This is a genomic window from Pseudomonas hormoni, from assembly GCF_018502625.1.
Classification (GTDB): domain Bacteria; phylum Pseudomonadota; class Gammaproteobacteria; order Pseudomonadales; family Pseudomonadaceae; genus Aquipseudomonas; species Aquipseudomonas hormoni.
The window spans coordinates 1,600,680-1,658,350 of the sequence record NZ_CP075566.1 but is presented as its reverse complement, the minus strand read 5'-3'; the positions used below and the strand labels follow the sequence as shown (position 1 = coordinate 1,658,350).

The window sequence follows — 57,671 nt, the reverse complement described above, 5'->3', positions numbered from 1 at the left end:
CAAACTAGCATCACTTTTCAAATATGCACGCGATGGCTGGAAAGCAAACAAAGACTTTAAAGCAGCACAAAAAACCATAGAAGAATACAAAAAATTAGTAAGCAGCAAACTCGCTGCAACTATGAATCTGGGTTCTGACGGCATTACCTTTGATCAACTCCGTAACACCGCCTATGACCCAGCGAAGCAATTGAAACTTGCAGATGCAATGGAAGAGGCCATGCAGGGCCTTGGTAACGGACGCACCATTGACCCCGCTAAATTCCTTCGACGGATTCCTGGCGCTGCTTGGATTGATATATTCCGAGCATTTAATCAAGGCGGAATCACACTGTCCTTTGCTTCCGCCGATCAAATTCGACGCTTCGAAGCCGACATGGAAAAGCTCTCGGAGCTTCGCCAAGAGATGTCAACTCTAAAAAACAAAATCAAACAAACTTTAGCAAGCGAACGAAAAGGGAGAGCTCCCAAAGGCAGTCATCGCTCGCTAGTTTCTCAACGAAAAGCGATACAACAGTCAGTAGCACCATTGGAGTCAAAAGTAGCGCAAGCTATGAGTCCGATTGGAGAAACACCAGGAAAGACCGGAATAAAAATAGCCGGTCTAAATAGTTCACAAGTAACTGAGTTTCACCGAATGGCTGAAGATAGCCGACTGAGAAAGCAATACAAAGGCCTGAGCGCAGATGTCTACAAATCCGCTGGCGGTGACTTGTTCGCTTCTGCGGCCTTTGTTATGCAGGCGATCAATTTTATTGTAGTTCTCGGAGAAGTAAGAAGAAAAGAAACCAGGGATAGATCAGACGTCATATCATTCTTTAATGCTCTATTTTCCACCGTTGGGGGAGGATTTGCAGCGCTTCAGGGTATAGCAAGCACCAGCCTTTCGGTCGCGGTAAACAATTACACTAGCGTTGCAGGAAAAATTAAGTACGCCGCGCGCCTTGGCAAGCTGACTGGTTCCCTTGGGCTTGGAGGCTATGGATTTAGCGCTGCGGCAGCTGTATTTAGCCTATCAGGAGAAAAAGGGTCGATTGCAAGGTGGACTGAAGCATTGAGAACTGGCGATAGTGCTAAGCTGGCAGGCGCAAGCATGACTTTGGCTGGTGATTCTGGACAAGTCGTGGTAAACGGCTGGGCAACGATTCAGACAGGAAAAAGTCTATTTAAAGCAACTACTGTACTTAATGAAGCTAGAGCAGTGGCTTGGGCAACTGCAGGAGCAAGAGTATTGAGTATCGCAGCAAGGGCAAACTTAATCGGTTTAGTGCTGACAGGTTTGCAGTTGGGCGGAGAGTGGATCTATAACCGCAACAACAAAACTGAATTAGATAACTGGCTACAAAAAGGTGCTTGGGGAAAAAAAAGCAACAATAACAGCTTAGATGAGGAGCGCCTGCTCTTAGCGGACATTACTGGCGCCCCCAAAGTCACATTACGAAAAATCAATAATCAATCGATGGCTGTGCTTAGCATTCCAAGCATGACGGCTCGAGAGTTAGATGCAGCAGGTCTTGGAATTTCTGCCTACTGGATGAATAATCTCCAGCGAAACGACTGGGAAGCCTGGACTGAGCCAATGCTATATCAGCTAAACCTCATCAGCGACCAAGATGCACCACTAGAGTTAGGTTTGGAAATATTTCAGCATGAAGCAAATGCCCAGAGCGGTCTTGCTATTAAGCTTCGCTATCGACCACTTCCAAGCTCGGATGTTATACGAGAGAAAAAATTCGAGACACTGACATTGAACGCCGGCAATGATAAGGAAATACCCCCAACATCGATTTTGCGGACTCGTAACGAAAATTCCCCTTGGGCGCTCATAACTCATGACTATTTAAATACATCCACCCAATCTCAAATATCCGGTTAATCTGATGCCAGCACCTGACAATGACACAATCGACGAAATCAATATAAAACTTCAAAGACCGACAGCCGGAGAAGTGCGTAAGTTTGCGACGGGCGAGGCCGTATTTCTGGCTCCACTCCCCGTCCCTACTGGCGACACCCCTATGGACTTAGATGGGAGCTTCATAGAAATCAATGAATCTTATCTCGACATTGGAAGCAGTAATTTCAACAAGGCATTTCAAACACAAGCCATGATTGGACTCGTCATGGCTTTTATAATCACATGCGTTGTAATCGGCCCCCTTATCATTGGCCTAACAGCTTTTGGGGATCCTTACGGTCGAAGCTTTTCAGATAATTTTTTAGAGTTTTTCTTTCCAGGATTGGAATTTGCTATGTGGGGGGCATTGGGTTTTTCAGCTATGGGGATTTACGTAATTCTCAGCAGTACTTTTAATAAAACTCGAAGCCGTCCAATCCGTTTCCATCGACAACGACGTGAGGTTTGCTTCTTTCCCAACGGGTCCGACGAGCAGGTCATCCAGCCATGGGAAGAAATGGTCTCGTGGCTTTCCGTCAGCACGGGTGTTACAGGGGTAGGCGTCATGAGTAATTACACTTTTGGAATGGCATTCGACGACCAAAAACGTAATAAAGTGCACTTTGTGAACCAACAAGTTATGACGCCGACCCATGCATTAAGCAAGTGGGAAGCAATACGTATCTACATGGAAAAAGGGCCGAAATTTTGCCCTGGAAAGGCGCCATATGAAGGTCGACACACATTCGATCAACAACGTGAAACCATTAGTCAGGAATACCGCGAAGGCGACCGCTCCGCGCTTGGAGTTGGCTGGTGGTACTTTTCCCATCTAATCACCCTGTGGCGCTTTCCGTACTGGGTAGCGGAATGGGACCACCGCTACAGCATGAAGTCCCTACCTAAATCCATTGCTGAATGGTCAAAATCTCTACCGCCTGAGCAGTGGGCCAAGCCGAGTCAAGCTCTAAAAGAGCAAAGCGCCAAGATCGAAAAGGCTTTTGCTCAGGGACAAGATTTCATGACGTACTTCAAGGCGAATCTAAACGAAAACAAGACAGATAATCGATAAATAACTGAATGGAAGTGATGAGTTGCGTACTTGAATCTTAAATACAACCGACTACCTCATGCCGGAGACTTTGAAAGTCTATCCGACACAGAGATTATCTACCTGTCACCTAGGCCCATCCCTACAGGTCTCCCGCCTTTCAGTGCTCGCCAACTGCATCGGGACGCCAACGATGTCTTTCTGGATTTTGCAGTCGGCCGTGCAAATTTCGAGTTTATGGCTCGAGCAGGCATCGGCTCGGTAATGTTCATCACCCTCTTCTTCCTTTTTGTATCAGGGTTTGGCTCGTGGCTGAGAAGAGACGTGCAGCCTTTCTGGACTAGTTGGATAGATTTTTTTACAAACGCCTACGTCCAGGGATTCATTTGGTGTCTTTCCGCCGTTTACGTTTGTATATTTTGTTATGCGGTCCGCCAAATCACTGTTCACCCCCCTATCCGCTTTAACCGACAACGCCGTGAGGTTGTTTTCGTACCTAAAAAAGGTGCCGCTCCATGCTATGTTCCTTGGGAGGAGGCAATCGCTTGTGTATCCGCGGGCCGACTCATTACTCAATATGCGGTCATGCCCGAATACAAGCTGATGATCGGTTTGCGTGACGTTGCCAGTGGCGATGTCTTGTGGTCCGTAGTGCCAAGCGGCAGTTTGAGTCTGGCCGTGTCCGAATGGGAGGCGATCCGCGTGTACATGGAGGTGGGAAGCTCCGCGCTGGCACCTGATCAGACGGAAGAGTTTGAAGAAGGCAGCGTTACCTTTTTCCACCTGTGTCGGCGTAGCTACCGCGCGGATCACTCACTTCTACGCTACGTCGGGGGCTTTCTGGTCATTCAGTTTTTCAGCGGCTGGACTTTGCCATGCTACATCTCTGGTTGGGTCAACAACCGCCCCAAAGCCGCCTTCCCTAAAGAAGTCCTGAAATGGTCAAAACCTCTCCCCCTCGAGCAGCACGCTATGCCGAGCGAAGCGTTGCTCGAGGAGAGCACTGAAATCCGAAAGGCCTTTGCCAAAGGGCAGAACCTGCTGGATTACTTCAACGTTAAATTTGCTGACCCGGCAAAAAAACCTGCAATGTCAGCGACCTAAGCCGAATTGCACTTTTCTGGTTATCCTGCATGACGCCTACCTCTTCGCAGTACAACGGGTTCGATATTCAACAGCAGCGACCTGTCGCTGGTAAGACTCGGGGCTTTGTCACGGGCGAGGCACTGTTTCTTTCACCAATGCCAGTCCCCACAGGTCAATTGCTGGTGGATCTAGGTGGAAAATATGTCGAGGTCAATGACACCTATCTTGATATCGGAACCAGTAATTCCGGAAAAGCGTTTCAAGCGCGAATCATGATAGCCAACACCATGTTCGTTGCATTTTTCTTTTTTGTATTTTCGCCGTTTTTAGCGGGTACAACAGCGTGGGGAAACCCCTACGGAGTGACCTTCTGGTCTAGAGCAGAAGTCGTATTTGATTATGTTTGTTATCTGGCACTTGGATTAACAGGAGCCACCGCTTTAATTGCCATTTACGTAATAGCGGGCACCACCCTTAAAAAATCCAAAACAAGGCCAGTTCGGTTTAATCGTCAACGACGTGAAGTTTGCTACTTTCCAGAGAAATCGGACGCACCGATAATTCGCCCTTGGGAAGAAACGATAGCCTGGCTATCGGTGGGAACAGGCACAACTGGGATTGGAGTCGTTAAAACCTACACCCTTGGGATAGCCATAGAAGATAAGGACAATGGAGTAGCTTACTACATCAACAACACTGTCCCGTCTCCATTCCATGGGCTAGGGCAATGGGAAGCCATACGTGTCTACATGGAAAAAGGTCCAGAGTTCTGCCCTGGCAAAGCACCCTACGAGGGTCGCCACACCTTTGATAAAGAACGACAAGACATGCACGAGGAATACCAGCACAACGAACGTTCCGCTTTAGGAGTGGGTTGGTGGTATCTGACACACCTGATCACTTGGTGGCGTTTTCCCTACTGGGTAGCGGAATGGGACCATCGTTTCAGCATGAAATCTCTACCTGAATCCATTGCTGAGTGGTCTAAACCTCTTCCGCCTGAGCAGTGGGCGAAGCCAAGCCAAGCTTTAAAAGAGCAAAGTGTGAAGATCGAAAAAGCCTTTGCTCAAGGACAGGATTTCATGACGTACTTCCACGCAAACCTAAGTGAAAACCAGGCAAAAGAGTCAGCAGGTAGCTCGGCATTATGAGCGCAGAAGTCAAACAGCCCGGTGATTGGCGGGACTTCAGCAGTCAGCGCCCTGTCGCTGGTGAGTCCCGACGCTTTGCCACTGGAGAAGCATGGTTTTTATCGCCTATGCCGATGCCCACCGGGCAAATACCTCTGGATTTGGGCGGGAGCATTGTTGAGGTTAATGACACATATCTGGACGTTGGCAGCAGCAATTTTGGAAAAGCATTTCAAGCCAGAGCCATGATTGGTTTGTGCATGGGCTTCATGGTTTCTTGCCTACTGGTCCTACCTACAATTATGGGATTTTCAACATTCAACAACCCTTTTGGACGTAACTTCTCATGGTATTTCAGTGAGTTTTTTGAATCTGGCATGTGGATTTCCAGTTGGGGCGGCGCGGGATTTGCCATTATCGGCTGTTATGTAGTCATCAGCTCAACACTCACCAAATCCCGCACCCGCCCCATCCGCTTCAACCGCCAACGCCGCGAAGTCTGCTTCTTCCCCAACAACTCCGACGAACCCATCATCCAGCCATGGGAAGAACTGGTCTCCTGGCTCTCCGGCAGCACCGGCTCAACCGGCGTAGGCACAATGAGCACTTACACCTTCGGCATGGCGTTCGACGACCCTAAAGCTGATACCGTTCATTTTGTGAACCAGGGAGTAATGACCCCTGTTCATGGTTTGGGCAAATGGGAGGCGATACGTGTTTACATGGAAAAAGGGCCGCAATACTGCCCAGGGAAGGCACCGTACGAAGGCCGCCATACATTTGATAAAGAGCACACAGATATGCTTGAAGAGTACCAACACAACGAGCGCTCCGCGTTGGGTGTTGGCTGGTGGTATTTCACTCATATAATTACTTTATGGCGCTTTCCGTACTGGGTTGCGGAGTGGGACCATCGTTTCAGCATGAAATCTCTACCTGAATCCATTGCAGAGTGGTCAAAATCTTTACCGACTAACCAGTGGGCCAAGCCAAGCCAAGCTTTGAAAGAGCAAAGCGCCAAGATCGAAAAAGCCTTTGCTCAAGGACAGGATTTCATGACGTATTTCAAGGCCGATCTCAGTAAAACCGAGGCAAAAGAATCAACAGATAGTTCGGTATTATGAACGTAGATATCAAACAGTCCGGTGGACTCGACCATGCAACTGTCCGGACAGTTCTTAGTGTAGATCAGCCAACAGGCAAGGCTCCTTTAGAGCTATTCATCACCGATGAGCACACCGAAAATTATCTCACATTGAAAATGAGCGGCGATGCTGAACGGGGTGCAATGACAGGCATGCTCGCAGGCATCGCATCTCCGCTTGGCCTGCTTCTGTCAATATGGATGACGATGGAAGGTGAATGGGCGCTGGCAGCTTTGTCTCTCGCCATTGCGACTCCTATGTTTGTAATTCCTTTCTTATTTGAAATTTGTCGACCTCTTCCTCTACCCGTTCTGTTCAATCGCCGCACTCGTGAAGTCTACTTTGAAAAAGAAGGCGAACTGTTTCATTCTCCATGGGATGGAATTCAAGCGATGGCATGCGAGTTTCAAATTGTCGGACCCTATACTGGCGGCATTGGAAACACGTCTTTAGAAATAATGCTTAATCGTTTTCGCGACCCTGGCAATTCATTAATGATTAGCCTCGGATCACCTATAGGTAAAACCTTGGACATGCAAAAAGGATTTTGGGAATACATACGCGCCTATATGAACAATGGACCATGGTTTGACGAGCGAGGCAATTACAGCGAATCAGATAATTTTGTGAAAAGCCAACTAAACCTAAACACGAAACCATCAAGCTTTCTTGCTCATTGGCGAAAAACCATCGCGGACAAAAAAACTGCAACAAATGGGAAAAACTATCTCAGTGGTATGGACGCGCTCATGCTTCTAGGACACATAATGTTCTATCCTACCCATTGGATTCAGGGTTTCACCCATAACATTGCAAAACGTAAGTCTCGTAATCGGTGGCCCACGGTCGTGCTGGAGCGTTTGCAGTCAGATGGCCCCGCTACTAGATTGATTGATATTGAGAAGTAGAAGAAAACCAAGAACTTTCGCCGCCCCTGTCTTTTCATGGGTTTTGGATGGCCAAGTGTACAGAATGGCAGGCTGGCTGCTTATGCTATCGAGATAGCATTGCATGCCCTCCCTGCTGTTAACGAGAATTCAAAATGACGCTGGATGATATAGTAAGACAGGCGAAGGCAAAATATGGGGCTTCGCCAACCACAACTCTCAGTTTTGATGAGTCCACAGGTCAACTCCCTATTGAACTGTTCATTACCGACGAACACTCCGAACATTTTTTGTCATTAAAAACTAGCGGAGATACAGATCGTGGACTCCTCACTGGACTAATGGCGCTCGGATCGATTCCATGCTTACTAATAGCCCTGTGGCAATTGGCGATCGGAAATTATGAAGGTGCCTGCAATGGGTTGATTGTGGCTGTGCCATTGATAGTGACCCCCTTCCTCTGGGAAACATTTCGCCGATTGCCGCTGCCCATAATTTTCAATAGACGCACTCGTGAAATCTACTATGACAACAATGGGACGTTGTATCACGCACCTTGGGATGGGTTAAAAGCGCTGACATGTGAATTCCAGATTATCGGACCTTATACAGCGGGCATGACTAATGCCTCTCTGGAAATACTGGTTCACCAATTCGGTAATACTGAGAGTGCGCTGATGATCAGTCTTGGTACCCCGATGGGGAAAACGCTAGACATGCAAAAGGGCTTTTGGGAATACATCCGCTCATACATGAACAACGGCCCCTGGTTTGATGAAAATGGAAATCCGAGCGACTCCGACAGATTTGTTAAGACTCAGCTCGCATCGAATCTTAGACAGTCGGGATTTCTTGGCCATACTCGCAAAGTAATAGCAGAGAAAAAAGCCGCTGCTAACGGTAAAAACTACTTAAGTGGAATTGATGTCGCGATGCTTTTGGGCAACCTATTTTTTCACCCATCAAGCCTGATTCAGGATTTCACCTACAAAATCGCTAAACGTCGTTCGCGGATTCGTTGGCCAAAAATCGTGCTTGAACGTTTACGGGGTGATGGGCCGGCAACCAGATTAATCGACCTAGAGAAAGAAGCTAAACCCTGAAATAGTCACCGTCCAGGTTCAGGCAACATAAAAACGGGCGATCTAATTGATCACCCGTTTTTTTTATACACCCATCTCCAACAACCCCTCCTCAACCTCATACTTAACCACTACCCGATTCTTATAAAGCCGCGCACTCTCCAACACCCGACTCTCCTGCCCCTTACTCCTGACCTCCCGCCAGATCTCATTCTCCCGAAACACCCGCCCGCCTTCGCGCACAAACCGATGCCCACGCTGATAAACGTGATACCGAAACTCCCGCACCTGATCGCACAACAACTCCCCCTCCAACTGCTGCTCGCCTACCTTTAATTTCAACTGAAAGTGCCGATCCGTCGGGTTATGCAACACTAGGTCGATGTAGTTGTAAAAGATGGCCGCCCCGGAACCGAAAGGCAGTACCCGCCCCTCATCAGGAAAAGGATCGAAGCTGTGATTCGATCGCTCAACCACCACCAACGGCGAATGAATCGCCATCCAGTGAATCAGGTTGCTCAGCTGACAAATCCCGCCACCGACGCCGCTGCGCGCTTCACCAAATGACAGTTCCATGCCTTCGACATAGCCACGCTTTCGAGTCGGTCGGCCGACCAGGCGGCAGAAGGAAAAGTATTCGCCAGGCCCGATGACAACGCCGTCAATCGCAGCCACGGCCAATTTCAGATTCACGACTTTGTTGTGTTGCAGGGCAAGGTCTGAGTTGCCGAGTTTGCGGATCAGTTTGGAGGTATGTTTGAGGTAGCGGAATGGCAAACGCTCACACGCGTTTTCCGGGCGGGCGTAATGCTTGCGGGAGAAGCGCCAGGCCAGTTGGCGGAACAGTCTTTTTTGCCACACGCGCAGCCAGTAGAGGGCCGGGTGATAAAGGGAGAGTGGTTTCATCCGTGTCAGAACGGCAGCAGCCGTTTTCGTCCTTGATCTGAAAATGCTGCGTATCTTAACGGATCAGCGTACCCGAAGAAGGTGTTCGCCCAGTGTAATGGCCTTGGCAATCCATGCACCGGTAAAGAGCCCTGCCACTGGGCGAACGGGAAGTATTTTAGTAGAACTCTTTGAATATGTCCGCGCATATAACATGAAATTTATCGAACAACGATTGAATGTCATTCCAAATATGACTTACATACACCCAAAAAACTCACTGGTTAGACCATAAAGCCGATTATTCTTGTACAAAAAGTTATACAAGAACAATCGACACTATAGAGTCAATACTCAACTTTCGTGTTGGGTGGTCACTTTCAATACATCGGTATAAGTCACGACAACGCTTTGTCCTACTTTCAAGTCCTTCAGTTTTTTCTGAACTTCAGGTCTCTCGACGTTGACGGTTTTCGACTGGCCCGCCGGATTCTCGAAAGTCACCTGGTTTTTCTTCAGGTCGATGGCGGTGATTTTCAGCTGGACCTGGACCTGACGGAACGCTTCACCGCCCGGGTTGGGATTGTCTTTTGTCGCGCGGATTTCGCCGGTGCGCTCGATGGAGCCAGGCAGTCCTTTGTCGACATCGGTATCGAGGTAGGCGGCCACCGAGCGGATCACTTTGACCGTGACCTGATCACCAACTTTCAGGTTGCCCAGATTCTTGGCCTTGTCGCTGAGCTGGACATGTACCTCACGCCCTTCGGCACCTTCAAGGACCACTTGATGTTTGGCGGCGTCAACGGCCAGGACTTTGGTCGTGACCTGGTCGGCCTCTACGACGGCGGACAGCGGGATATCCGCTGCCACGGCGCTGAAGCTGGCGGCGGACAGCACGGTAGCGAGGGCGATGGCTTTGGTCAGTGCATGAAGTTTCATATGCAGTACGTTCCCTGTGATGGATGGCAGCGGGCGGCTCTGAATCAAGGTTGAGCGCCGTCCGTGCCACTGAGCATAGACGCTGTTCAGCGATTTTCCGCCGTTTCTTGCGCGGTGGATTCGCCGCTTTCGGTGCCTTTGCCGCTGTCCTTGCGGCGAGTCGGATCAGTGGGGCGCAGGGCGTCGTTGTCGCGCTCGACTTCTCCGGGTGGACGCGGTTCGTCGGGGTGTTTCGAGGTGTCAGGCGATTTGCGGTTCACGATGGTTCTCCTCAGGCGTCGGGGTCGTCGACCTCGTGGGCGACGTTCACGGCAGGCGAGTCTTTGTGGGATTGATCGGCCTTGGCCTTCAGGGCTTGCCACTGGTCGAGGTCGATGGCGCCCTGCCCCAGCAGATCGTCGGCCACGCGCAACAGCTCGGCGTAATGGGCGTCGGGGGATTGCTGCCAGTAGGCCTTGTCTTCAAACAGGCGTTGCCACGCAGCAAGGTCGGGTGGTTTGAGGTCGTCGCTCATGGGCGGGCTCCTGTGAACGCGGGCATTCTTGAATTAGGAGGACGCCGCACTGCCGAGAGTTCCGACTTAATAGCCGGTCATTTCCAGATATCCCTGCCCTCCGTGACTGCCACTGAGGCGTACGGGGCCTTCCCAGTACGGAATGCGCAAATCCATCCAGGCATTGGGGTTGAGCGCGTTGATGGTGATGTCGAGGTGTTTGGTGGGAATGTTGATCGACCAACGCACGGGCATTGAGCGTCCGGCGACGGTCGCGGTGTCTAGCGGTGTGAGGCGGATGTCGGCGGCGTGCAGTAATTGTGTCTGGCCCTGGGCGTCGATCCAGGTGCCGGTGAGATACGGCTCGCCGTTCTTCTGCCGCATGCGGTACAGCATGACCTGTTCGCCGCTGTCCAGGTGCAGGGAAAACCAGTCCCAACCGCTCTGGTTGGCGGTCAACGGCTGGCTGCTCCACTCGCGATCAAGCCACGCCGGGCCGCTGACCTGATAAGTCATGCCGTCGATCTCCAGCGTACCGCTGGCCTGAAAAAACGGCTGACTGTAGTAGTACGACGCCTGGCCCTGTTCGGATTTCTGGCTGAAGCCCTTGTCGCCTTGCAGCACCGGCGGACGCGTAGACGTGAGCCGCAATTGGTAGCTGAAAAGCTTGTCTCGGGCGCTGAGTTGAAGATCCGCCAACCCATCGCCCCCCTGACCGCTGAACCGCCAATCGTCGATCCAGCCATTGAAGGGCTGCACGCTCACCCCGGCCTGCTCGACGCCGCCACGGGCATAGCGTTCCGCCGCGTGATGCACCGTCGCCGAGGTCACGGCCGCATGGCCCAGCCAGATTGTCTGGTTAGCCCAACCCGCCACCTCGGGCGCCGCTTTCAACGCGCTGCGAAACAACGTCCATTGCACACCGAACTCGCGGCCCTGATCGTCCTTGAGATTGGCGGTGACGTACCACCACTCGATGCGAAAACCATCGTGAGGTCCGTGATCCGCCGGAAAGCTGAACACTCGACCAGGCACCACCGGCGTAAAGGTAGCGGCCTCACCGCCAAGACCGGCAAAGCCTTTTTCAACCGATGCAGAGTCATCGCAGCCACTCAAAAGCAGCATCAGCAACAATGCGCCGAGCTTAATCCTCATGAGCAAACGTCCTCAGCAGATCCGCCGGTTGCGAGCGATACAGCGAGTACAGCGGCCACGCCGATGCCAGCAAGGTCGCCAGCAACGCCAGCCCCATCAACTGCGCAAGCTGCAACGGGAACAACCGCAACGGCAGGCGCCAGCCGAACGCCTGAACGTTGATCACCGTGTCCAGGCACCACGCCAGTGCGATGCCCAGCGGCAACGCCAGCACCAGCGTCAGCACTGCCAGCAACCAGGTTTGTCCGAGGTTTAGCAGCATCAATTGTCGGCGCGTCACGCCCAACGCCCACAACGGCGCGAGTTGCCCGAGACGGCTCTGACTCTGTGTCAGCAGGCTGATGAACAGCGCCACACCCGCGACGCCAAGGGTCAGGCTGTTCAGCGCGGCGGTGGCGGCGAAGGTGCGTTCGAACACTTGGGAGGACCAACCTTTGAGCCGGGCCTGATCGACGATGCGGTTGTCGTCCAGGGCGAAGCGTGTTTGCAGCGTTTTCAGGAACGCCGGGATCAACGGCGGCTCGATGCGCAGGTTGAAGCGATTCGGTGTCAGTTGCGGCCAGCCGCGCAGCAGGTGGTCGACATTGACCAGGAGGTGGCCCTTGGGGTTGCCGTAGTCGGCGTAGATCCCGACGATACGCGGCGACCACGGGCCGGTCGGCGTGGGCAGCGTGAGATGGTCGCCGAGGCGCACCTTCAGGCGCCGGGCCAGTTGTTCGCTGAGCATCAATGCATCGTCCTTGGCCAATCGGTCCCATGGGTTGTCGCCCAAGGCTTCCAGCAACGGCCAGTGCTGGCGATAGGTCGGGTGGTCGATCACGCCAAAAACGTCCGCCGGCCAGCCCTGCAACTGGATCGACACTTGCCAGTTGGGCAGCACGGCGCTCAGTGATGGTTGTTGTTTGAGCCAGCTCTGCAGTTCTCTGGCCTGGGCCGGGTTTTGCGGGTTCACGTACAGTTCGGCGGTCAGACGTTGTTCGAGCCAGTCGCTGAAGGTCTGGCGAAAACCGGCGGTCATGCTGCCAGCGCCAATGTTCGCCGCCAGTGCCAACAACAGCGCCATCAACGCCAGGCTCAGGGCCGGCAATTGCTGACGGCAATCGGCGACAAACCATTGACCGAGCACCGAACGGCTGCGATGCAGCACCAGGTTCAGCACCGTATCGAGCACCACCGGCAGCGCCAGCGCCGCGCCGATCAGCAGCGCGGCCATCAGCAGGAATCCACTGGCCAGGCTGTCGCCAAAGATCAACGCCAACAGTGCGACCACACCCGCAATCGCCGCCACCCAACCCTGTCGCCGCAACCAGCGTGCGTGGGCCTGATGCCAAGCTTGCGGATCGGCCAGGGCCAGCAATGGCAAACGCGCCGCCCGCAACAGGCTATTGGCACCGGCCAGCAACGCCCCCAGCAGGCTCAAGCCAATACCGCTGAGCCACCAACCCGGACTGAGGCTCAACTGCCCCGCCACTTCGGCGCCGTACAAGCCGCGCAGACTGGCGGCGACGTCTGGCAGCAGCACACTGGCCAACAGGTAGCCGCTGGCGACGCCTGCTAGGCCGCCGATCATCGCCAGACCACCCAGCTCAACGGCGAGGCAAGCAATCAACATTCGAGCGCTGACCCCACAGGCGCGCAAGGTTCGCAGCAGCCCTCGACGTTGCTCCAACGCCAGTCCGATGGCGGCATGGACAATGAACAGGCCGACCACGAAGGACAGAAAACCCAAGGCATCGAGGTTCAGGTGAAAGCTTTCGGTGAGGCGCGAAAGATTGTTCTCTTCACCGCTGGTTTTTAGTTGAAGCTGGCCTTTGAACTGATCAGGCAACGTTCTGGTGAAATCCTTGGGCAACAGCAGCCGCGACAGTTGATCCGGCAGACCCAGAATCTGCTGAGCGAAACCGATGTCCACCAGCAACATCCCGGGGGCCATGTCGGTTTGCACTTGCAGTGGCGGCAACGTCACACCGCTCAAACTGGAAGGACGCTCACCTTCACGCAGCCCCAACGCCTGCAACGTCTGCGGGGATATCCAGGTACTGCCCGGCGGGCTGAAAAACTCGACGACCTGCTCGATCGCCAACGCCCGCCCCGCTACGGCGGAACCGGATGGTAGCGACACCGGCTCAATGCCCATCAGCTGCAATCGCTGATCTTCATGGCCCTTGAGCGTGACTCGCCCCTGCAGCACCGGCGACACCGGCCAACCCACGCGGCGCAGCTCGACAAACAAGGCCTGGGAAAACGTCCCGCCACCGGGCGCACTGAGGCTGGCCTGGGGTTCGCCGCCGATCAACTGACTGGCCCGCGCGTAACTTTCCCGCGCCTGGCTGTTCAGCGCCTGCACGCCGGTCAGCAGGCTGGTGGCGAGCCAGAGCCCGGTCAGCACACTGAAAAACTGCACCGGGTGCTGCCGCCAATGACTGAGCAGCGCCCACATCGTTTCGCGAAAAACCCGCACCTCAGCGCTCGTCCGCGCCAGCCAGACGACCACGGTGCAACACCACTTTCTCCGCCAGTCGCGCCGCCACTCTTGGGCTGTGAGTGACCATCAACAACGTCGTGGGACTGTCGTCGAGCAGCTCCAGCAACAACTTCAGCACTTCATCACTGGTGGCTTCATCGAGGCTGCCGGTGGGTTCGTCGGCCAGCAGCAGTTTGGGTTGCGACGCCAGCGCCCGCCCCAGTGCGACCCGCTGCTGTTGACCACCGGACAACTGCTCCGGATAACGCCGCAGCAAATCACCCAGCCCCAGACGCTGCACCAGATGCGCCTGCCATCGCGGATCGTGCCGCCCGGCCAGCCGCGCCTGAAACGCCAGATTGTCTTCCACGCGCAAACTGCCGATCAGGTTGAACTGCTGGAACACCAGACCGATTTCAGTCCGCCGCCAGTTCGCCAGTTGTCCTTCGTTCATCCGTTCAAGCTGATGCTCGCCACTGCGGATGCTGCCGCGATCGACCTTGTCCAACCCCGCGATCAGGTGCAGCAAGGTGCTTTTGCCACTGCCCGACTCGCCCATCAGCGCCAGGCTGCTGCCGGGTTTCAGCGTCAGGTCGACACCTTGCAACACCGGCAACGGACCTTGCGGTGTGGCGTAGCTTTTGTAGACGCCTTGGACCTGAAGCATGGGTGAACCTGATTGAGGGGCGTGGGGCAAAGGATAGCGGGCCGGGATGGGTTTTGTCCGTTGGGGTTTTCAGTCCTTCTCGGCCGACGACCCGATCTTGGGGGGTGATCGGGTTGATTCAGCCCGGAGGAGGAAACCTTTGCGTGTGCGGTGAATGGGCCGGCCTCTTCGCGGGCACGCTCCTACAGGTACAGCGGTGTTCTTGATTCGGTCTCAGTACTTCACCCCTACCCACGTAAAACACAACGGTAACTGCGCCTCTCGCTGCTGATAGCGGTCATAAAGCTCCTCGCGATTGGAATGCGGATACTCCTTGAAGTGGCTGATCTGCAATCCCGCCTCGATGGCGCCGGTGAAGATCGCGCCCAACGTGTGGACGAACCAGTAGGACGTCGCGGCCTGCTGTTCGACCTTACCTTCGTAAACGATCGGCTGGTCCTGCACGAACGGCTCGCTGCGAAAGTACGAACTGGCCAAGCGATCAGGGTCAGCTGCTTCGGGGTCGAACATCTCCAGAAACGGGTGGGTTTCGTACACCACCAGTGCGCCACCGGGCTTGAGGGTGTGTGCGACGTGGCGCAGGAATTCACCGATGTCCGGCATCCAGTTCAAGACGCCGATGGTGATCAGCGCCACATCGAACCGGTTGTGCAACTCATTCGGCAGATGATGAATGTCAGCCTCGATGAATTCAGGCGCATGCGGCGAGCGCGATGCCAGCTCACGCGCCTGATCGAGAAAGGCCCCGGACTGGTCAACACCCACAACGCTGCGGGCACCCAACGCAAACAGTGAAAGACTTTCGCGACCGTTGTTACAGCCCAGTTGCACAACGTCCTTGCCGTCGACACCGACCTGCTCCAGCACACCGCGCAAGGTGTTATCGATGCAGCAAAAATCGCCTTGAGTGACCGCCTTCAGAATTGAGAGCCATTCGGGATTGTCTTTGTGGTGTCGGGCGGAGTCATTCCAGGCATCGCGGTTGCTGGCGATGGCCTTTTCTTTTGACGGCATTTCCATTGCACACTCCAGAACTCGGGTTTTATCAGACCGGCCCGAGTCTAGATCAGCGCTTTTGAAAAACCCATGTGGCGTTTGTTGGAATGTTGTAAGCCAGGCATCGCCCACATTCGGCAGCTATAGTTAATGACCTTGGGGAAATGCGGGAAAACCGATTTCGCAGGTACTGCCATGAAACACACCCATCTGCCGCTGTTGTTCGCCCTCTGCCTGACCGCCGCCACCGGCGTTCACGCGCAAGACAGCCTGGTACCCACGTCCGAGTACAGCAGCGAGTTCAACTATTACGGGGAAAACCAGCCGTTCGCCCACCCCGTTCCGCCGACCCTGAGCACGGTACCGCCGCGCTCGTACATCCCGACACCCCCTCTGGATTTCATCCCGATCGCCAGCCAGCATGAGTTTTCCGACTCACGGTTGCCGACGGTCGCGGATGCCACCGTCCGGGTGTTCATCCGCTCCTACGATCCGGAACGCGGCGTCTACGTGAACGAAGAAGTCGTCGACCCCACGTGCCTGCTGGCCTGCCTCAGTCGCCAGGGCCAGGCGACGCCCGTTTACCATTGACGTTTGTCCGGGCGCGCGAGGCCGAGTTTTTCGATCCGGTAGCGCAGCATGTCGCGGCTCAGGCCCAGCAGGCGTGCGGATTTGGTGACGTTCCAGTCGGTCCTGTCGAGCATCTTGCGCACCATGTCGCGTTCCACCTCCGGCAGGTTCATCGACTCGTTGCCGTTGTAGACCGGACGTGGCTCGCTGTGTTGTTGTGCCTCCGGCATCGCCAGCGGTTCATCCACCAGGCTCAGGCAGACGTTCAACTGGTGGGCGGCGATGCTGTCGCTCTGGGCCAGCAGCACGGTTTGTTCGAGCATGTTGCGCAATTCGCGCACGTTGCCCGGCCAGTTGTAGCTGAGCAGCAAATCTTCGGCCTGATCGCTGAAATACAGGTTCGGTTTGCCATAGCGTTTGCCGTGGATCGCCAGGAAATGCCGGGCCAGTAGCAGGATGTCTTCACCACGGGCGTACAGGCGCGGCACCTTGATCGAAATGATGCGCAGGCGGAAGAACAGGTCGCGGCGAAACTTGCCCTGCTGGACCATTTGCTCGAGGTTGCAGTTGGTGGCGCTGATCACCCGCAAATTGACCTTGCGCTCTTTCACCGAACCGACCCGGCGAATGGTCCGGTCTTCGATCAGCTTCAGCAGTTTGGCCTGCAGCAGCAGGTCCATTTCACCCACTTCATCAAGAAACAACGTCCCGCCATCGGCCGCTTCTACCAGGCCAACGCGACGGTCCTTGGCGTCGGTGAACGCGCCCTTCTCGTGGCCGAACAGTTCCGACTCCACCAGGTTGGAAGGGATCGATGCGCAGTTGAATTCAATGAACGGCCCCTTGGCACGCGGACCGTCAAAATGCAGCGCGCGGGCCACCAGTTCCTTGCCGGTGCCGGTCTCGCCTTCCACCAGCACGGGCGGCAGATCGGTGTTGGCCATCCGGCGCTCGGCGTCGAGCAACTGCGTAATGGTGCCTTTGAGATAGAGCATGGGCCCCGATTCGCCGATCAACGCCTGCACCCCCGATTTCTGCGCTTCGCGCTCCTGATAGAACGACAGCGTTCGTTCCATCCGGTCGGTAGCCAGGGCCTTGTCCAGCAACAGCTTGAGTTCCGGCAGCGCTACCGGCTTGGTGACGTAATGGAACGCGCCCTCTTTCATCGCCACCACGGCGTCTTCGACATTGCCGTAGCCGGTCATCATGATCACTTTCAGGTCCGGCGCGCTGATGCGCAGCTTCTGGATCAGGTCGTGACCGCTCATGCCCGGCAGCGAGTTGTCGGTCAGCACCACGTCCGGAGCGAACGTGCGCATTTGCTCCAGCGCCTCTTCAGCCGAGTGGCAGACCGTTACCTCGAATTCCTTGAGCTCAAGATAGGTCTGAATGTTCTCGGCGAGGAGTTCGTCATCCTCGACCAGCAGAATGCTCTGCCCCATATTCCCCTCCCGTTGCCACTTTAAAATTAAGACTGACGCGGGTCCCTTGCTGCTCCTGACTGGTCAGTTCGACCGAGCCCTCGAAGCGTTCCATTATTCGTTTGACCAGGGCCAGGCCGACGCCCAACCCGCCTTGTTTGGTGGTGAAAAACGGCTTGAAGACCATTTGCTGCTGCTGTTTGGTCATGCCCTTGCCGGTATCGCTCAGGGTCATGCGCACGTGCCCGGCCTGCGGCGATTCAATCTCGATGCTCAGCAGACCGCCCTTGGGCATGGCTTCCAGGGCGTTGGCAAACAGGCTGTTGAGAATTTGCGTCAGCAACACCTGTTGGCTGACGACCGGCGGGCAGGCATTGGGTGTGAAACGAACGTCGACATTGGAGCGGTTGATCAGCGCGTCGAAGGCACTCAGGGTGTCGTCGATGGCGAGCACCAGATCCACTGTTTCATACTCGTCAGTCATCGGCCGCAACGACACCAGCAGCTCGCGAACCCAGCGCGACATGCGATCGACCTGACTGATGATGTCGCCGATGTTTTTCTGTGAGCTCTGGCTGGCGATCTCCTGGGCCAGTTCGGCGCTGGAGCGAATGTTCGCCAGCGGATTGCGCAAGCTGTGGGCCACGGCCGAGGACATTTCCCCCAGGGCCACGAAGGTTTCGTTGGCGATCAGCTGTTTCTGCTGGCTCTCGAGCAGCTTGGCCGCACGCTGCACAATCCAGAACAGCCCGAGGTAGATGACGGCACCGCCAAGCACGGTCGCCACCCATATCGACTTGAAACCGCGCTGGATGCGCGCAACCAGATCAACCGGCTCCTTGTAGACCTCGACCATGGCGATGACCTTGGTCTTGTCGGCATTGAACATCGGAATGTAGTTTTCGATGAACAGATACTCCGGCTCGCGCAGCAGTCTCTGCTCGGGACGTTCTTCATCGATCTCGTGGTAGCTGGTGGACACGGCTTCCTTCATCGCGAAGGACTCGTCCAGCTCCTCATCATCTTCAATTCGCACGCCGATCAACTCCGGGTTGGTCGACCAGACCACGGTGCGATCCAGCGCGTACACCGTGGCCAGCAGCATGTCCGGCAGATGCCCCACATGATCGAGAAACTCGTTGCGCGAGGCGGCACGGGCACCCGGATTGACATCGGGGTAGGCGTTATCCTGACGCGGGTCGAGCATTTCGCCCATGGTTCTGTTCGGGGTGATCGACGCGTGGCGAATTTCGGCATCACCGATGGCCTGAACGAATTGCGCGGTCAGCATGGAATCGCGCGCGATGCTCTCCTCGACCACGAAACGCGTGGAAATGTAGCCAAGCCCCAACGCCACGGCGGCAATAATGAAAAAGCTGCCGAAGGAGAACCAGCGCAGCAGATTGAACTGTCCACGCCATCCCGTGCTTTCTGCTGCCGGCGTATTCGGCGGCGCAGGTACTTTTTGTTGTTCGAGTATCTGCATGGGGCGAATCCTGGATACTGACATGAAGCCTTTTCAGTGGCGTTTCGGATCAGTGTAGGTGGCATTGTTCGAGCCCGGTGCTCGACGATAGTAATTAGCCGCTATGGCGCCTGTGCGGCCTGCAACAGTTGCTGACGTTCGGTTTCTTCCTCCAGAAAATCGACGATGGACTGCGCCGCGTTCACATCCAGACGCAGGTTTGGCATCGGCACTTGGTCAAAGCGTTGAAACAGTTCCAGCGCAATCGGGTCCTTTTCGGCAAGCATGCGATCCGGTTCGCGGATCCAGCGATTGAGCCAGGCGGGATCCCGTAGACGCGTCACGCCGATCAGGTCCGGACCGATGCTGCGCATGCCGATGCCCTGCCCGTCTTGCGGCCCGAGGCTGTGACACGACGCACAACGGGTGCGAAACAACTCTTCGCCGTTGCTCGGCGGACGGATCTCGGGCGCATCGACATAACTTTCTTCAACGCTGGGTTGCTTCCAGTTCTGCAAGGTATTGGCCAACTGATCGGCGAGGATCCATGGATTCTCGAACGGTGAGGCTTTCATCCAGCGACCGGTACTCTGGTTGCCCACGATCAGGCTCAGGTTGTGGTCCTTGCTGCGGCCGTTGTCGACGCCTTCGATGAACAGCCCGAGCTTTTTGCGCAGATCGGTAACGGCATCGAATTCGCCGGTGAGAAACTGCCAGCCTGGCCCGACCTTGAAGCGCTGTGCGTAGGCCTTGAGCACTTCGGGTGTATCGCTCAACGGGTCGATGCTGATCGAGTAGAAAAAAATGTCCTGGCCAACCCGGGGCCCCAACAACTGTTGCACCTGGCGCAGGCGCGCGGTTTCCAGCGGACAGGAGTCGCTGCACGTGGTGAAGATGAAGTTGATCACCACCACTTTGCCCTTGATCAGGTCATCGAAAAAACGCACCTGCCGACCGTCCTGATCGGTCAGCAAGGTGTTGGGGAAGTAATCACCGCCCCAGGGTGTCGCCGATTCCGTCGGCGACGGTTCATCACCTTCATGAGCGAGCAGTACCCAAGCGGCCAGCACACAGCTGACCAGCAGCAAAATCAGGTACATGCCCAGGGCGCGGGAGCGCGGCGTACGTGATGTCATGCCGGCTCCCCTGCGGATCATGGTGTGACCTCTGCTTTGGTGCCGTAGCCGTCGCCTGTGCGGAAGGTTGGCAGCGCGGCGGAGTTCACGTAGCGCACGCCATCCCAGCTCGGCAACGGAGTCGGCATCAACTGCAGTTGCCCCGGTTTCTCAAGGTCCCACCGCAGCAACATGGAGTTGTCCTCATGTTGCGTGTTGTGGCAGTGCTCCATGTAGGTGCCGGCGAATTCGCGGAAGTTGATCGCAATCTCGACATTGTCCGTACCATCCTTTTCCGAACCGATGCGATACACGTCCTTGCGTGCCCATTTTTCCCATTCCGGTGGCGGCTTGCCGCCACGGCTGAGGATGATCCCTTCCTCGAAGTGCACGTGCACCGGGTGACTCCAGCCCGTGCCGCTGCCCTGGATATGCCACACCTCCAGCGTACCGAAACCCGTGACGCCGGCGTCGGTCGGACCGCTGGCCAGTTTGGTCGAGGTGTTCAGCCGGCGCGGGTCCATGCGAAACCCGAAGCCGCCGTCGGTCTTGATCGTCCAGGGCGCTTCATCGGTGCCGTCGGAACGGCCGAAGGTGTAGGTGCGGTGGCGGGCTTTGGCCAGCAGCGCCTTGTCGGCAGCATTGTCGTAGTGAATCTTCAGCGGAATCATCGTCAGGCCTTCAGCCTTGCCCGGTTTGGCCGGTTCATAAGCGGCCGGGTCCATGGCCAGGTCCTGACCGGTGTAAGCCTTGACGTTGAGTTGCAACACCTTGCCTACCGCCGGATCACCGTCTTCCCATTTCGGCCCCTTGCTGGTTTGCTTGATGATCGCCTTGTATTTCTCGGACAGCACGTCAGCCAGGGAGACGGGTTCTTCCGGACCCTTGCCGTCTTCGTGCACCAGCAGGTTGACGAAGAACAGCTTGTCGCCCGATTTGACCCCGTTTTTCGAGAAGTTGACGATGATGTCGTGACGCTCGGCGATGCCCAGAGTTGGCAGGATCGCGTTGTGGTTCTGTTTATCACCGTCGGCATCCAGGTCCATGCTGCCGTCGAACGGCACGCTGTGTTCCATGATATTGCCGTCGTTGGCGATCATGTGGAACGGCACCCGGGCATACGACACGCCCGACCCGGCAGGCCCTGGGAACTCGCCACTGGTGCCCTTGATCTCGCGCACCAGCGCCATTTTGAAGTAGCGCGACACTGAGCCATTGAGCATGCGGAAGCGATAGCTGCGTGCACGCACGTCCAGGGTGGGTTTCCACTTCCAGTTGACCAGCACCTGGTCACCGAGGAAGCCGTCAGTATTGAAGGGGTTGAACCACAGCTGACCGTTCTTATCCCACGCCTTGTCGGCAAACATCAGGTTGACGTCGTAGTCGCGGTTACCCCAAGGCAAGGCGCTGCCGCTGGGGAGGCGCAGGTTGACGCCGTCATTCACCGATTCATTGCCACGGTCCAGGGCGCTGTAGTAATTCATCATCGCCGCGTTGCCCTTGTAGACGTTCTGCGCGGTGAAATCGAGCATGTGGTCGTGGAACCAGTGGGTGCTCATGGTTTCGCGCCAGTCGCCGCGGACCTTGATCATGCCGTTGTCGCAGGTCTTGCGGCTGGGGTTGAGGTCGTTGGTCCACAGGGTTTCACCCGGTGAGCACGGAAAGGCTGCACGCGGGTCCTCAGCCTTGGTGTTGATGCTGTCGTAGCCGGCCAACTGGATCGGCCAGCGATAGTCGTAAAATTGCCCGGGGAAGAAAAACGCATTGGCATAACCGTCGCTTTCCGCCGGTGCGTGACCGTTGTGCTCGTGGGTGGTGATGGTGTGCAGGCCAAAACCCATGTTTGCCGACGGGTCGATCGGCAAGCCGTTGTAATGGCGCATCAACACGGGTTGCCCGTAACGCACCATGAGCAATTTGGGCGGCAAGGTGCCGTCGAAGGTCCATACCGATTTGTGGTTCTGCACCGGCATTTTCGGGTGAAAACGCGGTTCAAAGCCTTTGGAGGTGCCTGCGGTCGCCGGCACGCCTGCCACATTGTAATAGAGGCCATTGGGGCCAAACTCGCCCACGGCATAGCGGTGCATCTGACGACTGTCACGCATACCGGTATTCATCCGTGCGCCGGTTTGCACGGTTTTGTAAGACACCTGCGGGTAAAACTCGTTCCAGCGCTGGTGCGACCAGCCTTTTCCTGGCGGACGGCCTTCCGCCGACGAGCCGACACGGCGGTTGAGGAAAAATTCGATCTGCTTCTGCCAAGGGTTGCGGTCGACCACGTTGGAATAATGGCTGGGGAACGGAGTCAAGCCTGGTTGACGCAAGAACGCGTCGAGCGCCGCACTCGGTGGGGCGCTGCGAGCGACGCTGGTGGGATCTTGTTGCGGCAGCGGTCCGATGGCGGCGGGTGGAAACGGCAAAAGTGCCGCCGGAGTCGTGGGGTCGAGTTTTTCCAGACCGAATTCTTCGAACAGCGCCAGTGGCTGAGTGAACGGCAAAGCACCATACAGCGGACTGGGTTTTCCGTTGGTGGGGTAATTGAAACTGGTCTGCAGCGCTGGCGGCAGGATGTTTTCCTGGCGCGGGGTGTTTCGGTTGCCTTTGACGCCACCCGGCAAATCGAAGGAATCCAGGTTGGCCGGGGGCATGGTCAAAATGGCGTTCAAGGCTCCCTGTCGGTCAGCCGGTTCGTCGTAGTAGGCCGAGGGGTCGGACGGTCCGGGCTGTCCTTCGTCGTCGATCGGGCCGGCGCGCAGGCTCGTTGTGCCGAGCATCGTTGCGAGTAGGACGCTCAGGGGCGTCAGAAGGCCAAGCCATTTGCAGGGGTGCCGCGCTTTTCTGTCCATCACCAGCCGCCTCGAAGTTGTGAAGGGGGTAATGGGGGTTTTGCAAGGAGCTAGCCAGACTTGTAACAAGTTTATTCGAAAGATTAATACCTATCGAAACAATGGCTTATCAACATCAATTTGCCACGCCCGAAAAAACGACTGGGGAATGACACCCGCTACCGGGGAAAGTTCATCCCCCATTTCAGGGAATCCGCTTGAATGACAGGCGTGCACACGTGCCCTCGCCCTCGCAACTTTCCAGGCTCACGGCACCGCCGTAGCGTTCCATGATTCGTTTGACCAGCACCAGCCCGACACCCAGCCCGCCTTGCTTGGTGGTGAAAAACGGCCGGAAGGCCAGGTTGCGTTGTTCCTCGTTCATGCCTTTGCCCGTGTCTCTCACCACCATACTGACGCCTCGGGCATCAGTGGCTTCCAGGGTGATGGTCAGCGTGCCGCCCTTGTCCATGGCTTCCAGCGCATTGGCCAACAAACTGCTGAGGATTTGCGACAACTGTATTGGCTGGCTCAGGACCATCGGCGTGTCCTTCGGCTCGAACACCACGTGAACCCCGGCGTTGGCGATCTGCTGTTCGAAGGCCATGAGGCTGTCATGCAACGCCGCCACCAGGTTCACCGCTTCGGGCTCGTCATGGAGCGGGCGCAAGGATTGCAGCAGTTCCCTTACCCATTTCGACATGCGATCCGCCTGGCCGATGATGTCGGTGATGTTTTTGTGCGCCGGGCCGCTGTCGAACTCCAGCGCCAGCTCGGCGCTTGAGCGAATGGTCGCCAACGGGTTACGCAAACTGTGGGCCACCGCCGACGACATCTCACCCAGGGCAACGAACGTCTCGTTGGTAATCAATTGTTTTTGTTGCACCGCCAGCAGAATCGCCGCCCGGCGCACGATCCAGTACAGCCCCAGATAAATCAGCCCGCCGCCCAGCGCGGTGGCCAGCCAGATCAACACCAGGCCGCGCTCCATGCGGTCGATCAGGTCCTTCGGTTCCTTGTAGATCTCCACCATCGCGGTGACGTTCTTCCCATCGGCATCGAACAGCGGAATGTAGTTTTCGATGAAGATGAAATCCGGTGGCGATACGAACTTCTGCTCCATGCGTGCCTTGTCGACATTGTGGTAGCTGGTCGACACCGGCTTCCTGGAGGCAAACGCCTGCTCCAGGTCTTCGTCGGCGAGGATCGTGGTTCCCATCAATGCCGGGTTTGTCGACCAGACCACCATGCGATCGGGCGCATAGATGTTGGCCAGGATCACGTCCGGCAGGTGCTCGATATGGTCGAGAAATTCGCCCCGGACATTGGCGCGGTCCATCGGGTCGACGTCCGGGAAATCCCTGTCTTTGCGCGGGTCCAGCAGCTCGCCCATGGTCCGCACATTCGGGATCGACACATGACGCATCTCGGCGTATGCGATCGTCTGAATGAACTGCGAGGTCAACATCGCATCGCGCTGTACGCTCTCGGTAATCACAAACCGCGTGGACACTGCGCCCAGCGCCACCGCCACCGTGCCGATCACCGCCATGCTGATGAGCGAAAACCAGCGCAGCAGGTTGAACGGCTGCTTGCGCGAGCTCAGGCGAGTGCCCTCCTCGGACGGGAGCGTTTGCGTAGGCAAGTTCATGGGCGTACTTCTCGGCGGTTCCCCCCATTGGTTATAGCCCACTCATGGCTGTTTGCCCGACCCTGGGTCCGCACTTCCCCAATTTTCCATCTACCCCCAAAGCTGGGGACAGTGGCCCTAATGACCGGCCGGCATTCCAACGCCGCTTGAGCCTGAGACGCCCTGATTCCGGGCCTCTGAAGGCCGTTTCCCGCGATTGGTATGGAAGTTGCCGCCACTCCCCCTCAACTGACCCATCACCACGGGGCAGGTCTCTGATAGAGGGAATACTCATGCACCCTTTACTGTCCAAAACCGCGATCGCCCTGGTCGTGTCCACTCTGGCCCAAGGCGTCGCCCAGGCAGCGTTGTTCGCTGTCGACCCCGGTCCTTACGTCACCACCAAGAACGGTGCCTTTGCTGCCTGGTATCAGGACACCCACGGTCGAACTCTTGATCTTTGCCTGTCCAAGGCTGTCAGTTCACGGGTGCCCGGTGTGCCGGGCGCACCGACGTACATGTGCAACCTGCTGCCGACGCCGGGGGTGTTCGACGACGCGCAACCGATCGTCTTCCCGACCAACTTTCCCGATGAAGCGTTCTGGTTCACCGTCGACGGTACGATTGTCGATGCGGCCAGGGGCATCGACCTGGCCTACGGCTCGGCCATCGAAGCCGCCTTCGCCGCCGAAGAGCCGATTGACGGCGACCAGGTCAGCTTCGCCCGGGTGCGCATTCGCGTCGACGTGCCCACCGCCGGCACCTACGTCATCACCCACCCCTACGGCGTCGATGTGTTCAACATCGACACCCCCGGTCGGCGCGCGATCAACATGACCCGGGACATCGGCATCGGTACGCCGAAGACCTACGACGGCGCCCTCAAAGGTGATGTCGGCCCCTTCCTGCGCAGCGTCAACGGCCCTTACACCGAAACCAACCCGGTCACCGGTCAGGCGGAAACCTTCATCGGCGATCCGAACCTCGAAGAAGCCGTCACCGGGAGCCCGTTCAACACCAACTTCATCCGCATCGAAGGGCCAGGAGGCCTGGACCTGCGGACCACGGTATTCGCCGTCTCCGGCAAATTGTCGAGCGTGATCCGGCCGACACCGATGATCCCCCAGCGCAGCACCTACTCGCGACATGCCGGCGCCAGCGCACCGGTGGCGCAGCAGGACGTGTTCGTCATGGCTCCGCCGCCACCCGCCACCGTCACCCTGGACAGCAACAACCCAGTGCTGAACCTGCGCGAAGCCAACACCACCGGCAACTGGTACGCACAGTCGTCGACCAACCCAAGCTTGCCAAGCACCTTGCAAGTGACCGCCGACAACCACCTGGCCATCCCAAGCAGCACCCCAACTACCTTGCCCATGCCGCTGACCGACCTGGTGGTGATCCAGCGCGCCGAGTACAGCCTGAGTACCGGGCAAATAACGGTGGTGGCCTCCACCAGTGACGAAACTTCGCCGCCAGTGCTGAACGCCACCTCGGGCACCGGCGTTGCCATCGGCGCCCTCAGTGGCGACGGCGCGGTCAAAAGCCTGGCCACCGGGATCTCACCGATTCCACCGGCCAAGGTTCGGGTGACGTCATCCAATGGCGGCAGCGATACCGAAGAAGTGGTCATCGTGCAATGAACGCTCACATGCCCAGATCCTCATCAGGAGGCATCATGAACAATTGGCCACGCCTGGCGCTCAACGCCCTGGGGCTGACTCTATCGCTGTCCGGCAGCGCGTACGCGCAACTCGCCGCCGTCGACCCCGGCCCTTACACCTTCGCCACGGGGAAATTCCCCATGTGGTATCAGGACAAAAATCTGCTGTCGATGGAGCTGTGTCAGTCCCGGGCCGCGAGCTCGCGGGTACCAGCCACGGTGCCGCCGTCCTACATGTGCACCCTGCTGCCGGAACCCGGCGTCTATGACGACAGCCAACCGATGGTGTTCCCGGATAACTGGCCGCCGGAAGCCTTCTGGTTCCTCGCCGAAACCTCCATCGCCAACAACGCCGCCGGCTATGGCATGGATGCCTACGTGGCCGGGATCGAAGCGGCCTTCGCCTCGGAAAACCCCATCGATGGCGATCAGCAAAGCTTCGCGCGGATTCGCATCCGGGTGAACGTGCCCACCGCCGGGACTTACACCGTCACGCACCCTTACGGTGTGGAAACGGTGAACGTCACCACGCCGGGCCGGCGTGCGATCAACATCACCAAAGATGTCGGCATCGGCGCGCCGGGTAATTTCAGCGGTGCCGTGAACGGGGCCATCGGGCCATTCCTGCGCAGCGTCAACGGCCCCTACACCGAGGTGAACCCGGACACCGGCACCGTCGAAACCTTCGTCGGCGACCCTAACCTCACCGAAGCCGTCACCGGCAGCCCGAACAACACCAACTTCGTGCGCATCACCGGGCCGGCGGGGACCATTCAGACCAACCTCTTCACCCTCGCCGGGAAGGTCCTCGACAACCGTGCGCAAACCCATGTGGAAATGGGCCGTGCCACCTACCGGCGCATCCCCTCCGGCACCGGCAGCAGCACCCGGGTCGAAGTCTTTGGCAAAGCGGACAACAGCTCGACGCTGTGCTTCCGTGAAACCGTCGCGCTGGTTCCCGGACCACCGCTTTCGCCGTGCCAGACCAACCTGGTGGGCGACAACAACGGGCTGTTCTTCGGTCAGCATCTGATCACCGGCACGGTGCCTTCGGTTGTGGTACTCACCGCCACCAACCCGACGGGCACCACTCGGCCCACGGCGGTGTCGAGCAAGCTCACTGACCTGGTGAAAATCCAGACCGCTCGCTACAACTTCAGCAATCACAGCCTGCTGATTGAGGCCACTTCCACAGATGAAGTGGCCGTGCCGGACATGGTCGCTCAAGGTTACGGACGTCTGTCGAAGTCCGGCACCCTGCAACGCCTGACCGTCACCGATCTGCCACAGCCACCGGCCAGCGTCACGGTCAAGTCCGCCGCGGGCGGCAGTGACACCGAACCGGTTGTGGTGGCCGGAACGGCACCGAACAGCGGTGAGAACCAGCCGCCGCTGGCCGTTGCCGACACCGGCAGCACCAGCTTCGGGGTGCCGCTGACCCTCAACCTGCTGGCCAACGACAGCGATCCGGACGGCAACGTACCGTTGAGCATCACCGCGCTGACCCAACCGGCCACCGGGCAAGGCACCGTGGCGTTGAGCGGTTCGGCCGCCGTGGTCTACACGCCGCCAGCCGTGGTTACTGTGCCGCTGACCACGACCTTCACCTACAAGGCTCAAGACGTCAAAGGCCTGGCCTCGGCAACCCCGGCGACCGTGACCATCACCGTGGCGCCTAACCGGCCACCGGTGGCTGTCGCGGACAGCATCGCAACGCTGGGCGTGGCGGTGCCGATCAATGTGCTGCTCAACGACACCGATCCGGAAGGCAACGTGCCGCTGGCCGTCGCCAGTTTCACCCAACCGGCAGCCGGTCGCGGCACGGTCAGCAGCAACGGCACGGTGATCACCTACACCCCACCGGCCACCGTCACGACGGCGTTCACCACGACCTTCACCTACATCGCCCGAGACAGCCTGGGCGCCGTGTCGACGGCACCGGCGACGGTCACCGTGCAAGTCTCGCCCCGGCCACCGGCAGAAACCTTCACGGTGACCACGGCTACGGTGTCGGCGCGTTCCAATAACCGCTTCACCTGGGACTTTGCGGGCACTTCATCGGTGACCACCGGCAACACCATCACCATCCGGGTCAGCACCCCGACCGGATTGGCGACCCTGGGCACCGCCACGGTACCGGTGACCGGTCGCTGGCGGTTGACGGTTAACAACACCACCGCGGTGATTCCGTCGGCGAACCCGACCGCCACCATCACCTCGTCCCAAGGCACCGTGCGCACGGTGTCGGTGATCTCGAACTGAGCCCTCGCCCCATCGACCGCACGGTTGATGGGGCAGGCCTCTGCCCAAAGGACAACACCATGAAAACGTCGATCGCCACCCTGCTCTGCCTGTTTCTGCTCTGCAGCAGCGCAGGCGTGCGCGCCGACGATCTGATGGAGAACGACGACCTGGCCCCCGGCGCCGACCTCGGCGAGTTGCCACCGCCGATTGGCCAGCACGCGCTGATCGACCAGAACGGACAGGCCAACGTGGCACTGCTGCAACAGAACGGCCAGTCGTTGCTCGGCACCATCGTCCAGTCGGGAAGCAATCAGGAGGCTTATATCCTGCAACAAGGCAGCGACCTGATGGCGATGATCACTCAGCAAGGTTCCGGCAACTCCGCCTCGATCACGCAGACCGGCAGCCAGAACCGCGCGCAGATTTCCCAGAACGGCAACAACAACGACGCCAGCATCGACCAGGCCGGCACGGGGCTTACCAGCGCCGTGAGCCAGTCGGGAAACGGCATGAGCGTTTCGGTCAAACAATACCGCTAAAGCACTGCAACACATGGAGGTTTCACCATGTTCAAACTGACGCCCCTCACCGCCGCCGTCCTGGTCATTGTCAGTGCCCAGGCGATGGCCGACGACAGCGTTTCCACCCAGGATCAGGTCGGCACCGCCAACGTCGCCGACGTGAAGCAGACCCTGGCCCCCTTCAGCACCGCCACCCAGCAGCAACTCGGCCAGGGCAACGACGCGGCCGCCAAGCAGGACACGGCCACCAGCACCATCGAGCAGAACCAGGTTGGCGAATACAACGCGGGTTACGCCGAGCAATTGTTCGAAGACAACAGCAAAATCACCCAGCAACAGACCGGCAGCTTCAACACCAGCCACGCCAGCCAGTCGATGGGCGCAGGTAGCGGTGAAGTGCTGCAACAACAGCAAGGCAGCGGCAACTTCTCGTTCGTCTATCAGGACAGCCAGGACGGCACGACCGGTCAAACCTTCCAGTTCGGTGACAGCAATGAAGCCTACATCGAACAGATCCAGCCCGGCATCGCCAACACCGCGGTGATCATCCAGTACGGCACCACCAACTACGCCACCGCCGAACAGATCAACCACATGGGCGGCCAGATCGACATCAACCAGACCGGCACCAGCAACTATGCCTACGGCGACCAGCGAAATGGCGACGGCGGCAACCTGACCATCAACCAGCTCGGCGAAGGCAACGGCACTGAAATCTGGCAAGACGGACAAGTCGGCAGCGAAGCCACCGTCGACCAGATCGGCTTAAGCAACGAAACCGTGGTCGACCAGAGCTTCGGCGAAAACAACACCGCCCACGTGTTCCAGGTTGGCGACCTCAACGCGATCTATGCCGACCAGTTCCAGTCCACTGGCTCGACCATCGCGCTGTACCAGACAGGCACTGGCAACACGCACTTCACCTACCAGACCGGCGAAGGCCATTCACTCACCGCCACCTCGGTGGGTAGCGACAACAAGGTCTACGCCAGCAACTGGAAAGGTCCGCAAAAAGGTGGCCAGTTCGGCAGCAACCAGAGCGCAACCGTCACCCAGACCGGCAACGCCAACATCGCCAACTTTACGCAAGACGGCGTCGGCCACATCATGACCACCCACCAGACCGGCACCGGCAACAAAACCACCGTCAGCCAGGCCGAGAACTACAACGAGCTGTACTTCGACCAAAACGGCAGCGACAACGTCCTCATCGCCGACCAGCGCGGCACCACCAACCTGGCTCAGGGCAGCAGCAACGGTATGGGCAACAGCACCGCGTTCGACCAGTCCGGCAGCGACAACCAGGCTTACACCACCCAGTGGGGCAACGATAACCAGATCACTGTGAAACAGGCTGACACGATGAACGTGGCGTATGTGACCCAGGGTGGCAGCGGGAACATTGCCAATGTTGATCAGAGCGGCATGACGCAGATGGCGACTGTTCAGCAGGTGGGGACGGATAACCGGGCGACGGTGTTGCAGCAGTAATTTCGGGGGATAAAAAACCGCGGTCCCTGGTGGGGGGGCGCGGTTTTTTTTGCCTGATGTTTGCAGGGCTCACCGGTTCCTGTAGGAGCTTGGCTTGCCAGCGAAGGCGGCCTGATAGCCGACCATTTTTTTCAGGTGTACATATCCGTTTTTGCGGTAACGGCCGCTTAGGGTTTCGCCCTTACGGCGAGTCACTTGGAAAAGCCCCAAGTAACCAAGGGCTCTTGCCCCTTTCGTTCCGTGCCTCGCCTAGGCTCGCCATGCCCTCCTTCCGGTCCTGCTCCGTGGGCCCGCCGCCATCGGCCATCCATGGCCGGGGGCGGCGGGCCCACGGAGCAGGACCGGAGCGAGGGAATGGCGAGCCTAGGCGAGGCACCGTACGTCAGGGGCGCGGGCGCTTGGTTACTTGGCGCTCTTCCAAGTGACCCGCCGTAAGGGCGGAACCAATAGCCGCCGTTACCGCAGGAATGGATATGTACTCGGTCAACAAAATATAGGTCGGCTATTAGGCCGCCTTCGCGGGCAAGCCTCGCTCCTACAGGAGGACATCCGGTGCATTCAGATGAACCAGGTCGGCCCGAAGGCCGCCTCGGCTTACTCTTCTTCAGGCACCTTGTTCTGAGTCAGGTAACGATCGAGCGTCTCACTGCTCTCAGGCGAATTATCCCCCGCCACCTGCCACAAACGCCGCTCGATCCCCTGCGCCAACAGATGCCCCACCGCCGCCTCGATCGCCGACAACACACACAACTGCGCCGGCTCGTTGGTGGTATACCCGACCTCCGCTTCGAGCAACTTCTTGAACTCGATAAATTTGAACACCCCGGCACTACGGCCCACGGAGTAGATGGTCTTGCTGGTCATCACATTGGCCAACACCTGCCCGCTGCGCACATCCACCGCCCGAAGATTCACCGTGACCTGATCCACCCGATATTCCCGGGAAATGTCGATGCCCAGGTAACGCGCGCCTTCCCCGCCGCTTTTCACATTGGTGTCATAGGCGATGATCCCGCCCTCGAGCATCATGTTCGCCGCTTGCAGCGGCGGCAGTTCACCCTGGATATTCACCGGCGTGTTCGGCTTTTTCTGCGAGGCGCGGATGATCTTGCGCTCGGTCAGCAGGTTCTGCAGCCCTTCCCGCTCCAGCACCACAAACCAGCCACTGGCCTGTAACGCATCCATCAGCATGCTCGCCGCACCCTGGGTCACGCTGGTGGAAAACGAGCTGGCCGGCGTCGGTTTGTACTGACCGGTCTGATCCCTGAAACCGTACACCACCGCCATCAACCGGCCCTTGGGTCGCGGCATGTTGATCAAGTCGTAGTAGGTCGAAGCCCTCGGGGTCAGCGTCGGCGTTTCGGTGTCCTGCTCAGCCCCGATCGGCTCGCGCAGACTGCACCCTTGCAACATCGCCAACATCAGCCCCAGCACCATTATTCTTTTCATGTCCTTCCCTCCCCATCAACCCCAATCCCCGTCAAGGGGCCAGGCCACTCACCTGGATTTCCGAGATTTCACCGGTCGCTCGGTCAGTCACTACGATGGTCAATTGCCCGGAATCGTCGACGACGTTGACGATAAAAGCGTCAGTCGTCAGGCTCCCCGTGTTACCCGCGGAAATGTTGTCCAGCAACTGACCGAGCAACCGCGACTGCAACTGACTGGTGAACCGCTCAAGCGCCGAAGTACCGGCCGCGGCGGTGCGTTTTTTCAAGTCGGGATCGTCGTAGTCGTTCTGGGCCTGGGCGTTGTTGAGCAGCCAGGTCCCGTTCAACGGGTTGCCGCCAAACGACGGATTGATGGGCGTATAGACCAGCTCCGTGGCCTGGACCACACAACTGCCGAGCCCGAACAGGCACAGGCCTGCCCATGAAAGCCCGGGGCGCTGCGAGAACGTTTTTGTTTTCATAACTCGTCCCTCTCAAGGTCCGTTGTGTCCTGCAACATGGCTTCCAGCTTGCGCTGGACGATCTGCCCGCGAACCCAGTCGGCGGCGTCATAGGCCTCGTCCTTGAGTTCCACGGTGTTCGGCGGCAGAAAACGCCGGTAAACCAGACGCTGCTGATATTCCACGGTGACCAGGGCGCCCCAGCGCGCCGAAGGTCGTTCGCGCACCACCAGGTTGAAATCCATCGGGCTGGTGGCGCGCAGGCGTTCACTGAACGAGTAGTAAAAGTCGTGGCCGATGTGCGAGATCGTGTCATCGACGATGAACCCCATCATTTCGTCCTCTTCGCCGGCCGGAGCGGCAGCGGACGTCAGCATCAGGATCACGACCCAACAGAATCTGTTCATGGCTGTAACGCCTGGGGCAATTTCGACTGGCCTTTGGCAGGTCCGGATGTGCCGTCGAGGAAGGCTTTCTCGGCCACGAACTGCCAGTCCTTGTAACTGGCCATGCCGGTGAAGTCCGACCACTGCGTGGGGAAATCCGCCTGCTTCAGCGGCTTGTCCGTGGACGCGCTGTTGAGGCCGGTGATGCGCCCGTCGAAGCCGCGCATCAAGATCCATTCACCGCCGCCAATCGGGTCCGGATACAGCTGCCGGAGATGGTGTTTCGGGTTGGGAAAACGCTCATCCTGCAACAGGTCTTCGAGGGTTTTCGGATACTGCGCCAGCCCTGGCGAACTGCGGTAATAGCTGCGCAATGCCTGGGCGTATTGCGTACCGACCCAGAGCAACTGGCGTTCACGATCCCGGCGCGAAGCGGTCGACCACAACTCGCCTGCACTGGCCAGGCCCATACCCATCAGCATGATCAGGAACAGCACGCCCAGGTAAGTGAAACCGCCCTCACGGGTCCGGCGCATCTCACCCAAGCTTGATAGCGGACTTGTGGCGAGGGAGCTTGCTCCCGCTGGGCTGCGTAGCAGTCCCTCTTTTGGGGCCGCTGCGCGACCCAGCGGGAGCAAGCTCCCTCGCCACAGGTTTTTACCACTCGGAATAAAGGCTGCCATCACGCGCCCTCCCTGTGGCTCCGCTCTTGATATCGGCGACCCCGCCGGGTACGCCGTCCGGCGGCGCGACCATGACCCAGAGATCCTTGCGCTCGGCAATCGGGTCCATCGGCGGGTTGCGCAGGTAGCGCTGCTCCACCAGTTGCTCGATGGAATCGGGATAACGCCCGGTGTCGCCGTAATAGTGATCCAGCGCTTCACGCATCGCCGACAGGCTCTGGCGCAGCGTGGTCTCTTTCGAGGCCTCGAGACTGTTGAAATAGCGCGGCATGGCGATGGTCATCAGGGTCGCGATAATTGCCATGACCACCATCAGTTCCAGCAGGGTAAAACCCTTTTCCCGACGCATAAGCTCACCACTCCCGGTACGCGATACCGTTGAGACCCTTGCCGCGCGCCTTCGAATAAACGTCAAAGACGTCTTCGCCTTCGCGCGGGTTCTGAGCCGTGCTGTCATAGGTGCGCAGCCCCCAGCCGCCTTCGTCGTCGCGCTTGACCTGGGCCAGCGGGTCACGGGGCACGCGGCGCAAAAAATAGAACTTGGCACCCTTGGCGCTGCGCACATCGCGCACACCGTCCACCAGCACTTTGAGGTTCGGCGGATAGCCGCTGCTGTTCAGCGTCTTCTCGATGTAACCGGCGTCGAAGGCGCGTTTGTAGGCGTCGATGGCATCGCGGATCTGGTACAGCGCCGTGCGCAAATCCTGCTCCTTGCCCCGGCGCACCACGGTCTCGGTCAGTGGCGCGGCCATGCCGGCCAGCAAGCCGATCAGGGCCAGCGTCACCACGACTTCAATCAGGGTAAAACCGCGTTGCGAGGCGTTCATGATCAAGGCTTCCCGATCACGACTTGGGTCGTGGTGGCCGCCACCGGCCGGTCGAGGCGTTCGTTCGACATCGACGATTCCATCTGCCGGTCCGGTGCCTGAATGTGCATGCTGGTTTCAGTGCCCGTCGGGAATTCCATGTCCGAGGGGCTCTGGTACGGCAGGTTGCGCACGATCCGTGGCGTGATCGACAACACCAGTTCCGATTTGCTGACGTTGTCCTTGTTGCTGCCGAACAACCGGCCCAGGCCAGGGATGTCGCCAAGACCCGGAATCTTGTTGCCGGTGGCGCCATGGTCGTTGCGCATCAGGCCGGCGAGGATCTGGGTTTCACCATCATGCAGGCGCAGGGTGGTCTGGGCGTTGCGGGTATCGACCTGAACCGGAATCGTGCCCTGACGGGTCGGTTCCAGCGGCGTGGCGTTACTGACTTCCAGGGCGATCTTGATCGCTACTTCGTTGTTCAGGTGCACGGTCGGCTGCACTTCCAGCTTCAGACCGACGTCCAGGTACGTGACGCTTTCAGTGATCACCGGCCCTTGGGTCGACGGCACCGAGGTGGCACTGATGATCGGCACACGCTGACCAATGTGGATGCGCGCCTGCTCGCGGTTACTGACGCGAATCACCGGGCTGGCGAGGGTGTTGATGTCGTTGTCCTGGGCGTTGATCTTGAGCTGGGGCGATGGCGAGATGGTGATCCGGCTAGAGTCGATACCTTTCAGTTGATTGAGCAGCTGCACCGGCGAACCGTCGCTGTTGACCACGCCGAAGGTGTTCGGCCATTGCAGGCCAAGGTCAAGAATCCGCTGGGTGGCGACTTCCATCACCTCCACTTCCAGCACCACTTCCGGGTTTGACTGGTCTTGCGATTGCAGGAGTTTTTCCGCCATGCGGACGGCGTCTTCGGTATCGCGCATGGTCAAGGTGTTGAGGCGTTCATCGACAAACACGTCGCGGGTCTTGAGCATGGTCTTGATCATGTTCAGCGCGGTGTTGGCATCGATGCTGGTCAGGTAGAAGGTGCGCATCACCAGCTCCTGGTAATCCTTGAGCTTTTGCGGGGAGTCCGGGTAGATCAGCAAGGTGTTTTCGTTCACCACTTTCTGGTGCAGCTGGTTCTGTTGCAGCAGCAGTTCCACGGCGTCTTCGATGCGCACGTCACGCACGAAGATCGTGGCTTTCATGTCCGGGCGCAGGTCCTTGTCGAAGATGAAATTCAACCCGGCGACCTGGGACAGCACTTCAAAAATGGTTTTCAGGTTGGCGTCGCGAAACTCCAGGGTCACCGGCCGGTCCAGGCGCGTGCGCAGCTGTGGATACGGGATCACGTTGCGGCTCTGGACCAGGCGGATGCTGCCTTGCAGTTCGAGGGCACCATCATTTTGCGGGTCCAGTTCGAGGATCTGTTTGACCTGGCGATCAGCCGCGTAGATGTCACCACGACGCAGGTCGCCGCGGGCCAACTCGAGTTTTTCGTTCATGCTGCGCAGGTACTCGAGTTGGCGCATCGCATCCTGGGCGCGGCGGTTGTTCGGCTCGATGGTCAGCACCCGGCTGTAGTTCACCCGTGCCGAGGCGAAGTCCCGGTGTGCGCGGTCGGTATCGCCCGCAGTCAGCAATGCAGTAATGGCTTTGGCGTGTGCGGTATTGAGGGCCAGATGCAGTTCGGTGTCGCGAGGGTTTTCCCGCAATCCTTCTTCGATGCGCGCCAGGCCAGCTTCGTATTGTCCCTGCTCGATCAGCTCGGACGCTTCCTTGTTGGCGACCCGTGCGGAACTGCACGCGGCCAGCCCTGCGCAGAGGCAGGCAAGGCTCATCAGCAAACGGCTTCTATTCATGGCGCGCTCCCCACAGACAAGGTCTGGGACACATGCAAAGGCAGGTAGACGAAGCTCAGTTCCACATCGGAAATGGCTTCGATCCGCCAGGTTTCGTCGATCACATCCCCTTTGCGTACGACGTATATTTTTTCGCCGTTCTGCAAAAACACTTGCAGGTCGGAACGGTCATCCAGCCTCCCGACAAACTGGAAAGGCATCGGCGGTGCACTGGGGACTTGCACCACCGGGGTTTCATTGACGGGTTGTTCGATGACGCTGGCGAGGGTCGGCGCCGCTTTCCAGCTGCGGGCGGCGAACAGGTCACCCGCCGGGCTCAAGTCTTTCACCACCGCCGGTTTGCCAGACGCTGGTGCGGCAGGCAGGGCACCACGGGTTTTGCTTTGGGTCGGGGTGGCGACGACGGCCACGCTTGCATCGCCCTCGTCGGCCGGCATGAAGTAATCGGGCAACCAGGCCAGCGCCGCCGCCACGCCGAAGAACCCCACCCACCCCGCTACGCGCTTGGTATTCATCATGACCTCGACAGGTAAAGGGTCATGCGGATCCGCCCGGTCAGGTCGGTGTCGGCGATTTTCTTGCGCTGGAACTCCACATCCTCCACCACCACAGCCGGCAACTGGCCGAGCAAGGCATGCAGGAAGCGCCGCAGTTGCGGGTAGCTGCCGCGCACTGGCAGCAGAATCTGATAACGGGCCAGATGCGTCTTGGGGTCGATGCCCAGGGCATATTCACCCCGTGCCAGGGTGATGTGTTCCTGGGCCGCCAGTGCGTAGATCCTGTCGATGGCCACGGTGGCTTGAGGTTGCGAAGGCAGTTTGCTGCGGAAGTCGTCGAGCTGACGTTGCGGCACCACCGGGGGGGCGACGCTGCCGTCTTCAACCCTGGCCAGGTAGTCGCCGGCTTCGCGGGTCTGCTGGCTGAGCTGTTGCAGCGACTGCCAGTCCGGCATCAGGCCCGCCAGGCCATAGACCGACGCCAGCGCCAGCATCGCCAGCCCCGCCAGACCGGGAATGCCCAGGCCTTGCAGGTATTCGTGGACGATCAATCTAGGGATTCGCATCGCCAATCTCCCAGGTAGCCGACAGGTTGAATTGCACCGGGTGCTCCGGCACGTTGGCGACGATTTCGTGGCTGAGCAGCGACACATCGGACAGCTCGTCGCTGGCCTCGAGGTTGCGGTGGAAGTCGAGCATGGCATCCAGGTCTTTGGCCTCGGCGCTGATCCGCACCTGGCCTTTGCGGGCGTCGGGTGTCAGGGTCAGCAAGGCGATGTTTTCGCGAGGCATGGCTTCAAGCATCGCGAACAGGTTTTCCCAGGGCCGGCGCAGTTGCTGGGAGACCTTGCGCATCTCGGCGAGGTTCTGCGCCTGCTCGCGGATTTGCGCCGGGGTCAGGCTGACTTTGCCACCGGTGTCGCCGGTGAGGACGCGCTGGGTGGTTTGCAGATGACCCTGTTGTTGCGCGGTTTCATCACTGAGGTGCTGCTGAAACAGGACGCAACTCAGAGTCAGCACCACGCCCCCGGCCAGCAGGCTCCAGCCCAACGGGCCTGAGCGGCGGCGCGGCTGAAAGTCGAGGTTCAGGGCGCGCATCTCAGGCCACCGCCCGGGACATGACGTACAGGCAATCGCGTACGGGTGTCCGGCCTTCTTCAAGGGTGCGCAAATGCACGTCGGGTACGTCGGGCTGCACATCGATGCGCGCAGGGGCATGCAGGTAGACGTTCAATGGCCGCTCGCTGGTGGAGGCCTGCAATTGGCTTTCGCGGCCGATCAGTGCGGTCAGTGCGGCGTCGCTGTCGCTGCTGCCCACCGAACGCACCGAAGTCCAGCGGCCTTCCCGTGCCAGCAGCAACACGCTGCGCACCGGTTCAGCGACCACGAACAGGAAGTTGCCGGTATCGAGACTTTTATCGAAGTGGTTGAACGCCGCCATCAGGTACGGCTGCACCGAACGCAAGCGCAGGCCACGGGCGCTGACCAGTGTGCGCAGACGCCCGAGCAATTCCTGCGGCAACGCACAGGCGATCCGGTCGTAGCCCGCCGGCTCTGCCGAGAGCACCAGGCTCCAGGGTTGAGCCGGCGTACCGTAAAGGTCTTCGAAGCACAGCCGGGCAAAGCCGATCAACTCGTCGGGACTGCTGATCTGTTCGCTCCAGGGCACCAGGCAGAAGCGGCTGAAGTGCCCGGAAATCACCACTCTCAACTCGGCACCGGCACGGGTGTGGTCGGACAGCAGATGGTCGAGGGTGTCCAGCGCCACTGCCCAGGCGTGAAAGCCTTCGTCGATAAATCCGACGCTGCCCAGCCACAGGGTTTCGCTGCCACGGCGTTGACCGAGGCCGATACCACTGGCGCCGATGACGGCGACAAAACGATCACGAGACAAAAGTGACACGATTGATCTCCTCGAGCGTGGTCCGCCCCTCTGCAACCAGTTCCAGCGCCGACTCGCGCAGCAGGCGCAAGCCACGTTTGCACGCATGGACCTTGATTTTCGAAATCGGTTGGCGCTCGACGATCATCTGCCGCAGCTCGTCGTCCAGGTGCAGCAGTTCGGCAATCGCCGTGCGCCCGCGATAACCGGTGCCCCGGCAATGGCCGCAACCCTTGCCGTGAACGAAGCGATAGTGATCGACGTTATGCGGATCAAGGCCCGAGGCGCGCAATTCATCGTCAGTCGGGTGACTCGGCGCGCTGCACGTGGTGCAGACCAGGCGGATCAAGCGCTGGGCCAGCACGGCATTGAGCGCGGAGACGAGGCTGTAGGGGTCGATTTCCATCTGGGTGAAACGGCCGATCACGTCGAACACGTTGTTGGCGTGGATGGTGGTGAACACCAGGTGCCCGGTGAGCGCCGATTGCACGGCGATCTGCGCGGTATCGGGGTCGCGGATTTCACCGACCATGATCTTGTCCGGGTCATGGCGCAGGATCGAGCGCAGACCCCGAGCGAAGGTCAGGCCTTTCTTCTCGTTGACCGGAATTTGCAGGACGCCCGGCAACTGGTATTCCACCGGATCTTCAATGGTGATGATCTTGTCCACGCCGTGGTTGATCTCGGTGATCATCGCGTACAGCGTGGTGGTTTTGCCGCTGCCGGTGGGACCGGTCACCAGCACCATGCCGTAGGGTTCGGCGGCCAGCCTGCGCAGTTGGCGCAGGGTTTCGTCTTCAAAGCCCAGCGCTTGCAACTGCACGCCGCAGACCTTGTCCGCCAGGTCCTGCTTGTCGAGCACCCGCAGCACCGCGTCTTCGCCGAAAATGCTCGGCATGATCGAGACCCGGAAGTCGATCTGCCGACCACTGATGCCGATCTTGAAGCGACCGTCCTGAGGCACGCGTTTCTCGCCGATGTCCAGTTCGGCCATGACCTTGACCCGGGAAATCACCTGTTCGGCAAACTCGCTGCCCTGGATCTTGCTGATGTTGTTGAGCACGCCGTCGATGCGGTACTTGATCACCAGACCGCTGCCAGTGGTGCCCAAATGGATATCGCTGGCGTGCATTTTCAAGGCGTCGTACAGGGTCGAGTTGACCAGTTTGACGACGACGCTGGCGTCTTCGCTGATGCTGGTCAGGGACAGGCTTTGCAGGGTATCGATTTCAATGTTGGCGTCCGCCTGGGCGTTGAGCGATTCCACGGCATGGAAGCTCTCTTCGTGGCGCGCCAGATACGCCTTCAGGTCGTCGGCATGCACCAGGTACAGCGGCGCACCGTGCAGACAGTCATCGATCCAGGCCAGGCGCGACGTATCGAAGGGGTCAGCAAACACACCGATGACCGCATCGTCGTGGCGCAGCAGGATGAATTCGCGCTTGAGGCATTGGGCCAGGGTGACCCGGTCGAACACCGGGGTGGCCTTGAACAGGCTGTCGGTGTCGAGCACCGGGTAATGCAGGGTTGCGCCGAGGCGCTGGATGAAGGGCATGGGGGCCAGTTCGCTCAGGACCCCAAGGGCTTCAAGCATACGTTCGCCGGAACTGGCGGCCAGCGATCGTGCCTGGGACAGTTGCTCACTGGAAAAGCGAGACGGTACACATTCCGACTGCGCCGGTTCGACGGCAAGGGATAGACGATCCATGGCTTGCTCTCCAACGCCGGGGGCTTTGAGCCCTGTCGACGCGGCGAGCAATTACGGCGGTCACCGGAACGGCTTGTCGCGCCACTACTCCCCGGTGAGCAATTGTTCGTCGTCCGGTGCCCTGGAGGTCGATGAACTGCGTCGACGATCCGCCAGCACCCAACTGCCATCGTACAACTGCAGCGGGAAACTCTCGGTCTTGCTCTGGCGTCGTTCGACAAAACCTTCGGATCGGCTCATGCCTGCCTTGAGTTCGCGCTCCATTCCCAGAAGGTCACAGACTGCACGGGCCAGCTCCGCCAATGGAAACGGTTTGAACAGGATATGGCTGACTCCCAGTTGCCGGGCCCGCTCACAGACTTCAGCGGTTGGGTGCCCGGTAATCAGCACAAAATGGCACTTCCTGTTCTGGCGGACGGCATCGAGCACCTCAAAACCTTCCATATCGGGCAAGCGGTAATCGAACACCATCACATCGGGTGCAAACTGTTCGGCTTCACCGATACCCGTCGCACCGTCATGTGCAATCCGGACGTCCAGTTCTTGCGCCTGAAGGTAATCCTTGAGGTTTTCGGCAAGAAGCTCTTCGTCTTCGACAACCAGTACTTTGTTTAACAAGGTGGACTCCTTGAAACCGCAGGTCCGAGTTCCGAGCCTGGTGAAGTGCGCGCCTTACTGAGGCTAACGCACACTTCATGCCAGGCTGAGCACCGGCTGATTTACCGCTGCATGTAATTGATATCCATGGAAAAGCCTTTTCGTCCAGGCACCCCTCGCCCCCAAAGGCGGGGAAGCACACGGATTTGCGCTAAAGCTTTCCCCACTATTGGGGGGGAACCTTCAGTCATCGTCAATCCGTTCGATTCGATTGCGCGATCGCAGCTGCGCCAGAACCTGAAGACGAACCTCGGCCTGTTGCTGTCGGGCAAGGTACGCCCGAACCCGTTCAAGTCCCTGTTGCTCTGAGACATCGGCCGTCTCCAAGTGGTTCTGTACAGAGATCAAGTGCCAGCCCAGCGGTGTGCGAACAGGTTCACTCACCGTACCCGGCGCCAGGGCAAAGGCTGCCGTTTCGAAATCGGGCAACATTCGTCCACGAGGAAAATAGCCCAGATCTCCACCTTCGCTCGCGGACGCATCTTCCGAACCGGTCCGGGCCACGCTGGCAAAGTCGGCGCCCTGGCTGATTTTCACTTGCATGTCGACCAAGCGTAGCCGTGCCGCTTCGACTGTGGCGGCATCGGCATCCTGCGGCACCTTGATCAGGATGTGCCGCGCCTGCACGGCTTCGGGCCGGCGCATCTCGGCGCGGTGTTCTTCATAGAAGGCCCGGACCTGTTTTTCGTCCGGCCCGTCGACGGTGGTCAGCTCGGCAAACACCTGCCGGGCCGCGAGCTCACGGCGGGTGTATTCGACAAAACCGGCCTCGTCGAAACCGGCGTCCTCCAGACGACGAGCGAATGTCTCGGCACCGCCAATAGCCTGCCGGGTCTGTTCAACCTGGCTTTGCACCGCGGCATCGTTGATCACCACCCCGCGCCTGACCGCTTCCTGCCACAGCAACTCGCGGTCGATCAACGCGTCCAGCGCCTTCTGGCGCAATTGCTTGTACGCCGTGGGATTGCGAATGCTGCCCAGCGCCCGGCCCTGATCCTCCAGGTACTCGGCGAAGTAACGCTCGAGGCGAAACTCGGAAATTTCCTCGCCATTGACCCGCGCGGCCACCGGGCCGTTGCTGCCAAATGCCACGGGCAGCCACAGGGTCAGCAGGATCAACAGAGTCTTGAGCTTCATGATCGAGACCTCCGGTCAGGGTGTCGCGGTAATGGGCTTGTAAGGCGCGACCAGGTAGAAGCGCTGGTCGGGCAAGTCCACGGTGACGATATGCGCGCCGCTCAGGCCCAGGCGTCGGCCCGGTCCGAAGCTGATGCGCGGAGTCAGCCCGGTATCGAAGTCATGCAGGCCTTCCAGCGCATTGATCAGCTTCTCGCGGCTGGCGTCGCGCCCGGCCTGCTTCATGCCTTCGCTGAGCAGCAGCATCGAACTGAACGCGCCGACCTGCAGCACCGCGTGCTGGCCGCCAAGCCCCTGCTGTTCACGCAGTTGGGTCAGGGCCAGGCGTCCGGCCAGGGTCCAGTCGCTGGGCACGAATGGATAGGACAAGAACACCCGCCGGGAAAAACCGCTGGGCACTTGTAAAAGGTCACCCGCCACCTGATTCGACATGGCGAACAGGTATGGAACCTGCCCCGCCGTCTGCAACCGCTCGGCGAGGTGGCTGAAATCGGCACCGCAGCCCAGGTAAAACACTGAGCGCGAGCCCAGCGGCAGTTCGTCCTGTGCCGAGTCATAGGCCTTCAGGCTGACATTTTTCCAGGCGTGATCTTGCAGGTACTGGCTGAGGGTCTGCGCCGCCAGTCGTTGACCGGGATCTTCGGTATAGGTAATCAGCGTCGGGCCCTGGAGTACGCGCAAACTGGCGGAGGCGTAATCGGCAAGGGCGATAAGTTGTTCGCGCACCCCCGGCATCGGTTCAAAAATCTGCCGACTGCTCTGCGCCGTGCCCTGCAACGAGAGCGGGCCGATCAGCGGAATGCCCGCCTGCTCCAGACGCGAAACCAGTTGCGTGTCGAGTGCCGGTGCCAGTGGCGCGATCAGGGCAAACACCTGCGCCTGATCGATCAACTGATCCAGCGCCCGCTCGGCACTGATACGGTCCGGCCCCGGATCGAGGATCGTCAGGCGCAACTGCCGACCATGAATCCCCCCCGCCTTGTTGATTCGTGCCACGCTGCCGTTGAGCACCGCGGCCACCGTCGCGCCCTCCTCCGCCAACGCGCCCTGACTGGGCAACAGCGTGCCCAGGTGCAGGCTGTCAGGCGTCAGGCCCGGATCGCGCTCATCGGCCAGGCGTTTGAGGTAGGCCGTGAGGTTGCGCTGATCGTTCATCGACAGCACGAACCGCGGCATCGCCGGGTCGAGGTGATTGTTGCCGGGATCGCGCCCCTCCCGGATCGCCCGCGCCAGGGTGCCTTCGGTGTACGCCGGGTAGTTGCGGCCATTGATTTGCCGTTGGCCGTAGGTGCTGGTCAGCCGCGACCAGCTCAGTTCCGGCGGTCGCACCCCGCCCTCGGGCCGGCCCAAACCATCGGTGCCGTGGCAGTTGGCGCACGGCAGGCTGGTGGCCGGCAGCAGCATGCCCGCCGCCCCGACCCGGGCCATGATCGGCTCGCCGCTACTCGACACGCCCTCGCGGTACAACCGTTTGCCGGCGCTTTCGTCAGGGCTCAAGGGCAACGTATCGGCGGCGCAATGAAGACTGCCGATCAGGAGCAGGCCGAGGATCAGGGAGGCTTTCATGGTGCGGTCTCAGCGACCGGCCACGGGCATTGTCAGCAACTGCAAGCGCTGGGCAATGGCGGCGGCCGGGGCATCGGGGCGGATTTTGCTCCAGCGTTTGTTGGCCACGTCACCTACGATCAGCTGTGTTGAATGTTGCTCGGGGGTCGGCACGATCTGGCCGATACGGCCGAGTACAAGGTCCATTTGCGCCTTGTCGCCGGTGAGAAAAAGCCAGTGGGGGCCATCGACGCCCTGCTTCAAGGTGTAAGCCTTGAGTACCGCCGGGGTGTCCCGCAGCGGATCACTGGTAAGGGAGATAAAAGTGATACCGTCCGCCTGGTCCCCCAGCAACTCACGCACTTCCTTGAGCTTGCGGGTGATCAGCGGGCAGGCATCGTTGCAACGGGTGAAAATCACGTTCAGCAGCACCACGCGGTTGTGCAACGCATCGCTGTAGAAACGCAGGGTATCGCCATTCTGGTCCTGCAACGGTGTGTCGGTGAACCAGGTTTTCGCATCCCGCGTACCGGTCGCCGGTTGTGCGGCAGCCATCGCCGGGGCGGGTTCCTCGTGCCCTTCGTGAGCAAATGCCATCGCGCTGAAAATCCAGAAGCACACCGTCAGGGTGATCCAGTCGAGGGCTCTCATGGCTGCTGCTCCATGGCTATGGCGGTGTGCTTGGCGTGGGTGTTGCGCTGGCCGCTGAGTTTTTCCACTTCACGAGTCAGCACGGCGGGGTCGGTGAAACCGTAATAGCGCGTCCAGTGGCGGCTGTTGCCGTCGCCGACGAGAATCAGTGGTTGATGGTTTTTGAAATCACCGCTGAAGGTGCCGAGGCCTTTGAGGGTGGCGTTGATCGATTGCGAGCTGCCGGTCAGCCAGCTCCAGCCCGGACCGTTCTGAAAGGTGCGGGCGTAATCGTTCAGGCGCCTGGCGTCATCGCGCTGCGGGTCGATGCTGATCGACACCAGCTGCACCTCGGTGCCCACCCGTGCACCCAGCTTTTTCTGCACTTTGCCCATGATCGACGACACCACCGGGCACACCGTGGTGCAGTTGGTGTAGATGAAACTCATGACCACGATTTTGTTGGTCACCAGGTCTTTTTCCAGACGCACCGGTTGGCCGTTCTGGTCCATCAGCGTTACGTCGGCGAATTTGACCTGGGTACTTTCCGAGCTGGCGCTTTTGGCCGGCATGTCGTGCCCGGCGTGTTCATCCGCCGAGTGCGCCAGGGCTTGCCCGATACCGGCGGCCAACAGGCAGAACGTCAGCAGTCCACGGTGTGCGAATCGGTTCATGTCGATTTCCTCTTCAGTGGGCATCGCCGGGCAGGACCCGAACGCTGGCAAAAGTCTTGTCGTCGAAACTCGCGCCGAGGGATGCGGCGCGCACGTGCAGATACCAGGCGCCCTGCTTGTCGAGGGTCACTGGCGCTTCATAGATACCGTTGCCCACTTCGAGCGCGGCGACTTCCCGAGCCCGCGACGTCGGGGCGCGGAAGTAGCGCACCTGAACATCCTTCACGCCGCTGCGCTGCGCCTTTTGCTGGCCTTGAACGATGCGAAAGCGCACGGTGTAAGGACGGTCGAGGACCGCTGTGGACTTGTCGAGCATGAACTCGACTTTCGGCACGCCAGGGTGCCGGGTGAGGCTTTTGTCCGGTTCAACCAGCGCGGTGAAGCAATGGATGATATTGGGTTGATTGAGCAGGAACGCCACGTCGAAACGCCCGGCGTCAGGTAGCTTGATCCGCGCACCGAACAGCCCCGGCTCGACTTCGCGCAGGCTGCGATCGATGACCATGGCCGCCCGCGCCACCTGCCCGCGATTGGGGTAGCCGGACATCGGCGCGTTCATGCCTTCGGCGTAAAAATAGGTGGTGTTGTCCACCGGATTGACCACGAACACCGCGTTGTCGTCCCGCGACACCGCGAGGCTCGACGCCAGCGGTAAATCGCCGGCCAGCCGTGGCGCCTGCGGCCCGGCTTCGAAACCCTGGCTGATCGGCGTGCGGCCCTCGCCCAGCGACGACAGGTTGACCATCGTCACCTTGGGCGACGCCAGTCCGCGCACGTAGGCGTAGGCCTTGGTGAACACCACCTGGTAGGGTTCGGCTGACACGTCCAGCTCATGGATCAGCGAATCGGTGGCAGCGTCGATCACGGCAGCCTGGTTCTCCAGCGTGTTGAGCACGATGCCGAAACGACCGTCTGCGCTGAAACCCATCGGGCCCAGGCCCTGTTTGATTTTGATCACACGGCGCACGTCGAGGCTGGCGCCATCGACCACGGTGACGGTGCCGTCCTTGCCGTCAGCGACATACGCCGCCTGGGACAGCGGCGAGTACGCCACCGACAACGGGTTCGAACCGGTCTTGAGTTGCTTGCTGATGGTCAGGCTGGCGATGTCGATGATGCTCAGCGTGCCGTCGTCGCGGTTGCTGACGAAGGCGTAGCGGCTGTCCTTGCTGAAAGCGATTTCGTGATGCCCGCGGCCGGTCGCCAGGTGTTTAAGGGGCTTCAGGCTTTGGCTGTCGATCACCGTGACGCCGGACGCTTCAGCTTTCGCCGCATTGTTGCCGACCCACAGCAGGCGCTCGTCGGGTTGCAAGGCCAGGCGCACCGGCTGGCTGCCGGCGCTGACCGAGTCGATCAGCTTGAATTGCTCGCTGTCGATCACCGCCACTTCGCCGGCGGTGGGCATGGAGATGAACACGCGTTTGTTGTCCTTGCGGGTGACCCAATCCATCGGCGGCTGCTTGATGTCGATGCGCGACAGGGTGCTGGTGATGCCTCCCACCGAGACCGACGGATCGACCACCGAGACACTGGCATCGCGGTTCATCACCAGCAGGAAGTAGCTGTTCAGGTCGAGCAGCGGACGCGCGCCGATGCTCGATTTAAGGAACACCCCAACCCGGGATTTGCAGCTCCGTTCACGGCCCTGGGCCTGATCGGCGGCGACGGTTTCCGGGTCCAGCCAGGCACCGGGATTGACGCCGGAAAGGGGTTGGCCCGACGTGCTGTCACTGACCCGGAAGAGCACGTCGGCAAACTCGCCTTCGCGCAACACGCCGTCCTCGGCCAATGGCCGCAGTTCCAGCTCTACCGACACACCGTCGCGTTCAAGCTTCTGGCTGCTCCAGGTGTCGGGCAGATCCACTTCACTGAGCAGGGTCGCCGGTGTCGTGCGCCAGACGCCGAGCCAGATCAGCGCAATCCCGACAATCAACGCACAACTGGCAATTTTTATTGTTCTGTTCATAACGCATCTCCCCTCAGTTACGCGTCACACCGGTCCTGTGGCGAGGGAGCTTGCTCCCGCTGGACCGGTCCGCGCTCGGGCGCAGCAGTCCCATTTATAGGGCCGCTTCGCGACCCAGCGGGAGCAAGCTCCCTCGCCACACTATGTCTCGCGTCTACGGCGCCGGGGCCGGTTCTGGTTCATTGGTCACCCGCAGCAATCCCCACAACCCGGCGGTGTTGCCGTAGGCGGCGTAATCGCGGAACAGGTAGTCGCCCGGTATCGCGTTGCTGCCCCCGGCGCTCGGGTGCATGAAGCTGAAATGCGCTGCCGGCAGGATGCTTTCGTGGGCGCCGATGTACATCGACATCGGGTTGTAGCCGAACCGCACCGAACCCACGCCCGGCGTACTCATCGGGTAACCCCCGGTGTCGCTCTTCTCCGACTGGAACGGGTTGACCGACCAGACATGCCCGTCGAGCTGGAAGGTCGTGCCGCGGCTGCCACCGGTGGGCATCAGGATGTGCGTGCGGAACGGCTGCCCCGGTTTCACGTACAGCACCGGCGTCTGCGGATCGCCCCCCACCAGCGCATTGCTGTACGCCATGTGCGCGTTGGGCATGTCGCCGTAACCCGCGCCGTCGGCGTGGCCGAACGGTGCATCCGGCGCCAGGCCAAAGCGATACCACAGCGGCTCGGCCTTGTAGTTGATGGCCATGCTCGAGTTGTCCTGTGGATCGGTCGGTACGCCGAAGCCTTCCGCGGCGATGCCTTCCACCGGCCGGCCGTTGGCCCAGCGGATGTTCAACGCTTTCTGCCAGACCATCGCAAAGTCGCGGTAAGTGGTCTGCCCCGGTGCGGTGACGGTCGCGTTCGTCTTGCGCGCATCTTCAACCCAGGTGGCGCCGATCGGCAGGATGCTCATCGCACCGCCCAGACCTTTCTGCGGTTGCTTGATCACGTCCGCCGGGGTGAAATTCAGCCCGCCGAACTCCACCGCCGTGGCGTTGATGTTGTCGACGCTGCGGCCCAGTTGGGTGATCGGTTTACCTTCACGTTCCAGGTGCCCGGCGTAGTACTGATAAGTACGGTTGGGGTACGCACCGCTGCTGCCGACCCGTGGTGGTACGGTCTGGATCGGGTTGGCACCGACGTTGGTGCCGTCGGATTTGGTGATGTCGTACGCCAGCAACTGCGCGTGCAGCCCCACGTGACTGGACGGCCGCATCAGGTTGTTGCTGAAGGTGGTCGAGCCCTGGCCGCTGTTGCGATCACGCTTGACCATGCCTTGCATCACCGCCGTCTGGACGAGGTCCGGCATGACCATCGGCAGACGGTTTTCCAGAGTGATGTTGATGCAGTCACCTGCCGTCGCGCGCAGCACCAGGGGTTCGACAGGCACGCCGGGCTTGAGCTTGCCGGTGACCGGATTGAGGTCGGCCTTGCGCACATAGAGGATCGCGGTCGGGTCATGCAATGGCCCGCTTTGCCCGCCGATGGTGATGGTTTCGCCGTCTTCAGGGTCTTCCACGGTGACCTGCGGAATATTGACCCTCCGCGAGTTGAACACCAGGGTGCCGCCCGCCGGATTCAACGGCCCGCCCACGTGTTGCCCGATCCCCGCCGGATCGCCGAGGGTCAGGTTCAGCGGGTTGCCGAGAATGTCATTGGCCAGGGCCGCGACCACTTCGTAGTTGCGCTGCACCGTCGGCCGGGTGCCGATGCCGTTGGGGTTGGCGCTGATCCGAGGGCAGATGCCGTCGAAGGCCACCGTGTTGCGCATACCGGCCGGTTTCGGGTTGTTCGGCAACGCGAACAGATCATTGCGTTGTGCGGTGTAGTTGCGCATCACGCCCCAGATCCCGCTCCAATAGCCTTCCAGAGAAGCATCCATCGAGTACAGATAATCGCCCGTCGTCGCCGCTGAACTGGACATCATCGCGACCGGCGCATTGAAGCCCATCTGCTCGGAAATCCCGATCATCTGCGACGAGCGCCATCCGGAGTTGGAGCTGTTGCCGTAACCGGAACCGCTTTGCAGCCATTTCACGCCGTGCAGGGTCACGTTGTGCTCTTCTTCGTGACCGCCGGCATGCACCCGCAGGCGCACGTTGTCACCGGTGTAGGTGCGCAGCATCGGCGTGAACGGATCCCCCGGTTCGGCGCCGCCACGGTTGATGTGCGGCGGGAACAGAGTGCTGCCGCCGGTTGGGCCGGTCGCCGCGGTGATCAGGTTCGGCGCCAGGTTCATCGCCGGGATCGCGCGGTCGGTGCGGCTTTGCAGGGCGTACGCGAGGTCGCCACCGAGGCCGTCAGCCTGCATGCCGCGCTTGCCGTCCGGGCCGATCTTGTACGGGTCGTACACCCGCAGGGCCAGCGGTTCGTTGCGGTAATTGACCACGAACATGCCGGGGTCATCGACCGAGATCGCTTGCGGGCATGGCCGGGTCGGGCAGCCAGGAACCATGCCGCCCTGTACTTCGAGGATGCCGTCCAGCAGGGTGCTGGCGTTATTGCGCACCGGCGGGTTGATCGCGTAGCGGAAGCTGTCCGCGGTGGCCGGGAACGCTTGCGGGTTCGGCACACCATTCGGGCCAGCGCCGACGTACACACCGGCTTCATAGGCATGCTGGAAGTCGCTGTATTCGAGGAAGAACTCACGGAAGCTGTCGTTCTTGCCGTCACCGTCCAGGTCACCGGTGGACACCACTGCTTGCCACGACGTCGGCCCACCGTCCTGCCGCGCGCCGCTGTACAACGGCTCGCCGGTTTCGGCGTGGAACCAGGTGGAACCGGCCGGTTCAGCCAGCACGGTGGCGTACAGACCAATCTGTTGGTGCGTCGATGGGCCGAGGTGATCGTGGGTGAAGATGGTCCCCAGGCCACGGTCGACGCCTTTGGCGTTCACCACCGGATCGACAAACCAGCGCTGCATCGCGGTGCGCGCACCGACCCAGTCGGCCCGGCCATACTGACCGAAGTACGGGTGATTTTTGGCTTTCGGGCAGGCCGCCGTGCCGTCACGCGGGTCGCTGCCCGTGCACTGGTTGAACTCGCGAATGGCGTGGATGCGTTCTTGCACCGCACCGGGGGAAAGTACGCCGTCTTCGTAGTTCCAGCCGTTGGCCGAGCCGTCGGCCGCCGTCAGGTCCCACTTCGGCAGGTGGATGTGCTGGCCGATCACGTCGGTGGGCGTGCGCACCTGATAGTCATCCATCTCATAGGTAGCCGGCACCAGGTTGGTTTGCTGGTATTGCACGCAGTCGAAGGTGTTCATGCGCATCACCAGAGGTTCTGGCGGACGCTGCTTGGTGATCACCGGCCAGGCGTCTTCCCAGAGCGCCAGAATGCGTGCTTGCGGGAAGTGATAGCCGACCTTGTTGTACACCGCGTCAAACTGGATGTTCGCCGCTTTGTAGACCCGTGGACGGTCAGCCGTGAACGTCGAAGCCCCGCTGAACGACATGCCGTCGAGCCGTTCGCCGCTGGCAAACTCGCCCATGCCGGCGCTGCTGGTCAGACGTTTTTGCCGGTCGTCCATGCACGGTTCGTAGAAAGGCGCACCGGCGATGGGCAGCGCACCGTTAGTGCGGAAGGCGCGCGCGACAACTTGATTACCGGGCAGCACGGCGAAGCTCGGGTGGTCTTTTTTCGCGTGGAAGGCCATGGCTGCCTGTTCGACTTCGGTGCCTTCTTCCGGCAGGTAAAGCGGTTTGGCGCGGGTCACTTCCTTGGAGAAATCCAGCGAAGTGGTGACGGTGTGCGCTTCGCCACCGGCAGAGAATCCGTCGAGGGAGTGACGCCCGAGACCGCCATCCCAACCACCGGACTGCGCCGGGTCGAGATTCGCCCACAAGGCCTTGCCGCTGGTCTTCAAGGCCTGGGCCTTGGCGGCGTCGAGCATGTCCAGCGGCGGGGTTGGCGGGCGTTGGCCGACCGAACTTTCCATGCCGCCGATCCAGAACGGATAGCCCGGGTTTTTCAGGCTGCCGTCGGCATTGCGGTTGGCTTCACTGCGATCGACCAGCGCCAGGGAGCCAATGGCCTGGACGCCACCGCCCTGATGCTCACTGTCGTCGCCATCCTCATCATCGTCGTCGTTGGCGGCCACCAGGGTCTGACCGATTTTCGGCACGACCGCGACCTTGCCCGGCATCGGCGCCATGGCTTTGCCCGGCAGCGGCACGACCGCCGGAATCGGTGTACCGGCAACGATCTCGCCATCGGGCAAGGCGCGGGCGCCAGCGGCCGGTTTGCCGCTGCGCAGCGCGTAAGGTTCGCTGTGATAACCGTCGGTGCCCTGCTGGGAAACCTCCAGTTTGGTGCCTTCTTCAAACACGTCGTGCACCCGCCACATGCTCCACATGCCCTGGGCGAAGTGCGGATAGAAGTGGCAGTGATAGATCGCATCGCCCGCGACGCGGTTGCGATTGCCCGAACCGCCGTTGGCGATTTCATAGGTGTAGCCGGCACCCGGCCCGATGCCTTGGGCATCCACATAGTCGGAGTTGTCATCATTGGGGTTGAACAGCCACTGGTGCCCGTGCAGGTGGAAAATGTGCTGCTCGTGGCCGTTGTGGGTATTGCGGAATTTGACGAAGTCGCCGATGTAGCTGTGGTTGACGTTGGCCGGCTCGGACGGATACAGCGCCATGGTCGCCTTCACCCCGACCTGATCGGCGCGCGGCGTTTCACCGGGGCGGACGTTTTCCAGGCCTGCGTTGGCCGGCACGTCCACCAGCATCGCCACGTCGCCGACGGTGTGCGAGCTGAGGAAGAATTCCTCATAGGCGCAGGACAGGCAATCGTGCATCGGCCCTACACCCAGCCGGTTGGCCACCACCTCGGCGCCCATGCCACCGGAACCGTAATTGATCATGAACGAGTCGCGAGTCGGCTCCAGCACATGGGCCATGACCGGGTCTTCCCAGTACGCGGGAAATGCCTGGGTCGCGGCGGTTTCATCCTGGAACTGCGACGCGAAATCACGGAACGGTTCCAGCCGGTTGGGCAGCGCCGGGTTGCGTTTGCCAATGGCTTCCAGCGGATAGGTCGACGGCGGGAAGCTGCCATCGGCGTTGCTGCCCATCACGATCGCATCGCTCTCGCTGGAAATGATTTCGGTGCCGTCGACCATGTTGATGATCGGCGTGCCGGCCTTGCCTTCACGGATCCACGGTTCGCGCTGCGGGTAGCGCGCCTGGTAGTCGACAATCGGTTGACCGGCCGGTGTGCGTCCGGTACTGGCCAGGCGCATTTCTTCTTCGGTCAGGGTGTTGCGGTAGGTACGACCGCCCTTGGGCACCACCACCACTTCGCCGAACAGGCCGTTGGCCACGTTGCCTGCATCGCCTTCGCCACCGAAGGTCGCGCCGCGGCTACTGGCGGCGAATGCGCCTTCGCGTTCGGCATACAAGGTGTAGGAACGGGTCGCGCCCGGCGGGATCAAGGTGTTGGCATTGCGCCCGGTAAAGGACGCAATGTCGTCGATGCTGTTGACTGCTTGCATACCGTTGACCTGAAAGCCGACGTGGCGGTCGGTGACCTGCTCATCGACTTTGAAGTCGTCTGCGTTGCCGTTCTCGACACCTTCTTCTTCCTCGTCACCGTCTTCATGCGAGCCGGGATTGGCCTGGTAGGCGAGCAAATTCTGCAGGTTGATGGTCAGGCAATCACCGGCCGTCACCCGCAGCACCAATGGACGCGGGCGCTTGTCGGGCCGCAGGGAGACTTTGCCCGGCACGGCCGCACCGCCGCGGGCCAGGGACATGTCATGGTCATCGACCACATCGCGACGCAGGGCGAACATCATGCCGTTAGCGTTTTGCGCACCGAGGCGGTTGAACATCAGCGGCTGGTCCAGCGCCACGACGTTCGCCACCAGATTGCGCTCGCAGCGTACGGCGGCTTCGGCCATCTCGACGCCCAGCATCGGCGCGAGAAACAGCAGCAGGTTAACCAGGTGATTGGCGTGGGGGATGCCGGTCATGATCGCGGGCCTCGCTGTGGGTACTGCTCACAGGGAATAATTCTCGACAAATCCCCTTGAGCAATCCGCATGCCATTAATATTTTTGTTATTTTTCAGTCCGTTACGTAAATGACTTGATAAGTCGGGGGATATTCCCCACCCACTTCCCCGGTTTCCGGGCAACCCCCTGAGATCTTTTGACGTTCCCCACATGTGGGGAAGGTTTCCCCCACTGTTGCCAATCACAGCGGCGCATCCACGGCCAGGCCCTGCAAGCGGCGGTACTGGCGCAGCACGCTCGGCACATAACGCTGGGTTTCGGCGAACGGGGGGATCACCCCGCCACGGCTGAGCACCGCTTGCGGCCCGGCGTTATAGGCCGCCACGGCGAGGGCGATGTCGTTGTCGAACAGAGTCATCAGGCGCTTGAGGTATTTGGCCCCGCCCTGGATGTTGGCCTTGGGGTCGTAGACGTTGGCCACGCCCATCTCACGGGCGGTGTCGGGCATCAATTGCATCAGCCCTCCCGCGCCTTTGGCTGACGTTGCGCCAGAGTCGTAATGGGACTCGGCCTGGATCACCGCATGCAACAGCGCCGCGGGTAATTCATTGGCCGTGGCGGCCGCCGAGACCAGCTCGGCGTAGGGTTGCCGGGCAATCATCTGGGGCTGTTGATCGAGGCTGACCAGCGACGACTCCGGCTCGCGAATCACCCGTTCATAGGTGCGACCGGGACGGTGGACATTGGACAGAACGTAGCTGCCCTTGGCGTCCACGGAAACGAACACATCGGCCTGAGCTGCGCCTGCCAGCAACACGCAGCCGAGCAGCCCTGTGGTGAGTGTTTTCATTTTTTTGTCTCCCCTGACCGGCCCCGAAAAATGGGGCTAATGCCCCAATGGCCGGTAGTGGAGCAGCCATACGCAAGCACTGTGCCGGATGCGCAAAGGCCCGTAATTCACGGGTTGCAGAAAGATGCCCGAGGGTGAGCATGGCAATTGCATGAGCCGCTATGGCGACCCTTCTGCCGACTGTGTGAGGTCATCATGAATCAGCGTTTGTGTAGTGCACCGCGTCACTGTTCACCGCGAGTTCAGCGCGGGTTCACCCTGCTTGAGCTGTTGGTGGTGCTGGTGGTGCTGGGGCTGTTGGCCGGCATCGTCGCGCCGAAGTATTTTGCCCAGTTGGGCCGCTCCGAAGTGAAGGTGGCCAAGGCGCAAATCGAAGGCCTGGGCAAGGCACTGGATTTGTACCGTCTGGAGGTCGGCCATTACCCGTCGACCGAACAGGGTTTGCAGGCGCTGATTACCGCGCCCAGCGACGAAACCCGCTGGACCGGCCCCTACCTGCAGAAAAAACTGCCGCAGGACCCATGGGGCCGCAATTACACCTACCGCTACCCCGGCGAAAACGGCGAATACGACCTGTTGTCCATGGGCAAGGACGGTCAACCCGGCGGCGAAGGCGAAAACGCCGAAGTCACCAGTTGGCAGTGACGGGAGGCAAGCATGCGCTTTCATCTCAAGGCGGTCGGCAAAGCCGGCGTGGTCGCGATGACCGTCGAGGCCCAAGGGGACAGCGAAGCCCGGCGCATCGCCGAAGACCAGGGCCTGCGAGTGGTCAGCCTGCACGCCGAACGGCACTGGCGTGCGTTGCGATTGCAAAAGCGTGAGACCTTCAACCTGGTGCTGTTCAGCCAGGAACTGACCACCCTGCTTAACGCGGGCCTGCCGTTGATCGATGCGCTGGAAAGCCTGGCGGAAAAAGAAACCGCGCCACAGGCCCGCAAGACCTTGAGTGAACTGGTGCGCCTGCTCTACGAGGGCAAATCATTCTCCCAGGCGTTGGCCCAGTTGTCGGCGGTGTTCCCTCCTCTCTACGTGGCGCTGGTGCAGTCCAGCGAGAAGACCGGCGCGGTGGGCGATGCTTTGGGCCGTTATGTCAGCTATCGCCAGCGCATGGACGAGGTTCGACAGAAGATCGTCAGCGCTTCGATCTATCCCATGCTATTGCTGGTGGTGGGAGGTGGCGTGGTGTTGTTTCTGATGGGCTATGTGGTGCCGCGCTTCAGCCTGGTGTTCGAAGGGCTGGGCAATAACCTGCCGTGGCTGTCGCAAATCCTGATGAGCAGCGGGATGTTCCTGCATGCCCACCAGGGCGAATTCTTCGGCACGCTGGCGGCAATCGTCGTTGCCCTCGCGTTCCTCCAGCGTCAACCGGCCTTTCGCCGGGGCGTGGACCGGGTGATCGAAAAACTCCCGGCCGTTCATCAACGCATTTTCATGTACGAACTGGCACGCTTCTATCGCTCGCTGGGGATTCTGCTGCAGGGCGGCATCCCCCTCGTCACCGCCATGGGCATGGTCCGCGGCCTGCTCACCGTCGCTTCCCGCGTACGCCTGGACCAGGCCTGCGAACGGGTGCGTGAAGGCCAGTCGCTGTCGGCCGCGCTGGAGCTCAACCACCTCGTCACCCCGGTATCCCTGCGCTTGCTGCGCGCCGGCGAGCAGTCCGGCAACCTCGGGCAGATGATGGAGCGCAGCGCCGATTTCTACGACGAAGAAATCAGCCGCTGGATCGAATGGTTCGTGCGGCTGTTTGAACCCTTGCTCATGACCTTCATCGGCCTGTTGATCGGGGTCATCGTGATCCTGATGTACATCCCGATTTTCGAGCTGGCCTCGAGCATTCACTAACCCCTGGAACAGGGTCGGGTCGTACCGTTCATCGTTCATCGACGTAGCAACTGAATAAACCGATGCGTTGCGGTGTTCACCCATTGAATCAAGCAGCACGTTGCATCGTTCATCAACGTTCCAACCCGAACAAGAAGACGGAGAACGGCATGCACATCAACAAACTTTTACTGGCAGTAGCGATTGGCGCGGTTTTGTCGGCGTCTACCGTATTGATTCCGGACAGCCTGTCCGGCGTATCGAGCGCTCTGGCCAAGGATGGTGGGAGTGGTGGAGGCGGCGGCGGTGGTAGCGGTGGCGGAGGTGGTAGCGGAGGTGGCGGAGGCAGTGGCGGTAATGGCGGTGGTCACGGTGGCAACGGCAGCGGTCATGGCGGCGATGGCAATGGTCATGGCGGAAATGGCAGCGGTCACAGTGGCAACGACCATGGCTCGGGGAATTCCGGGCATTCGGCCAACTCCGGGCGAAACGGCAACCACGCTGAACCGGGTGATGATCACGGGGTTCATCATGCTGGTGAAATTGGCCATAACCGCGGCGTTCATCATGCCGGTGAAATCGGTGATGACCATGGCGTTCATCGCGCCGGCGAAATCGGTGATGACCACGGCGTTCATCGCGCCGGTGAAATCGGCGATGACCATGGCGTGCATGTGGGTGGCGAGCCGGGGGATGACAAAAGGTCCTGATCACCGCTGATGCCCAAACCACACCAATCCCTGTAGGAGCGAGGCTTGCCCGCGAAGGCGTCGTATCAGTCAACGACTGTGTTGAATGTGACGACGCCTTCGCGGGCAAGCCTCGCTCCTACAAGGGATCGCGTGAACCCTCAGTCTGATCCAGTCGCTCACGCAAAAACTCGATCAATGCCTGCACAGGTCGCGAACTCTGGCGATGCTGCGGATACACCGCCGACAACGTCAGCGGCTCCGGGCGAAACTCGTCCAGCACCGGCACCAGCCTGCCATCCCTCAATGCCGCCCCGACAATGAACGTCGGCAGGTAAGTAACCCCCATCCCGGCAATGGCCGCATCCTTTAGCAACTCCCCGTTGTTGACCCGCATCCGCCCGGTGACATTGACCGCCAGCGGCTTGCCCTGCCCTTCAAAACGCCATTGCACCTGACGCCCGTGGCCGTAGGGCAGGCAGTCATGCGTGTGTAAATCTTCAGGTTTGAACGGCGTACCACGCTCGGCCAGGTAAGCCGGGCTGGCGCAATACACCCGCTGGATGGAAGCGATGCGTCGGGCGATCAGTGTCGAGTCTTCGAGGGTGCCAATGCGCAACGCCAGGTCGTAGCCCTCACCGAGCAAATCCACCGGGCGATCGCTCAAGTCCACTTCCACCGTGACATCGCGATAGCGCTGCAAGAACAACGGCAGCAGGCAGCCCAGGTGCGCCAGCGCAAACGACAACGGCGCACTCACGCGAAGGGTGCCGCGCGGTTCAGTGGTCTGGCCCGCGATGCCCTGCTCCACTTGCTCGACTTCGCCGAGCAGGCGCAACGCGGACTCGTAGTAACTCTGGCCCAGCGGCGTGACGTCCAGCCGCCGCGTCGAACGGTTGAGCAGCCGCACGCCCAGACGCTCTTCAAGTTGCATCAAACGCCGGCTGACGAATTGCTTGGACAGCCCCAATTGATCAGCCGCAGCGGTGAAGCTGCCGGAGTCTATGACCTGGCAAAACATGCGCATATCTTCGAACGGGTTCATTGTCACACTCTGGTTGACAGTTAAACGCTTTATAGCCGCTTTTTCCCTTTCGGGCACCCTATTAATCTGTGTCTACGGTGCTGATGCAGCCCTTACCCACCAATGATTAAAAGGAATTGAGCATGAACCTCGTCAAAAAAACCCTGACCGCTTCCCTCCTCGCCCTC

General features: G+C 59.7%; 50 protein-coding genes (2 of these 50 cut by a window edge). 16 read left to right on the top strand and 34 right to left on the bottom strand.

Annotation, left to right across the window (positions count from 1 at the left end; translation table 11 throughout):
• From KJF94_RS07805 to KJF94_RS07775, 7 genes are all read left to right on the top strand, one after another.
• On the top strand, window positions 1–1,876 hold the 3' portion of the coding sequence (locus KJF94_RS07805; protein WP_214382384.1) for a toxin VasX. Its footprint begins 1,475 nt before the window's first position; only the last 1,876 of its 3,351 coding nucleotides appear in the window; its start codon lies beyond the left edge, outside the window; the stop codon is at window positions 1,874–1,876.
• A 4-nt stretch (window positions 1,877–1,880) separates the two neighbouring features.
• Complete coding sequence (locus KJF94_RS07800; protein WP_348772793.1) at window positions 1,881–2,969, top strand: DUF6708 domain-containing protein; 1,089 nt, start codon at window positions 1,881–1,883, stop codon at window positions 2,967–2,969.
• 30 nt (window positions 2,970–2,999) lie between these two features.
• A complete protein-coding gene (locus KJF94_RS30060) occupies window positions 3,000–4,052 on the top strand; it encodes a hypothetical protein (RefSeq protein ID WP_250548235.1) in 1,053 nt (350 codons plus the stop codon).
• Between the two features lie 29 nt (window positions 4,053–4,081).
• Window positions 4,082–5,185, top strand: coding sequence for a DUF6708 domain-containing protein (locus KJF94_RS07790; RefSeq protein ID WP_250548234.1), 1,104 nt, complete (start codon window positions 4,082–4,084; stop codon window positions 5,183–5,185).
• Entirely contained in the window at window positions 5,182–6,288 is a 1,107-nt protein-coding gene (locus KJF94_RS07785) for a DUF6708 domain-containing protein (protein ID WP_348772792.1), read from the top strand. Before KJF94_RS07790 ends, KJF94_RS07785 begins: the two co-directional genes overlap by 4 nt.
• A complete protein-coding gene (locus KJF94_RS30055; protein ID WP_250548233.1) occupies window positions 6,285–7,217 on the top strand; it encodes a hypothetical protein in 933 nt (310 codons plus the stop codon). The genes KJF94_RS07785 and KJF94_RS30055 overlap by 4 nt, the downstream gene beginning before the upstream one ends.
• Window positions 7,218–7,351: 134 nt before the next feature.
• A complete protein-coding gene (locus tag KJF94_RS07775) occupies window positions 7,352–8,299 on the top strand; it encodes a hypothetical protein (RefSeq protein WP_214382382.1) in 948 nt (315 codons plus the stop codon).
• A gap of 63 nt (window positions 8,300–8,362) precedes the next feature.
• Here KJF94_RS07775 and KJF94_RS07770 read toward each other — a convergent pair whose 3' ends face one another.
• The 8 genes from KJF94_RS07770 to KJF94_RS07735 all read right to left on the bottom strand — a co-directional run bounded on the left by KJF94_RS07770 (window position 8,363) and on the right by KJF94_RS07735 (window position 15,901).
• Window positions 8,363–9,184 carry a VanW family protein gene (locus tag KJF94_RS07770; RefSeq protein ID WP_214382380.1) on the bottom strand — a complete coding sequence of 274 codons (822 nt, stop codon included), beginning with the start codon at window positions 9,182–9,184 and terminating at the stop codon, window positions 8,363–8,365.
• A gap of 333 nt (window positions 9,185–9,517) precedes the next feature.
• A complete protein-coding gene (locus tag KJF94_RS07765) occupies window positions 9,518–10,102 on the bottom strand; it encodes a hypothetical protein (RefSeq protein WP_214382378.1) in 585 nt (194 codons plus the stop codon).
• An 86-nt stretch (window positions 10,103–10,188) separates the two neighbouring features.
• Window positions 10,189–10,362: a hypothetical protein gene (locus tag KJF94_RS07760; protein WP_214382376.1), complete on the bottom strand. Its 174-nt coding sequence runs from the start codon at window positions 10,360–10,362 to the stop codon at window positions 10,189–10,191.
• Between the two features lie 11 nt (window positions 10,363–10,373).
• Window positions 10,374–10,616, bottom strand: coding sequence for a hypothetical protein (locus KJF94_RS07755; protein WP_017337975.1), 243 nt, complete (start codon window positions 10,614–10,616; stop codon window positions 10,374–10,376).
• 66 nt (window positions 10,617–10,682) lie between these two features.
• The gene (locus KJF94_RS07750) at window positions 10,683–11,750 is read right to left on the bottom strand and encodes a lipocalin-like domain-containing protein (protein ID WP_214382374.1); all 1,068 of its coding nucleotides are present in this window, start codon (window positions 11,748–11,750) and stop codon (window positions 10,683–10,685) included.
• A complete protein-coding gene (locus tag KJF94_RS07745) occupies window positions 11,740–14,211 on the bottom strand; it encodes an ABC transporter permease (RefSeq protein WP_214382372.1) in 2,472 nt (823 codons plus the stop codon). The genes KJF94_RS07750 and KJF94_RS07745 overlap by 11 nt, the downstream gene beginning before the upstream one ends.
• Before the next feature lies 1 nt (window position 14,212).
• Window positions 14,213–14,881, bottom strand: a complete 669-nt coding sequence (locus KJF94_RS07740) for an ABC transporter ATP-binding protein (protein WP_214382370.1) — start codon at window positions 14,879–14,881, stop codon at window positions 14,213–14,215.
• Between the two features lie 213 nt (window positions 14,882–15,094).
• On the bottom strand, window positions 15,095–15,901 hold the full coding sequence (locus KJF94_RS07735) for a class I SAM-dependent methyltransferase (protein ID WP_214382368.1): 807 nt from the start codon (window positions 15,899–15,901) through the stop codon (window positions 15,095–15,097).
• 171 nt (window positions 15,902–16,072) lie between these two features.
• Here KJF94_RS07735 and KJF94_RS07730 point away from each other — a divergent pair, with 171 nt between their 5' ends.
• Window positions 16,073–16,468: a hypothetical protein gene (locus tag KJF94_RS07730; RefSeq protein ID WP_214382366.1), complete on the top strand. Its 396-nt coding sequence runs from the start codon at window positions 16,073–16,075 to the stop codon at window positions 16,466–16,468.
• Here KJF94_RS07730 and KJF94_RS07725 read toward each other — a convergent pair.
• The 5 genes from KJF94_RS07725 to KJF94_RS07705 all read right to left on the bottom strand — a co-directional run bounded on the left by KJF94_RS07725 (window position 16,459) and on the right by KJF94_RS07705 (window position 24,924).
• Window positions 16,459–17,889, bottom strand: coding sequence for a sigma-54-dependent transcriptional regulator (locus KJF94_RS07725; protein ID WP_214382364.1), 1,431 nt, complete (start codon window positions 17,887–17,889; stop codon window positions 16,459–16,461). The genes KJF94_RS07730 and KJF94_RS07725 overlap by 10 nt on opposite strands.
• Window positions 17,858–19,354: a sensor histidine kinase gene (locus tag KJF94_RS07720; RefSeq protein WP_214382362.1), complete on the bottom strand. Its 1,497-nt coding sequence runs from the start codon at window positions 19,352–19,354 to the stop codon at window positions 17,858–17,860. The genes KJF94_RS07725 and KJF94_RS07720 overlap by 32 nt, the downstream gene beginning before the upstream one ends.
• Before the next feature lie 101 nt (window positions 19,355–19,455).
• A complete protein-coding gene (locus KJF94_RS07715; protein ID WP_214382360.1) occupies window positions 19,456–20,469 on the bottom strand; it encodes an SCO family protein in 1,014 nt (337 codons plus the stop codon).
• Window positions 20,470–20,486: 17 nt separating this feature from the next.
• The gene (locus tag KJF94_RS07710; protein ID WP_214382358.1) at window positions 20,487–23,294 is read right to left on the bottom strand and encodes a multicopper oxidase domain-containing protein; all 2,808 of its coding nucleotides are present in this window, start codon (window positions 23,292–23,294) and stop codon (window positions 20,487–20,489) included.
• Between the two features lie 184 nt (window positions 23,295–23,478).
• Window positions 23,479–24,924: a sensor histidine kinase gene (locus tag KJF94_RS07705; protein WP_214382356.1), complete on the bottom strand. Its 1,446-nt coding sequence runs from the start codon at window positions 24,922–24,924 to the stop codon at window positions 23,479–23,481.
• A gap of 272 nt (window positions 24,925–25,196) precedes the next feature.
• On the opposite strand from KJF94_RS07705, the gene KJF94_RS07700 reads away from it, so the two are divergent.
• The 4 genes from KJF94_RS07700 to KJF94_RS07685 are packed head-to-tail and all read left to right on the top strand — an operon-like array spanning window position 25,197 to window position 30,822.
• On the top strand, window positions 25,197–26,546 hold the full coding sequence (locus tag KJF94_RS07700) for a hypothetical protein (protein WP_214382354.1): 1,350 nt from the start codon (window positions 25,197–25,199) through the stop codon (window positions 26,544–26,546).
• A gap of 35 nt (window positions 26,547–26,581) precedes the next feature.
• Window positions 26,582–28,828 carry an Ig-like domain-containing protein gene (locus KJF94_RS07695; RefSeq protein ID WP_214382352.1) on the top strand — a complete coding sequence of 749 codons (2,247 nt, stop codon included), beginning with the start codon at window positions 26,582–26,584 and terminating at the stop codon, window positions 28,826–28,828.
• 59 nt (window positions 28,829–28,887) lie between these two features.
• Complete coding sequence (locus KJF94_RS07690; RefSeq protein WP_214382350.1) at window positions 28,888–29,349, top strand: curlin; 462 nt, start codon at window positions 28,888–28,890, stop codon at window positions 29,347–29,349.
• 27 nt (window positions 29,350–29,376) lie between these two features.
• On the top strand, window positions 29,377–30,822 hold the full coding sequence (locus KJF94_RS07685) for a curlin (RefSeq protein WP_214382348.1): 1,446 nt from the start codon (window positions 29,377–29,379) through the stop codon (window positions 30,820–30,822).
• A gap of 594 nt (window positions 30,823–31,416) precedes the next feature.
• Here the strand turns inward: KJF94_RS07685 and KJF94_RS07680 are convergent.
• From KJF94_RS07680 to KJF94_RS07585, 20 genes are all read right to left on the bottom strand, one after another.
• Window positions 31,417–32,271 carry a CsgG/HfaB family protein gene (locus KJF94_RS07680; RefSeq protein WP_214382346.1) on the bottom strand — a complete coding sequence of 285 codons (855 nt, stop codon included), beginning with the start codon at window positions 32,269–32,271 and terminating at the stop codon, window positions 31,417–31,419.
• Between the two features lie 31 nt (window positions 32,272–32,302).
• Entirely contained in the window at window positions 32,303–32,734 is a 432-nt protein-coding gene (locus KJF94_RS07675) for a curli assembly protein CsgF (RefSeq protein WP_145317596.1), read from the bottom strand.
• The gene (gene csgE / locus KJF94_RS07670) at window positions 32,731–33,120 is read right to left on the bottom strand and encodes a curli production assembly/transport protein CsgE (RefSeq protein ID WP_214382344.1); all 390 of its coding nucleotides are present in this window, start codon (window positions 33,118–33,120) and stop codon (window positions 32,731–32,733) included. The genes KJF94_RS07675 and csgE overlap by 4 nt, the downstream gene beginning before the upstream one ends.
• On the bottom strand, window positions 33,117–33,635 hold the full coding sequence (locus KJF94_RS07665; RefSeq protein ID WP_214382342.1) for a type II secretion system GspH family protein: 519 nt from the start codon (window positions 33,633–33,635) through the stop codon (window positions 33,117–33,119). Before KJF94_RS07665 ends, csgE begins: the two co-directional genes overlap by 4 nt.
• 121 nt (window positions 33,636–33,756) lie before the next feature.
• Window positions 33,757–34,131: a type II secretion system protein gene (locus KJF94_RS07660; RefSeq protein ID WP_214382340.1), complete on the bottom strand. Its 375-nt coding sequence runs from the start codon at window positions 34,129–34,131 to the stop codon at window positions 33,757–33,759.
• Window positions 34,132–34,135: 4 nt separating this feature from the next.
• Complete coding sequence (locus KJF94_RS07655) at window positions 34,136–34,609, bottom strand: type II secretion system protein (RefSeq protein ID WP_214382339.1); 474 nt, start codon at window positions 34,607–34,609, stop codon at window positions 34,136–34,138.
• 2 nt (window positions 34,610–34,611) lie between these two features.
• Entirely contained in the window at window positions 34,612–36,450 is a 1,839-nt protein-coding gene (locus KJF94_RS07650) for a secretin N-terminal domain-containing protein (RefSeq protein WP_214382337.1), read from the bottom strand.
• Window positions 36,447–36,965 (bottom strand): hypothetical protein, encoded by a 519-nt coding sequence (locus KJF94_RS07645; protein ID WP_214384773.1) that lies wholly within the window; start codon window positions 36,963–36,965, stop codon window positions 36,447–36,449. The genes KJF94_RS07650 and KJF94_RS07645 overlap by 4 nt, the downstream gene beginning before the upstream one ends.
• Entirely contained in the window at window positions 36,965–37,513 is a 549-nt protein-coding gene (locus KJF94_RS07640; RefSeq protein ID WP_214382335.1) for a GspMb/PilO family protein, read from the bottom strand. Before KJF94_RS07640 ends, KJF94_RS07645 begins: the two co-directional genes overlap by 1 nt.
• Window positions 37,500–38,045: a PilN domain-containing protein gene (locus tag KJF94_RS07635; RefSeq protein ID WP_214382333.1), complete on the bottom strand. Its 546-nt coding sequence runs from the start codon at window positions 38,043–38,045 to the stop codon at window positions 37,500–37,502. The genes KJF94_RS07640 and KJF94_RS07635 overlap by 14 nt, the downstream gene beginning before the upstream one ends.
• A 1-nt stretch (window position 38,046) precedes the next feature.
• Window positions 38,047–38,850 (bottom strand): hypothetical protein, encoded by an 804-nt coding sequence (locus KJF94_RS07630; protein ID WP_214382331.1) that lies wholly within the window; start codon window positions 38,848–38,850, stop codon window positions 38,047–38,049.
• Window positions 38,831–40,537 carry a GspE/PulE family protein gene (locus KJF94_RS07625; RefSeq protein WP_214382329.1) on the bottom strand — a complete coding sequence of 569 codons (1,707 nt, stop codon included), beginning with the start codon at window positions 40,535–40,537 and terminating at the stop codon, window positions 38,831–38,833. The genes KJF94_RS07630 and KJF94_RS07625 overlap by 20 nt, the downstream gene beginning before the upstream one ends.
• An 84-nt stretch (window positions 40,538–40,621) precedes the next feature.
• A complete protein-coding gene (locus KJF94_RS07620) occupies window positions 40,622–41,155 on the bottom strand; it encodes a response regulator (RefSeq protein ID WP_214382327.1) in 534 nt (177 codons plus the stop codon).
• A 222-nt stretch (window positions 41,156–41,377) separates the two neighbouring features.
• Window positions 41,378–42,331 (bottom strand): peptidylprolyl isomerase, encoded by a 954-nt coding sequence (locus KJF94_RS07615; protein ID WP_214382325.1) that lies wholly within the window; start codon window positions 42,329–42,331, stop codon window positions 41,378–41,380.
• A 15-nt stretch (window positions 42,332–42,346) separates the two neighbouring features.
• Window positions 42,347–43,897: a cytochrome c/ABC transporter substrate-binding protein gene (locus KJF94_RS07610; RefSeq protein WP_214382323.1), complete on the bottom strand. Its 1,551-nt coding sequence runs from the start codon at window positions 43,895–43,897 to the stop codon at window positions 42,347–42,349.
• Window positions 43,898–43,906: 9 nt separating this feature from the next.
• Complete coding sequence (locus KJF94_RS07605) at window positions 43,907–44,527, bottom strand: SCO family protein (protein WP_214382321.1); 621 nt, start codon at window positions 44,525–44,527, stop codon at window positions 43,907–43,909.
• Entirely contained in the window at window positions 44,524–45,180 is a 657-nt protein-coding gene (locus KJF94_RS07600) for an SCO family protein (RefSeq protein ID WP_214382319.1), read from the bottom strand. The genes KJF94_RS07605 and KJF94_RS07600 overlap by 4 nt, the downstream gene beginning before the upstream one ends.
• 13 nt (window positions 45,181–45,193) lie before the next feature.
• Window positions 45,194–47,146, bottom strand: a complete 1,953-nt coding sequence (locus tag KJF94_RS07595; protein WP_214382317.1) for a YncE family protein — start codon at window positions 47,144–47,146, stop codon at window positions 45,194–45,196.
• Between the two features lie 154 nt (window positions 47,147–47,300).
• Complete coding sequence (gene mnxG / locus KJF94_RS07590) at window positions 47,301–53,114, bottom strand: manganese-oxidizing multicopper oxidase MnxG (RefSeq protein ID WP_214382315.1); 5,814 nt, start codon at window positions 53,112–53,114, stop codon at window positions 47,301–47,303.
• Between the two features lie 223 nt (window positions 53,115–53,337).
• Entirely contained in the window at window positions 53,338–53,946 is a 609-nt protein-coding gene (locus tag KJF94_RS07585) for a lytic transglycosylase domain-containing protein (protein WP_214382313.1), read from the bottom strand.
• 195 nt (window positions 53,947–54,141) lie between these two features.
• On the opposite strand from KJF94_RS07585, the gene gspG reads away from it, so the two are divergent.
• The 3 genes from gspG (at window position 54,142) to KJF94_RS30050 (ending at window position 56,480) form a co-directional block, all read left to right on the top strand.
• Window positions 54,142–54,591, top strand: coding sequence for a type II secretion system major pseudopilin GspG (gspG, locus tag KJF94_RS07580; RefSeq protein ID WP_214382311.1), 450 nt, complete (start codon window positions 54,142–54,144; stop codon window positions 54,589–54,591).
• A gap of 12 nt (window positions 54,592–54,603) precedes the next feature.
• Window positions 54,604–55,791 carry a type II secretion system F family protein gene (locus KJF94_RS07575; protein ID WP_214382309.1) on the top strand — a complete coding sequence of 396 codons (1,188 nt, stop codon included), beginning with the start codon at window positions 54,604–54,606 and terminating at the stop codon, window positions 55,789–55,791.
• A gap of 149 nt (window positions 55,792–55,940) precedes the next feature.
• On the top strand, window positions 55,941–56,480 hold the full coding sequence (locus tag KJF94_RS30050; RefSeq protein ID WP_250548232.1) for a hypothetical protein: 540 nt from the start codon (window positions 55,941–55,943) through the stop codon (window positions 56,478–56,480).
• Window positions 56,481–56,598: 118 nt separating this feature from the next.
• Here KJF94_RS30050 and KJF94_RS07565 read toward each other — a convergent pair whose 3' ends face one another.
• Complete coding sequence (locus KJF94_RS07565) at window positions 56,599–57,504, bottom strand: LysR family transcriptional regulator (RefSeq protein ID WP_214382305.1); 906 nt, start codon at window positions 57,502–57,504, stop codon at window positions 56,599–56,601.
• Window positions 57,505–57,626: 122 nt separating this feature from the next.
• Here KJF94_RS07565 and KJF94_RS07560 point away from each other — a divergent pair, with 122 nt between their 5' ends.
• Window positions 57,627–57,671, top strand: the start of a protein-coding gene (locus KJF94_RS07560; RefSeq protein WP_214382303.1) for an alpha/beta hydrolase. It continues 975 nt past the right edge of the window; the window shows 45 of its 1,020 coding nt (coding positions 1–45); the start codon lies at window positions 57,627–57,629; its stop codon lies off the right edge, out of view.

Excerpts from the sequence above, each read along its gene's own strand:
- KJF94_RS07800 (WP_348772793.1), top strand. The coding sequence starts at position 1,881 with ATGCCAGCACCTGACAATGACACAATCGACGAAATCAATATAAAACTT.
- KJF94_RS07790 (WP_250548234.1), top strand. The coding sequence starts at position 4,082 with ATGACGCCTACCTCTTCGCAGTACAACGGGTTCGATATTCAACAGCAG.
- KJF94_RS07785 (WP_348772792.1), top strand. The coding sequence starts at position 5,182 with ATGAGCGCAGAAGTCAAACAGCCCGGTGATTGGCGGGACTTCAGCAGT.
- KJF94_RS30055 (WP_250548233.1), top strand. The coding sequence starts at position 6,285 with ATGAACGTAGATATCAAACAGTCCGGTGGACTCGACCATGCAACTGTC.
- KJF94_RS07775 (WP_214382382.1), top strand. The coding sequence starts at position 7,352 with ATGACGCTGGATGATATAGTAAGACAGGCGAAGGCAAAATATGGGGCT.
- KJF94_RS07770 (WP_214382380.1), bottom strand. The coding sequence starts at position 9,184 with ATGAAACCACTCTCCCTTTATCACCCGGCCCTCTACTGGCTGCGCGTG.
- KJF94_RS07765 (WP_214382378.1), bottom strand. The coding sequence starts at position 10,102 with ATGAAACTTCATGCACTGACCAAAGCCATCGCCCTCGCTACCGTGCTG.
- KJF94_RS07755 (WP_017337975.1), bottom strand. The coding sequence starts at position 10,616 with ATGAGCGACGACCTCAAACCACCCGACCTTGCTGCGTGGCAACGCCTG.
- KJF94_RS07750 (WP_214382374.1), bottom strand. The coding sequence starts at position 11,750 with ATGAGGATTAAGCTCGGCGCATTGTTGCTGATGCTGCTTTTGAGTGGC.
- KJF94_RS07740 (WP_214382370.1), bottom strand. The coding sequence starts at position 14,881 with ATGCTTCAGGTCCAAGGCGTCTACAAAAGCTACGCCACACCGCAAGGT.
- KJF94_RS07735 (WP_214382368.1), bottom strand. The coding sequence starts at position 15,901 with ATGGAAATGCCGTCAAAAGAAAAGGCCATCGCCAGCAACCGCGATGCC.
- KJF94_RS07730 (WP_214382366.1), top strand. The coding sequence starts at position 16,073 with ATGAAACACACCCATCTGCCGCTGTTGTTCGCCCTCTGCCTGACCGCC.
- KJF94_RS07725 (WP_214382364.1), bottom strand. The coding sequence starts at position 17,889 with ATGGGGCAGAGCATTCTGCTGGTCGAGGATGACGAACTCCTCGCCGAG.
- KJF94_RS07720 (WP_214382362.1), bottom strand. The coding sequence starts at position 19,354 with ATGCAGATACTCGAACAACAAAAAGTACCTGCGCCGCCGAATACGCCG.
- KJF94_RS07715 (WP_214382360.1), bottom strand. The coding sequence starts at position 20,469 with ATGACATCACGTACGCCGCGCTCCCGCGCCCTGGGCATGTACCTGATT.
- KJF94_RS07710 (WP_214382358.1), bottom strand. The coding sequence starts at position 23,294 with ATGGACAGAAAAGCGCGGCACCCCTGCAAATGGCTTGGCCTTCTGACG.
- KJF94_RS07705 (WP_214382356.1), bottom strand. The coding sequence starts at position 24,924 with ATGAACTTGCCTACGCAAACGCTCCCGTCCGAGGAGGGCACTCGCCTG.
- KJF94_RS07700 (WP_214382354.1), top strand. The coding sequence starts at position 25,197 with ATGCACCCTTTACTGTCCAAAACCGCGATCGCCCTGGTCGTGTCCACT.
- KJF94_RS07695 (WP_214382352.1), top strand. The coding sequence starts at position 26,582 with ATGAACAATTGGCCACGCCTGGCGCTCAACGCCCTGGGGCTGACTCTA.
- KJF94_RS07690 (WP_214382350.1), top strand. The coding sequence starts at position 28,888 with ATGAAAACGTCGATCGCCACCCTGCTCTGCCTGTTTCTGCTCTGCAGC.
- KJF94_RS07685 (WP_214382348.1), top strand. The coding sequence starts at position 29,377 with ATGTTCAAACTGACGCCCCTCACCGCCGCCGTCCTGGTCATTGTCAGT.
- KJF94_RS07680 (WP_214382346.1), bottom strand. The coding sequence starts at position 32,271 with ATGAAAAGAATAATGGTGCTGGGGCTGATGTTGGCGATGTTGCAAGGG.
- KJF94_RS07675 (WP_145317596.1), bottom strand. The coding sequence starts at position 32,734 with ATGAAAACAAAAACGTTCTCGCAGCGCCCCGGGCTTTCATGGGCAGGC.
- csgE (WP_214382344.1), bottom strand. The coding sequence starts at position 33,120 with ATGAACAGATTCTGTTGGGTCGTGATCCTGATGCTGACGTCCGCTGCC.
- KJF94_RS07665 (WP_214382342.1), bottom strand. The coding sequence starts at position 33,635 with ATGCGCCGGACCCGTGAGGGCGGTTTCACTTACCTGGGCGTGCTGTTC.
- KJF94_RS07660 (WP_214382340.1), bottom strand. The coding sequence starts at position 34,131 with ATGCGTCGGGAAAAGGGTTTTACCCTGCTGGAACTGATGGTGGTCATG.
- KJF94_RS07655 (WP_214382339.1), bottom strand. The coding sequence starts at position 34,609 with ATGAACGCCTCGCAACGCGGTTTTACCCTGATTGAAGTCGTGGTGACG.
- KJF94_RS07650 (WP_214382337.1), bottom strand. The coding sequence starts at position 36,450 with ATGAATAGAAGCCGTTTGCTGATGAGCCTTGCCTGCCTCTGCGCAGGG.
- KJF94_RS07645 (WP_214384773.1), bottom strand. The coding sequence starts at position 36,965 with ATGAATACCAAGCGCGTAGCGGGGTGGGTGGGGTTCTTCGGCGTGGCG.
- KJF94_RS07640 (WP_214382335.1), bottom strand. The coding sequence starts at position 37,513 with ATGCGAATCCCTAGATTGATCGTCCACGAATACCTGCAAGGCCTGGGC.
- KJF94_RS07635 (WP_214382333.1), bottom strand. The coding sequence starts at position 38,045 with ATGCGCGCCCTGAACCTCGACTTTCAGCCGCGCCGCCGCTCAGGCCCG.
- KJF94_RS07625 (WP_214382329.1), bottom strand. The coding sequence starts at position 40,537 with ATGGATCGTCTATCCCTTGCCGTCGAACCGGCGCAGTCGGAATGTGTA.
- KJF94_RS07615 (WP_214382325.1), bottom strand. The coding sequence starts at position 42,331 with ATGAAGCTCAAGACTCTGTTGATCCTGCTGACCCTGTGGCTGCCCGTG.
- KJF94_RS07610 (WP_214382323.1), bottom strand. The coding sequence starts at position 43,897 with ATGAAAGCCTCCCTGATCCTCGGCCTGCTCCTGATCGGCAGTCTTCAT.
- KJF94_RS07605 (WP_214382321.1), bottom strand. The coding sequence starts at position 44,527 with ATGAGAGCCCTCGACTGGATCACCCTGACGGTGTGCTTCTGGATTTTC.
- KJF94_RS07600 (WP_214382319.1), bottom strand. The coding sequence starts at position 45,180 with ATGAACCGATTCGCACACCGTGGACTGCTGACGTTCTGCCTGTTGGCC.
- KJF94_RS07595 (WP_214382317.1), bottom strand. The coding sequence starts at position 47,146 with ATGAACAGAACAATAAAAATTGCCAGTTGTGCGTTGATTGTCGGGATT.
- mnxG (WP_214382315.1), bottom strand. The coding sequence starts at position 53,114 with ATGACCGGCATCCCCCACGCCAATCACCTGGTTAACCTGCTGCTGTTT.
- KJF94_RS07585 (WP_214382313.1), bottom strand. The coding sequence starts at position 53,946 with ATGAAAACACTCACCACAGGGCTGCTCGGCTGCGTGTTGCTGGCAGGC.
- gspG (WP_214382311.1), top strand. The coding sequence starts at position 54,142 with ATGAATCAGCGTTTGTGTAGTGCACCGCGTCACTGTTCACCGCGAGTT.
- KJF94_RS07575 (WP_214382309.1), top strand. The coding sequence starts at position 54,604 with ATGCGCTTTCATCTCAAGGCGGTCGGCAAAGCCGGCGTGGTCGCGATG.
- KJF94_RS30050 (WP_250548232.1), top strand. The coding sequence starts at position 55,941 with ATGCACATCAACAAACTTTTACTGGCAGTAGCGATTGGCGCGGTTTTG.
- KJF94_RS07565 (WP_214382305.1), bottom strand. The coding sequence starts at position 57,504 with ATGAACCCGTTCGAAGATATGCGCATGTTTTGCCAGGTCATAGACTCC.